Genomic DNA, 52,016 nt, shown 5'->3' on the forward strand with positions numbered 1-52,016 from the left:
AGGGCTAGGGTTTTAGTTGGTAATTTAAATATTTGTTTACCAATAAAAAAAGAAGCGAACTTTATAAAAGTCCGCTTTGGTTTAATATTAAAAAAAATAGGTGATACCATTTATGTTTTAAATTTACCTTCAAAACCACGAAGTGGTTTATATGAATAGCGTCGGATGAAACCCGATGAATATGTATTCCATGATGATATAACCCTGAAAGGGTTAAATAATTTAAAGGAAAGTTCAGCAACAAATTGGTGCGAATTAAGATCCAAATTTTACGAAAGTTTGCCAACCGCGCATGGTTTCTATAAAAAGTTCACTCAATCCACCTTCACGAAGATAATCTGCCGTTACAGGAAGATCCCGACTTTCATACAACGGGTTTGCCTTTACCTGAAGTGGAAAATCGCGTTGAAGAATTCCCGCTCTTGCGATCAGTACAAAATCACAACCTTCATCTAATAATTCTGCAGCTCGGTGAGCACTCATGATTTTTCCTGCAGCGCCTAAACGCACGCCTTTACGTGGAAGTTCGGTAAAAACGCTGAGCATTGTTTTTCCCTGAAAAGTACCTTCGCGTACAAGCTGAGCAGAATCCCACAAAGCCAGATCAAGATAATCAATCAATTCTTTATCAAAAATTTCTGCAGTAATTTCGCGTAATTCTTCCAGCCGAAGTCCATACCGTTCAATCGACAGTCGCCAGCCAATCTGAAAATCAGGACCACAAGCTTTTCTAATTCCTTCAATCACTTCAAGGGTGAATCGGGCACGGTTTTCAATACTGCCACCATATTTATCGGTGCGATCATTAAGATTTGGCGATAAAAATTCTGATAAGATCCAGCCAAAGGCACCATGAACAGAAACTCCGTTATATCCGGCTAACTGGGCTCTTTTGGCAGCTTCAATAAAACTATCACGAATTCGTTCCACTTCTTCGGTTGTCAAAGCTTTTACATGGGGAACTGTTTTATCTGAAGCTGGAGAAACGATTCCTCCCAATGAAGGTACAGCACGATGTCCCGCGTGATGAAGCTGTACGGCAGATAATGCACCTCCTTCACGGATGGCGGCCGCCATTTTTGTCAATCCAGGCAAATGTTTATCGCTGTGAATACCCAATTGTCTTTCAAAGGCAATTCCCCCGTCTTCCACTGTTGCAGCACCGGTTTGAATTAAGCCGTAACCGCTTTTAGAGAGTTGCTCGATCCAATATTGGTCGTATTTTGAAGCGGAGCCATCATGCTCACTTTGTTGACTTGTTAAAGGAGCCATCATAAAACGGTTTTTCATCGCCGGACCATGCAGCAGAGTGAGAGGTTTAAATAGATCAGAAACAGACATTATATTTTAATTTTTAAGATTTTACGGATATGAATTTTAAGCTGTTGCAAAGTTGGGTTGATATAAAATCTCATAAAATGGAGGATTTCTAATATATGATGGATGATTTTTAAATAAACAATTGCGGTTTTGTTATTTTTGTAGTAAAGAATTTTCAACAATATAAATGAGCCTTATTCTCCTAAATCATATTCGAAAAACAATACATCTTTCCGATCATGAATGGGAAAAAGTGAGTGCTTTTTTCGAGGAAGAGCATTTTAGCAAAAAAGATTTTATCATTCAGGAAAATGATAAGGTGGAATGTATTTATTTTATTGTTTCAGGATTAATTAAGCTTTCTTGCAGCGATCAGGAAGGAAGGGAACATATTATTTCTTTTGCGATGGAAGATTGGTGGGAAACCGATTTTATGGCATTTTACAATCAAACAAAAGCTAACCAAATTTTGCAATGTCTTGAGGATACCGAAGTTTTAACACTTTCTTTTAAGAATTACCATCAATTATTAAAGGAAGTTCCTAAAATGACCGAGTTTTTCCTTTCAAAAGCGGTCAACGGGCACATTTCAAACCAACGGAGAATTTTGTCTTTAATGACTTTGAGCGCAAAAGAACGATACGAGCAATTTATAAAATACTATCCCTCTTTTGCTCAGCGAATTCCTAAGATCACGTTGGCAGCTTATTTTGGCTTATCACGCGAAACATTAAGCCGATTTTTTAAAGAATCAAAATAATTGTGATGCAGATCACACAGAAAAGGAAAGGGTGATTCTGAACTTTGTTGTTCTATTTAATTAAAAATATTCAACATGGAAAAAAGAATCATCAACCCTTGGAAATGGCAAGATGCGAGAAATTATGCACAAGCCGTAGAAGTAAAAAATGCTCAGAGTACGCTTTATATTTCGGGACAAACTGCGATTAATGACGATGGAATTTCAAGCAATGCCAATATGAAAATTCAAATCACCGAAGCACTGGAAAATTTGAAAAAAGTAATCATTCAGGCAGATTTTGAAGTTAAAAATATCGTTCGGCTGAATGTATACACCACAGAACACGAAGAACTCTTTAAAAATTTCGATGTTCTACAAAATTGGATTACAAAGCATGAAGTTCAGCAGGCAACTACCGTGATGGAAGTAAAAACTTTATTTGAAACGCTAAAAGTAGAGTTTGAAGCTACGGTGGTGAAGTAAATTTTGTTTGTATTATCTTTGGGACTCAATCGAATTTAAAGTAAAATGAAGACCGAAAATTTATTAAAACAGATTGATTTCATTAAAGAGATCGACAAATTAAAATACATCCAACGAAGAACAAAACTGTTCAACAGCGATAGAAATGAAAATGATGCCGAACACAGTTGGCATCTGGCGATGATGACTTTAGTTTTGGCTGAACATTCGGATCAACCAATCGATGTTTTGAAAGTGGTAAAAATGGTTTTGATTCATGATTTGGTAGAAATTGATGCAGGCGATACTTTTATATATGATACCACAAAAAATCACACCAATACCGAAGAAGAACTTCTGGCTGCCAAAAGAATTTTCGGATTATTACCTGAAGTTCAGGCTAAAGAATTCTTAGCGGTTTGGGAAGAATTTGAAGAAGGCATTACCAATGAAGCTAAATTCGCCCGTACGATGGACAGATTCGAACCTTTGCTTCAAAACACTAGCAATAACGGCGGAACATGGAAAGAATTTGATGTGGAATATCACACGGTTTACAACAAGAAAAAAGCCATTGCCAAGGGTTCTTCATCGATTTGGAATTATGCCGAAAATTTACTGAACGAAAGCGTAGAAAAAGGTATTCTTCGAAAAGAGTAAGGCTTGTTAGGTTGGATGTTGGATGCTGGAAGATGGAAGATGGAAGATGGAGGTCATGTAAGTTCATAAAGATCAAAATCTTTCTTTTTTTTTGAATTTTTATCATCAAATCAAAATTAAGGACTTAGTAATCTTCTCGCTTCCATCTTCCAACTTCCAACCTTACTTCAATTTCCTCATTTAGCCTACAAACCTCTGTGATTCGCCTACAAAAATCTTTTTGAAGCTTGCTAATTTTGCTTTGTAAAAATAAAATATTATGACACAGCAAAATAGAATATGGTTTATTACGGGAGCTTCCCGAGGTTTTGGAAAAGTTTGGACGGAAGCTGCTCTCGAACGTGGCGATAAAGTCGTAGCTACCGCAAGAAAGCTGGAAAGCATTTCTCATCTTAATGAAAAATATGGCGATCAGGTATTGACGTTGGCACTAGACGTTACAAAACCGGAGCAGGTAAAAGATGCCGTAAACAAAGCGCATCATCATTTTGGAAAATTAGATATCGTTTTAAATAATGCAGGATATTCATTGGTTGGAACCATTGAAGAAGCCAGTGCAGATGAAATTCGTGATTTGTATGAAACGAATATTATTGGTCCGGTAAGTGTAATTCAGGCTGCGTTGCCGATTTTAAGAGCGCAAGGTTCGGGACACATTTTAGGGACTTCCAGCAATATTGGGCATTTCACATTGCCCGTTATCGGATATTACAGTTCTTCGAAATGGGCATTTGAAGCTATTCACGAAAGTCTTGCCGAAGAAGTAAAACAATTCGGGATTAAAGTAACCATTATCGAACCGGGAGCTTATGCTACAGAATTCGGAAGTCAGGAATCATTGAAGTTTTCGGGAAATATTGAGGCTTACGATGATTTTAAAGCTGAATTTATTAAAAGCCTTTCTACTTTCGAGCAGGGAGATCCAAAAGCAACGCCGCAAGCTCTTTTCAAGGTAATTGATGATGAAAATCCACCTTTACGTTTTAATTTGGGAAGTAATAATCTTCCTTTAATCAAAGAAATTTATGCAGACAGAATTGCCCTTTGGGAGTCCTGGGATGAAGTTTCCCGCTCCGCTCAAGGCTAAACAAAATAAGTTCAAACAAAAACCGGTTATTTTTATAATCGGTTTTCCTATCTTTATATAAGAATTATGAAAAAAAACGACCAAACACTCATCAAGTTCAAATCACTTACAGAAGCACATCTTTTCTTTGATTTGCCTAAACCCAAGCATCCATTGATTAGTTTAATCAATGAAACACATCGGTTTATTCCGTCTGAAAAGATATCTCAACGCCATGTTTTAGGCTTTTACAAAATTTCTTACAAACCGAAGTTAAGCGGAAAAGTAGAATACGGACAAGACTATTACGATTTTGATCAGGGTGGATTGCTATTTGCTGCACCGGGGCAGATTATGGGCGGAAAAGGCTCTGAAGATACCGTATGTTCTCAGTTTTCTTTGCTCATTCATCCAGATTTTTTTTTAAGTTATCCTTTGGCTAAAAAAATAAAGCAATACGGCTTTTTTTCTTATTCAATTAAAGAAACCTTGCATCTTTCGGAGGAAGAAATGAAAACCATTCTCTCCATTTTCAATTTTATAGAATCGGAACTCAACGGAAGAATAGACGATTTCAGTCATGATCTGATGATTTCTCAGATTGATTTATTGCTGAATTATGCCAATCGTTTTTACAAGCGTCAGTTTATTACACGAAAGGCAAGCAGTAGCGGGCTTCTGCAAAAATTTGAAACGTTGCTAGATGCTTATTTCGAAGACGAAACTTCTTTAAACAAGGGAATTCCTACAGTAAGTTATTTTGCAGACAACCTCAATCTCTCTCCAAGCTATTTAAGCGATATGCTTCGTTCATTAACGGGGCAAAGTACCCAGCAGCATATCCACGAAAGATTGATTGGTAAAGCGAAAGAAATACTTTCTACAACGAATTTATCGGTTGGAGAAGTGGCTTATACTTTAGGTTTTGAACATTCACAATCATTCAGTAATTTATTTAAAGCAAAAACTAATCTTTCTCCTTTGGAATTCAGAAAATCGTTTAATTGATTTGGAATTTTAAGTTTTTATGGGCACGAATACACGAATTTCATTAATAGTGTATTTTTTATTTTAAAAATAATAGCATTAAAATATTTCTATCAGCTCTTATAAGCGAAGCGGCTTTGTGAAACTTAAAACACTCAATATTCCAAAAACTTAGGGAACTTTGTGTTCAAAACTCAATGCTTCAATTTTTCCTTTTCTCCTTTAAAAATCATTAAATTTTTCCATCATTTTAAAATTTAACATATTTTAATAATTTTTATTCAATTGATTTTCAGATAATTGAATCACAAATACTTTTATCACTAAAAAAATAGTTGTTTGAATAGATTTTATTTCTACATTTGTATAACTAATTTCTTAGTGATATGAAATGAAGTATAATTTTTATATCACTACATTTAATGACTAAACAAACGGGATATGAAAATTCAGACTTTAACAAAAGCAGAGGAACAGGTGATGCAGTATGTATGGAAATTGGAGAAAGGATTTCTTAAAGATATTCTTGATCTTTTTCCAGAGCCAAAACCTCATACCAACACGGTTTCTACCATTTTAAAAGTATTGAAAGACAAAGAGTTTGTAGATTACAATGTCTACGGAAGGCAACACGAATATTTTCCGTTGATTACTCAGGAGCAATATTCAGGAAAAACGATGAAAAGTCTTGTGAAAAATTATTTCAAAGGTTCTTACAAAAGTGCCGTTTCTTTCCTTGTTGAAAAAAACGAAATGACCGTTGAAGATCTTGAAATGCTGCTAAACGAACTCAAAGAAAAAAACTAAACCATGGAAACTGTACTTCTATACTTCGGCAAAGTAATTTTATGCTCCGGTGTAATGTTTTTGTATTATCAGTTGTCTTTAAAAGACAAGACCTTTCATCACTACAACAGATTTTATCTTTTGTCGGCGATGTTGATCTCGTTGCTGCTTCCTTTAATAAAGATCGAAGATTTTACAATTGAGGTAAGCAATGATCTTTACCAATTAATAGATAGGGTACAGAATTTTAACTCAACTAAAAACATAAGCAATGACCACATTTATTTTAGAATTATTTTTTCAGCTTTGGGATTGGTTTCTCTCTATTTTTTAGGGAAATTACTATTCGGAATCTTCAGGATTCAACAGCTTAAAAATCAGTTTAAAAAAGAAAGCTTTGATGGAATTAATTTCTATCAGACCGATCTTACAGAAGCACCATTTTCCTATTTCAGAAACCTTTTCTGGAAAACTTCAATTACACTGAATTCCGACGTCGGAAAACAAATTTTGAAGCACGAAATGGTTCATATTGAACAGAAACATTCTTTTGATAAAATTTTTATTGAAATTCTTACCTCTGTTTTCTGGTTCAACCCATTTTTTCATATCATTAAAAAAGAAATTAGTTTAATTCATGAGTATCTAGCCGATAAAAAGGCTGTAAAACAATCGGACACCAAAGCATTTGCGCAGATGCTTTTAGCAAGCCACTTTTCCGGAAACCAGTTGCCTGCCACCAGTCCGTTTTTAAGTTCAAATCTAAAAAAACGACTCAAAATGTTACAAAAACCTCAAACCAAATTCGGGTATGCGCGTAGAATTTTTGCATTACCGGTAGTATTTTCAGTAGCGTTTGCTTATTTGGTAAATGCTAAAAATCAAGAAATTAAAGCCACAAATATAGAAATTGAGAAAGCGGTTTCTCAGATTAAAAAAGATACCATTGCGCCTAAAAAAACCAAAGAAATTGAAGTTATTGCTCCGAAATTAGCCAAAAGAGCTGAAACTCAGGAAAAATTAGCAGATTTAAGCAAAAAAATTCAGGAAAAAAGTAAAGATTTAAAAACTTTAAAACCTGAAAGTGATGAATTTAAGAAGAAAGTAGATGAGATTAATGATCTCTCTGGAGAGATTAATAAAGTTACTAATTCTCAAGAATTCAAAATGTCTTATTCTACAGATCCGATAGATGCAAAAAAGATCAATGATTTTTTCAAATCTAGCGAATGGAAGAATAAAATGTCTGAATTGAAAAGCATGAATTTTGAGATACCAGAAATTCCCGAATTCAATTTTGAATTTCCCGATGCTCCACCTTCACCTCCATCGCCACCTGGTGCTCCAAAATCTCCTAAAGCACCGAATGCCCCGAAAGTAAAAGTGTACTCTTTTAATGATACAAAATGGTCACCCGGCGCAGATATTATTTTCAAACCTGAAGCTAGAGAGAAAGAATCGGCAGCAACGGCAAAAAAAAGAGCTAAGCTTGAAAAAGAAAGAGCAAAGCTAGAAGAGAAAAGAGCAAAACTGGAAGGAGAAAGAGCGAAACTGGAAGCCGAGAGAAGAGCGTTAGACGGAAACAGAAAATTATATATTTATAGCAATTCTACCACTACATTTCCTAAAAATGTAAGAGTAAATGCAGACAATATGATTATTGACCACAGAAACAATACGATAATGGCCAATGGTGTAAAAAGTACTAGTGGTAATATGGAAGGAATAAAATACTTCATCAATGGGAAGGAAGCCACAGAATCTGACTTTAAAGATCTGGATCCGCAAAAGATAAAAAGTGTTACAGTAAATAAAAAGAATTATACTGGAGTATATTCTGGAGAAATAAGAGTAGAAACGAAATAAATAAAGTTCCAATAAAGCTTTGTTAATGACATCAAAATCAATCGTTAGCAAAGCTTTTTTAATTAAAAAGTTTTAAATTATGAAAAAAATTAATTTCCTTTTTTTATTCTTTGTTGGCATACTTGCCAATGCTCAAACCAACAGATTTTTCTATGAATATAAATTTATTCCCGATTCTACCAATAAAACTGATGTAAAAAAAGAAATGATGCTTTTGGATATCGATAAAACAGGATCAAAGTATTACAGCTATGATAAATTTGTTTCCGATTCTACTCAAAAAGCAGATTTGGAAAAGCAATTAAAAGCCGGCGCCGGAAACATCAATATCACAAAGAGAGAGAAATCTGGGCAGGTTTCTTATAGTGTAACCAAGCAATATCCAGATTTTACGACTTACTACTTCACAAGAGTTTCAACAGATGCTTATAAGGTAAAAGAAGATAAAAAACCGGAATGGAAAATTCTTCCCGAAAAAGAAAAAGTAGGCGAATACAATACTCAAAAGGCAACGACAAATTTTGGCGGAAGAAGCTGGACAGCATGGTTTACCACAGACATTCCTTTTCAGGATGGACCTTATAAATTTTATGGTTTACCAGGTTTAATTGTGAAGCTGGAAGATGCTACTGGATCTCACAGTATGATATTGGTTGGGAATAAAAAAACAGTTGCTTCACAGGAAAAAGAGCTTGAACTGCCTGGAAATGTGAGATTAATTGGAGTTGGCGGAAAAGATATTGAAGTAACAAAAGATCAATTCAAAAAAGTTTGGAAAGCATATGTAAATGATCCTACAAAAAATATGAGGGAAATGATGATGAAAAACGGTAATGGAACAAATATTTCTTTTAAGGTGAAAAATCCTGACGGAAGAGAAATTACAGATCCTAATGAAGTTTTCAGAGATATGGAGAAAAAAACGAAAGAAAGTTTGAAGAAAAATAATAATTCTATAGAACCAGATTTGTACAAGTAAAATACATAATTTTTAATATAAAACAGGATGATTATCATAAGTCATCCTGTTTTCTTTTGTTATATTTAAGGCTTAAAAGTGATAATTAAAATTTTAAACCAAAATAATGACGGAGAAAGAAAAATGTAAACAGGAACTATTGTATAATGCCAATGATCATGAACTTACGAATGAAAGAATTGCCATCAAAGATTTATGCTGGGAATATAATCACCTGAAAAATTCTGATACTGAAAACAGAACCCAACTCATCAAAAATATTTTAGGAAAAACAAAGGAAAATATTTGTATCGAACCTAATTTCTGGTGTGATTACGGATACAATATAGAAGTGGGAGAAAACTTTTACGCCAATCATAATCTTGTGATTTTAGATTGTGCAAAGGTAACTTTCGGAGATAATGTTTTCATTGGCCCGAATTGTAGTTTTTACACAGCCAATCATCCTTTAGACGTAAAACAAAGAAATTCAGGTTTGGAAACTGCTCATTCGATTACAGTTGGAGACAACGTGTGGTTTGGTGGAAATGTGGTGGTTATTTCGGGTGTTAAAATTGGAAATAATTCGGTGATTGGAGCGGGAAGCGTAGTAACTAAGGATATTCCGGATAATGTATTGGCGGTTGGAAGCCCTTGTAAAGTGATTAAAAATATAGAAAATTAAAATAAAAAATTAAACTAATACTATGAAAAAACTATTATTTCTAGTAGTCCTGTCAGTAGGATTCCTCTCTCATGCACAATATCAAAGGTTCGTTTATGAATACAAATTTGCCATAGATTCAACAGCAAAAGATAATGTTGAAACTGAATTGATGAACCTCGACATTGCTCCAAAAGGATCAAAATTTTACAGTAATGCATACCATGAAGCCGATTCTCTGATGCATGCATTCATCGAAAAACAGGTGAAATCGGGAAACAATGATTTTAGTTTGAAAGGAGTAGGATATAAAGGCAAATTGAGATATTCTGTTGAAAAAAGTTATCCGGATTATGCTGTAAGCTTTATTAATTCAATTGGTAATGAAGAATATCTCGTACAGGATTCCAGAGTACCTCAGTGGAAAATTCTTTCAGATAAGGATAAAATAGGAAATTTTTCCGTTCAGAAGGCAGTATGTGATTTTTTAGGAAGACGTTGGACGGCGTGGTTTACAACCGAAGTACCTATTCAGGATGGTCCATATAAATTTCATGGTCTGCCGGGGTTAATTGTGAAAATAGAAGATCAAAGCCATGCTCATATTTTTGAACTGAAAGGAGTGAAAAAACTTGACAAAGCACAAGAATGGGTAAGCGGAAAGGATAAAAAAAGATACAATCCTCTTATTAATGTGGATGAGAATAAATTTAAAAAAGTATATACCGAGTATCTTCAAGATCCGATGAAAGGCCTGCGTCAGATGCTAAACAACGGCAAGATTGTAGAAATGAGAGATGATAATGGAAAGGTGATAGATACTAATAAAATGCTTCGGGATGATGAAAAAAGAGTGAAAGAAAAGCTGAAAAAAGAGAATAATATTTTAGAACTTGATCTGTTGAAATAAACGAAAATCCCGAAACATCATTTCGGGATTTTTTATTTTTAAACTGGATTCTGATGATTACGCTAATTTCTGAGAATCTGCAATAAACTGAGCCAATCCGCTGTCTGTTAATGGATGCTTTAGCAAACTCAAGATCGGAGGAAGTGGTGAAGTAATCACGTCTGCTCCAATCTTCGCACAGTCGATAATATGCATTGAATGACGGATAGAAGCCGCTAAAATTTCAGTTTCATACATATAATTATCGAAAATCAATCTGATTTCCTGGATCAGATTTAATCCATCAGTTGAAATATCATCTAATCTTCCCAAGAATGGAGAAACATAAGTAGCTCCTGCTTTAGCTGCTAAAAGAGCCTGTCCTGGAGAGAAAATCAAGGTACAGTTTGTTCTGATTCCTTTATCAGAAAAATATTTTAATGCTTTAATTCCGTCTTTAATCATCGGAATTTTAACCACGATATTCGGGTGGATTGCCGCCAACTCATCCCCTTCTTTAATCATTTCTTCATACGTTGTAGAAAGTACTTCCGCAGAAATATCTCCGTCTACAATTTCACAAATTGCTTTATAGTGATTTTTGATCGCTTCAGCTCCCTGAATACCTTCTTTTGCCATTAATGACGGGTTTGTCGTTACTCCATCAAGAATTCCAAGGTCTCTTGCTTCTTTAATTTGCTCTAAATTGGCAGTGTCAATAAAAAATTTCATTTGATTTACAGATTTAATTTTATACAAATATAACGATTCCTTTTCGAGTAGGGAACTAATTTTGTTATGGTTTAACTTGTTGTTAGTTGTTGGTTGTTGGTTGTTAATTGCGCGTAGTATCAGAAATTTTACATTCCCCTTCCCTGAAGGGGTGGATTTTTGCAAAGCAAAAAGACGGGGTAGTTAAAATAATAATTAAATTAGCCTAAAGTATAAAACCAAATGAAAAATCACTTCACCACCCAACTCCAAATTATCGGCATCAATCCTTTTGTATTCATTCCCGAAGAAATTTTAAATCAAATTTTCGAAGCCTCAGGAAAGAATAAAAGTCCGATTCCTGTGAAGGGAAGTGTAAACGGTAAAGAATTCAAACAAAATTTAATGAAATATTTAGGAGAATGGCGTTTATATATTAATCTGATGATGCTAAAAGATTCTCCCAAAAGAATTGGTGAAACCATTGAAGTTTTTGTAGAATTTGATGACGCTGACCGAACGATTTCAATTCATCCGCAATTAGATCAGGCCATAAAAAATCATCCTTTAGCGATGGTCAATTTTGAAAGTTTAATTCCTTCAAGAAAATTAGAGTTAATTCGTTACATCAATAATCTAAAAACCGAAGCTAGCATTCAACGAAATATTGACAAAATTATCCAATACCTTCATGGTGAAATCGATTTTTTTGGAAAAACAATTAATTCAAAACCATGATAAACAAAAAAAGATCCGAAATTATCCGGATCTTTTTTATTACGAGTTTAAAACTTGATTAAGCTTTACAGCATCCTGGTTGCTAGGATCATACTGTATTGATTTTGCAATATGTTCTTTCGCTTTGTTCGGATCGCTTTTCTGTTCAGAGAAAGCTAGATAGAAATAGGCATACGCCAGATTCTTCTTATTTTGCTCAACTTCTTCAGGTTTTACGGTCGCAATATATTTCTCATACGCTATTTTCGCGTTCGCATCATCTTTTGCAGATTGATAAGCGTAGGCCTGACTATAATATGACGGAGCCCAATCTGGCAATAAAACCGAAATCTTCTTCCATGTATCTACTGCATTCGTCCAATCCGAAGCTTCTTGATATGCCGTTGCCAATTTTGCTAAAGCTTCTGTATCTTTAGGATTGGTTTCAATCTGTTTTTTAAGACCATCAATCGCTGGATTTCCTGTCTGGCTTACTGCTGCCGTATTACTTGCACTATCTGTTTGTGTGGTTTGCGCATTTACAAAACCTGCACTTCCTACTAATAACAAACCTAAGAAAAGGTTTTTCGTGTTCATTTTAATCATTGTCATAATCTTACATTTTCGAGTTGTGATGAGTAAAGTTCAATAATAATTCCACAAAAGCCCGAATTTTAGAACCTTTAAGTTTTTTTTGAAAATATTAAGAGGTTCAACTATTTTTTTATCTAAATTTTTGATTCGTTTCCGTTTGAGTTATCTTTGTATGTAAAGAATTTTTATCAATACATTTTTATGAATATCATATTAGCTTCCACTTCTACCCTTTTCGGAGGGGAATATTTAGAATACTTAAAAGAAGAATTAATTCAACTTTATAAAGGCATTGACGAAATTATTTTCGTTCCTTTCGCTCGTCCCGGTGGGATTTCTCATGATGATTATACCGCAAAGGCAAAATCTTTCTTTGAAACCATTCATATTAAAGTAAAAGGACTTCACGAATTTGAAGATAAAATTGAAGCCGTAAATAATGCCAAAGGTTTTTTTACAGGCGGCGGGAATACTTTTTTGTTGGTTAAAACATTACATGCAGAGGGTTTAATGTCAGTTCTAAAACAAAATGTAGAAAGCGGAAAACCGTATTTAGGATGCAGCGCAGGAAGCAATATTGGCGGACAAGATATGAGAACTACGAACGATATGCCCATCGTTTATCCACCAAGTTTTGATTGTATGGGATTGGTTCCATTTAACTTAAATCCGCATTATCTTGATCCAAATCCTGAATTGAAACATAACGGAGAAACGCGAGAAACGCGAATTAAAGAATTTTTAACGCAGAATGATACAAAAGTTGTCGGACTTCGTGAAGGAAACTGGATCAGAAGAATTGGCGATAATATTACCGTTGAAGGAAGCGAGTTAACAAGGATTTTTGAAAAAGATAAAGAACCTTACGAGATCGAGGCAGGTTCAGAACTCTAAATTTTCTTTTTTATATATTTGAATCACAAAATATGATTTTTTGGAATCATATGTAAATAAAACGAGATGCTTCGACTTCGCTCGGCATGACACTTCTAATGCTAACGGTTTTAAAAATTAAACGGTAAGTTTTTAGCGATGTCATGCTGAGCCTGACGAAGCATTCCGAACAATCATTTTGAAAAATAAAGAAATAAATTTTTCGTTTTTCATAATGACCATAAGTTTAGAAAAACAAAAGCGCAATGAAAAAAACATTAGCAGTTCTCACCCTTTCCACACAAGTGATTTTTGCTCAAAATATAGCTCAGAAACTGGAAAAAGCAACCAAAGATTTAATGGAATCTTCTGGAGCAATTGCTTCCAATCTTTCATTTTATGTTGCTGATGAAAACGGAAATTTCATTTACGATTATCAGGGAAATAAAGGACTTTCTACGGCTTCCACACAAAAAATATTTACTGCTGGCGCTGCTTTGGAAACATTGGGTAAAAATTATACCTATAAAACAACTTCAGGATATTCAGGAACGATTTCCGGATCAACGCTTAACGGAAATTTATTTATTTCGTCAAACGGCGATCCAACATTAGGAAGCTGGAGATACGACAATTACAAACCTGAAAGCTTTAAAAAGAAATTGATTGAAGCAGTCAAAACTTTGGGAATCGCAAAAATATCAGGTGATTTGATTATTGATGATTCTTATTTCGATGCTCAAACCATTCCCGGAGGATGGCCTTGGGATGATTTAGGAAACTATTATGGAGCGGGCGTTTGGGGCGTTAATTGGCGTGAAAATCAGTTTGATATTAACATCAATGGAACCGATTTTAAAAGTTTTTCCTATCCTTTAGAAGGCGTAAAATGGATGAATGAATTAAAAACGGGCGGATCTTCAGATCAAAGTTTAATCTTCACCGCTCCGCATTCGGATGTTGCTTTGATTAATGGAACTTTGCCTTCAGGAAAAACAGTGACAGTATCTGGTGCAACTCCAAATCCGCCTTTGCAATTAGGTGTTGAAGCGATGAAATGGTTGAAAGAATCAGGAATCGATATTTCTGGAAAAGTAATCACCAATTCTCAACTTCAGATTGAAGGCAAACAAATTTTGAATTTTCCTAAAAATCACACCATCTTAACTTATGAATCGCCAACTTTAGATAAAATCGTCTACTGGTTTTTGAGAAAAAGCATTAATCTTTATGGTGAAACTTTGATTAAAACATTAGGCAAAGAAAAGAAAGGGAATTCAAATTTTAAAAGTGGTGTTGCCTTTATTAAAGAATTTTGGAAATCCAAGGGAATTAATGGAAATATGATCAATTTTGCTGATGGAAGCGGACTTTCACCTCAAAATTATGTAGCGGCAAAAGCAGAAGTTCAGGCTTTATTATATGCTAAAAAGCAGTCTTGGTTTGAGGCTTATTATGACGGTTTCCCGACGCAGGACAACGGGATGAAAATGAAAAGCGGAACCATGAGAGATACCAAATCTTTTGCGGGCTATCATACCGCAAAAGACGGAAAAAAGTACGTTTTTTCAATCATTATCAATAATTATCAGGGAAGCGGAAGCAGTGAACTGCAGAAAATTCTGAATGTTTTAAAATAATTTGCTTTGAGAAGAACCATTTTTGCAAGACTGAATAACTGGATCATTTTTGTAGTGATGACGGCGGTTGTTACCACGATTGTCATTGCCTCAACTTCACTTATCAATTACCTTCGAAAAGAGGAAATTAAAAGGATTAATTTGCTTTCGAAAGCTATTAGGATTCAGCAGGAAGTTAAATCTCCCGATACGGATGTCTTAGATTTATTACCTGAAATCCTTAATATTAACAATAACATTCCTTTTATTGTTACTGATAAAAATAAAAAACCAATTCTCGATTTAGGATTTTACAGAAATATTCCGGAAAGTACAATTAATGATCCTGTAAAGTTAGACCAGCTGGTAAAATCTATGGAGAAAAATTATGATCCTATAGAAATTAAGGTTCCTGATGGAAATAATCAGTTTGTTTACTACGACAACTCTCATTTGCTTAATAATTTACGGTATTCACCTTATATTTTAGGACTTTTTATTCTTTTGTATTTTGGTTTTTCATTTTGGTTTTTCAAAACAATCAAAAAAACTGATGAAGGCTATCTTTGGGCAGGTTTAGCAAAAGAAACGGCACACCAAATCGGTACTCCCCTTTCTTCCATGATTGGCTGGATGGAGATTATGAAGCTAGAAACTCCCGATTCTGAAGGGGTTCACGAAATAGAAAAAGATATTGAAAGGCTTCGTACAATCTCTGAAAGATTTTCAAAAATCGGATCAGTTCCGGAACTGAATGACACTAATTTCAACGAAAGTATTCAGGAAAATTATGATTATCTAAAAACAAGAATTTCACGAAAAATAAATTTCGGATTACACCTTCCACCCGCGGGAATTTCGGTTCCTCATAATAAAATTCTGATGAGCTGGGTGATTGAAAATTTAGTTAAAAATGCCGTGGATGCGATGAAAGGCGAAGGCTCTATCGCGATGTCAGTTTTTGAGAAAAATAAAAATATCGTCGTAGAAATTCAGGATACAGGAAGCGGAATGACGAAGCAGCAAGCTAGAAACGCTTTTAAGCCTGGTTATTCAACAAAAAAAAGAGGTTGGGGACTTGGCTTGTCTTTAGCAAAAAGAGTGGTTCAGGAATATCATGCCGGTGATATTAAAATTGCTCAAACTGAAGTTGGGAAAGGAACGACTTTTAGAATTACGATTAAAAAAGCCTGATTCAACTTTATTTTTTAACGAAAATTATTGTTGCGAGCGAACAAGCTCAAATTTTTCAACCATTAAGTTTTAAATTAAGACGTTAAGATTATTAAGAAGATTGCTTCGTCATTTCGTTTCTCGCAATGACAAAAAAAAGCGGAGAAAAACTTCCCCGCTTCATTAAGATTTATATTTAATACTACTTCTTTCCTGTCAGCCACTGATCTTGCAGTTTTTGTTCTGCCGGAGTTGGATTTGGCTTAAATTGCAATGTTTCTAAAGTCATTTTATCAAGAATTGCTTTTCCTGTAAGATTCACTTTTTCCAGTTTATCACCGTTCTTTCTTAAAACGGTTACGGTAACATTTTGCCCTTCTTTAATGGTTCTCGTGTAACCGATAAATTCCTGAATATTTTGAATATTGATGGATTTTCCGTCCAAAGCAAGCACCTCATCGGTAATTTTAAAGCCTACACTTTTTGCAAATGGTGATAACGGAGAGTTTTCATCAAATACAAACGTTTTATTCTTTTCGTTGTAACCCGTTTGCTGAGGATCTTTTACAAACCAGAAAATTGGTGGAGTTTCTTGTTTTTTCACTTCTACTCCTACCATATTCAGATATTGTTCGTAAGGCGTTGGTTGGTTTCCGGCGATATATTTATTGTAAAAATCTTTTACCTGAGGATATCCCGTAATTGTTACCAGTTCATCAATCAGTTTATCATCTTTAAATGGCTTATTCTCTCCAAATCTTTGAGATAATTTACGGATCATATCACGATAGCCCATTTCACCGTTTGATAGTTTTCTCAACTCAATATCAAGACACATCGCCAGCAGAGTTCCTTTTTCATAAACATTTCTGTATTGATCTTTATAAGGTTCTTTCAGCACGTTTTTACTCATTACCGTAAATGGCATGGTGTCATCATAATTTTTAGAATTCGTGATTTTTTCAGTTATTCTCTGTAGAAATTCATCTTTATTAATCAAACCTTCCTGAATCTGGAATAAATTGGCAAAATATTCCGTTCCACCTTCATACATCCACAAATGCTGAGACATTTTAGGATCTGCATAATCGAAATAATGAATTTCTTCGGAATGCGTTTTCAAAGGATTCACCGTATGGAAAAATTCGTGAGAAATAACGTCAGTAAGTGTTTTTTCAATATCACTTTTCGGCATCATTTCGGGAAGCACAACACTTGTAGATTCATGATGTTCTAATGCTCCAAAACCTTTGATCTGTGGCCCATCACCACCAGAAAGATACAGCATCACCGCATATTTTTTATTGGTATTCATATCTCCCAAAAATTTCTTTTGAGCGATCACCATTTTCTCTAAATTATCTTTAAAATCTGCCGCTTTATATTTTCCTGTCGGAGAATATACGCCCAGTACCAAGTCCATTCCGCCTGCGTTGAAGGTAACGTAATCGGGTTTTGTGTACATTAACGGAGAGTCGGTAACTTTAGCATAATTTGCCAATGTAAAAGTATCCGTAGCTTCAGATTTATCCTGATCTACCAATGCGGTAGTTCCGTAAAAATCGGCTGGTTTCTGAATTACCAATTGATAAGGAACATCCTGCATATTATCGATGTAGCCTACAAAACCGTGTGTATTGATCAGGTAAACTTTTCCTTCCTCAATATCTGTTCCTGAAGGTGAAAATACGGCTTTATGTTTTGAAGTATCCATCTCGTCATCAAAACTATCATTAACCAAATAGGTAACTTTGGTTAAATTCTGAGCGTTTTTTAATGAATAGGTATTATCATTTACTTTTGTGAAAGCCAATTCTTTTCCTTTATTGTCATAAAATTTAATGCCTTCTACAAACCTTCCGTAATCGTCCTCAGAATACGTTCCCGGAACAGTTTTCGGAAAATGAAATTTCACATCTCCAGACTTCATTTTGGGAAATTCCATCGTAACGGCTACTTTATCGTCCTTTACATTCACAAGATCGATGGTGGTTTTTATTGATTGGGCATTAACCAAAAAAGTGGTTAAAACACCTAAACTTAGTGCTAATTTCTTCATTGAGTTTATATTTTATAATTTAAGTAGTTGTTCTAAAAATCATTTTGTTACGACGATACGTATTAAAGTTTTCTTAAAAAAAAAATAAAAAAGCAAAATCGCAGTCACGATTTTGCCTTTTCATCTTACATCTTTTGATAATTGATATAATAAGCGAGATCTAATTTCACCGGAGCCGATGTTTTCAGCTTTACAGTCTGCCACTCTTCTGTTGGATTAATGGTTTGATCACCATTGATTCTGATAGGTAATTTAAAGTTTTTCACCACGTTTGTATATCTGAATTTCAATGAATCTCCGTTTTGACTGTATTCTAATGCCGGAACTTGTACAGTTCTCAAATATTGGTTAAAAACCGTTGAAAAATCAATTCCCGATTTTTTTGAAATATAATTTTCAATTTGTTCTGTTGTTACCGTCTGATGATAAAAATCTTTATTGATTCCTCTTAAAATCTGTCTAAATTTTTCGTCATTATTAATCACCTGACGAATGGTATGAAGCATGCTCGCTCCCTTCGGATACATATCGCCGCTACCTTCATTTCTAACCCCGTATTTCCCAATAATTGGAATATCGTTTTGAATAATATTTCTGATTCCCAAGGCATACGTGTCGGCAGATTTTTTATCCATATATTTTTCGGTAAATAAGACCTCAGAATAATTGGTAAAACTTTCATGAATCCACATATCTGCCTGATCTTTTGCAGTAATGTTATTCGCAAACCACTCATGACCACTTTCGTGAATAATAATAAAATCCCAGTTCAATCCGACTCCGGTTCCTGACAGATCTCTTCCTCGATAGCCGTTTTGATAACCGTTTCCGTAAGCAACATTACTTTGATGTTCCATTCCTAAGTACGGAGAATCGACCAATTTATAAGAATCTTCATAAAAAGGATAAGGCCCGAACCAATATTCAAAAGCAGAAAGCATAGGTTTTACCTGCTGGAATTGTTTTTTAGCTTTATCCAAATTATAATCAATTACCCAGTAGTCAAGATCAAGTTTTCCCTTTTCTCCGTTAAAAGTATCTTTAAAATTCACATATTTTCCAATATTCGGAATAATAGAATAAGCATTGATAGGATTTTTGACTTCCCAAGTATAGGTTATTTTGTTTCCGCTTGTTTTTTTATCGATCAGTTTTCCGTTTCCTACACCTACCAAATCATTGGGTGTAATAATTTTCATGATGATTCCGTTATCGGGCTCATCGCTCCAAATATCTTTAGTCGGAAGCCAGATCGAAGCGCCAATTCCTTCATCAGCAACACTCATCCACGGATTTCCTTTTTCATCTTGGGTAAACACCCAACCGCCATCCCACGGCGCATTTTTAGCAATTGTAGGATTTCCCGAATAGGTAACATCAATGGTATATTTTTCTCCTTTTTTAAAGCTTTTGTTAGTTTTAATCCAAATGAAATCGCCCTCTTGTTTATATTCAGCAATAGGAAAACTACCTTCCACTTTATCGGCTTTCATCGGCTGTTGAAGATCAATCTGAAAAGTAGGATTCGTTACATCTTTAATAATATCAAAACTGATTTTATTATTTCCTTTGATACTTTTTGAAACAAAATCCGGTTCTACGGAAAGATCATATTTTTTGACATCCCAAAAGTTCCGGAATTCTGTATTGGAACCTTTTAAGGTGTCTTGTTTTGTGAAAGTTTTATCTTTTTCGAAAAATTGCCCGAAAGCCAATCCGGAAGCGAACAAAAGAGTATACGACAGCTTTTTCATTTTGAAATTAAATTAAATCATTCCAAAATTAGAAAATTTAATGCCAAATAAGGTAGTAAAAATGTATTTTAAATTAATTATACATTCATTTCGTATGTAAGAATAAAAGACTTCTTTATTCAAATATAAAAATGAAAGCCACAAAATTTGTGGCTTTTAATGGTACAATACATTTCTATTTTATTTTGTCGTAGATCAATTTTGTGACAATGGCTCCAAAAAGATAATAGGCAACTGTCATTATTTTTTTCTGGTTATTTTCCGCCACGGGAGTATCATCAAGCCCCATTTTCTGTGGTAAAAATACAGCTCCTAAGCCAGCCGCAACTCCTGAAGCAATATTAAATCCGCTGGTTGCTGTAGTTGCATAATAAATTCCGTTGCTCACAACATCTCCAGCCAATGTTGCAGCATACAACTGATCTTTGTCTGTAATTTTCATATCTACTTTGTCAAGAGCCATATTTAAAGCCTCCTCGCCTACTTTATTAACCTCCGGAACATTATCAAAGTTTTTTCTTAGAGTTTCGTGTAAAACATTTAGGGCAACTGCGCCGCCTAATCCTGCAAGAATTTTCTTATACATATTTTTAAAATTTTGGTGTGGTAAAAGATGTACATAAATTGAGCCAGCGGATAAAAACAGTATAAAATGTGGTATTTATTAAAAGAAATTATAATCTCAAACTAGGTAATAAAATTTATTCGTATCATTGTGCTCACTTCTATTTACCAACTATTTCCATGATTAAATTTTTATTCTTTACGCTTTTTCTTTGTTTTAATTCAATTCATTCTCAAAATTTAAAAAATGAGAACATGAAAATTTTCACTTATCGGTTAACTTATTTTTCAGATTCGACGAACACGGAAAGTAGTAAACAAGAAGATTTTGATTTGCAAATTTTAGGAAATAAATCCTGCTTTGTCAGTACTAATTATAAATTTGGTTATCAAAATATCAGAATGATGGCAGCTAGTGGTCAGGGATTGGCAGTTGCTGCGGGAAACCTTATGAAACTACCGAAAAGTGTTTTCAGATATTCTATTTATAAAGAAAATAATGATATTGCTTTTTATGAAAAAGTATATTCATTTGGACTGAAATATTATGAAAAAGCATCTTTTGATTGGAAACTTTCTAAAGAAAAAAAGAAGATTGATACTTATAATTGTAATAAAGCCACTCTTACTTATGGTGGCAGAGAATGGATAGCTTGGTATACAACCGAGATTCCAATTTCAGAAGGTCCTTATAAATTTAAAGGATTACCGGGAATGATTATACAATTATATGATGTTAAAAATCAATACAACTTTTCTTTAATAGAAGTTCAGACAAATAAATATTATCCTATTTTCTATGATGAATCTTTTAATAATTATAAAGAAATTTCGAGGAAAGAATATTTTGCGACGAGGGACAATCTAAAAAATAATTATGTGAATAATGTAGAAAGTCAAGGAATAACATTTCAAGCAAAAGATAAAGCTGATATTCAACGAAACATTAATAAAAAAGGAAATAATCCAATAGAATTAAAATAGATTCAGGCTCACCTTCGGTGAGCCTGAGCTTTTAAACAATAAAAAAGAGAACCATAATTATGATTCTCTTAATGTAGTAGCGGGAACCGGACTCGAACCGATGACCTTCGGGTTATGAGCCCGACGAGCTACCTACTGCTCCATCCCGCGGTGTATTTTTAGAGTGCTTACCGAAAGCACTTGCTTAGTAGCGGGAACCGGACTCGAACCGATGACCTTTGGGTTATGAGCCCAACGAGCTACCTACTGCTCCATCCCGCGGTGTATTTTTAGAGTGTTTACCGAAAACACTTACTTAGTAGCGGGAACCGGACTCGAACCGATGACCTTCGGGTTATGAGCCCGACGAGCTACCTACTGCTCCATCCCGCGATATTGGATTGCAAAGGTACGAATATTTTTTACAAATCCTAATTTTTCTTTTAAATAAAGGACTTTTATGAAAACTATTTTAATATTCGTATCTTTGTGCTATGGCAAAAATATTGAAAATTTATCCTGACAACCCACAGGAAAACCTTATTAATGAGGTTATTAAAACTTTAAACAATGGCGGATTAATTATTTATCCGTCTGATACAGTTTATGCGTTAGGTTGTAATATTTTTGACATAAAAGCCATGGAAAAGTTGGCTCAGATGAAAAAAATTAAGCTCGAGAAGGCGCAATTCTCTATTATTTGTAATGATTTGAGTCACCTTTCAGACTTTACAAGACCTGTTGACACTTCTGTTTTCAGATTTTTAAAGAGTCATCTCCCGGGGCCTTTCACCTTTATTATGGAAGCCAACAAAAGTTTGCCTTTAGCTTATAAAGGTCACAAAACAATTGGTATTCGTGTTCCGGATCACTCGATTCCGCAGCTTATTGTTGAAAAATTAGGGCATCCTATTGCATCCACTTCCATTAAAGATGATGATGAAGTTTTGGAATATTCTACCGACCCCGAACTGATTGCTGAAAAATATGACCACTTGGTGGATATCGTGATCGATTCAGGATATGGAGATAATATGGCTTCCACAATCGTAGACCTTACTTCTGGGGAACCTGAAATTATCCGACAAGGAAAAGGGATTATTTAGTTGATAGTTGATAGTTGATAGTTGATAGTTGATAGTTGATAGTTGATAGTTGATAGTTCAAAATTAAACAATCAAAAATTCAATACCGTCCTATCACAATATTTTTAAATTTTTATTTTTTTCATGAAAATAGTAACATCTCCTGCGAAATTAATGAACGTAGAAAATTCAACAGATCTGTTGAAAACAACAACTCCGAAATTCATTGAGCAAGCAGAATATATTCAAACCTACTTAAAAGAAAAATCACCAAAATATCTTTCCGAATTAATGGAGATTTCGCCGAAATTGGCAGATGAAAACTGGGAAAGAAACCAAAAATGGAAATCTAAACCTACTGCAAAAGAATCAGCTCCGGCAATGTACGCCTTTACCGGAGAGGTTTACAGAGGTTTGGATGCAAAAACGTTAGATCAAAACGCAGTAGATTATCTTCAAAAAAATTACAGAATGCTTTCCGGATTATATGGTTTGCTGAAACCTTCTGATAAAGTGATGCTTTACCGCCTTGAAATGGGAAGACCCTTCCAATTTGATGAATACAAAAATCTGTATGAATTCTGGAGAGAAAGAATTACTGAACAGCTTAATTCCGAGATGAAGAAAAATGAAATTCTTTTAAATCTTGGAAGTAATGAATATTTTAAAGTGATCGACCGTAAGAAACTCAACCACACCGTTATCGATTTTGATTTTTATGAATTAAGAGAAGGAAAGCTGAAAACTATTGTTGTCTACACAAAGCACGCGAGAGGTTTGGTTGTGAGATTTTGTGCAGAAAATAATGCTCAGACATTAGACGACGTAAAAGCTTTCAATTATGAAGGATACAGAATTGACGAGGAAAAATCGACAGATATAAAATTGGTTTTTACAAGATAAATGACGATTTCAGAACTTAAAAAATATTTTTCAGAAAATCTGAAAGAAATCTACACCGAATCTGAGAGTGTATTTATCTTTCAGGTTTTTGTGGAAAATATTTTGGCTATCAATAGTATTCAGCAGAGACAGTTGGCTGATCAGGAAATTAACTCAGAAAATGAAGAAAAATTCCTTCAAATTATTTCAGAATTACAAACAGGAAAACCCTATTTACAGATTTTAGGCGAAACTGAATTCTACGGAATGAAGTTTTTTGTGGATGAAAACGTTTTGATCCCCCGCCCTGAAACAGAGGAATTGTTGGAATTAGCAATACAAAAAATAAAAACTTCGGAAAATTATCAAACGCTAAGACTCTCAAACGCTCCCATTAAAATCCTCGACATTGGAACCGGCAGCGGTGTCATTCCTTTAGTTTTAAAAAAATATTTTCCTCAGGCTGAAGTTACTTCTATTGATTTTTCAGAAAAAGCATTAGAAACTGCAAAAAAAAATGCAGCATTTCATCAACTTGAAGTTAATTTCATCCATGCAGATTATCTGAATGATGACCTGAATGAAAATTTTGATGTCATCATTTCCAATCCACCATATATTGGCATTGATGAAGAAGAGGAAATCGCAGATTCAGTAAAGGAATTTGAGCCGAAGATGGCACTCTTCTCTCCGACTTCCGATACCTTAATTTTTTATAGGAAAATTGCAAATGATGCTGAAAAATTTCTAAATAAAAATGGATTATTATTTCTGGAAATAAACCAAAAATTAGGCTCGGAAACCGCTGATCTTTATACCGAAAAGCTCGCAGAAGTTCAGTTAATTAAAGACTTATCTGGAAATGATCGATTTATTTTTGGTCTGAAATAAATCGATCATTCGTTTGCTTTTAATCTAAATGAAAAACTTCCTGCAGAAGAACCGTTTTTGGTGAATGATCGGCGTTGGTTTCCATAAGATCTGCCATATAACTCCACCATTTTTTCACAATTTCAGTATTACCTAAATCCTGCGAACCAGAACCCTCCGAAATGGTTTGATGGGCAAATAAAATATTCGTGTCTTTATCCCAATATATTGTATAATCGGCAACGCCAGAATCTTTTAACAACGCTTTTAATTCCGGCCAAATCTCGCTGTGTCTTTTTTCATATTCTTCTTCAAAGCCAGGTTTTAAAAACATTTTAAATGATACTCTTTTTTTCATATTTAATTATTTTCAGCAATCAATGTTAAGAATTATTTTGAAAAATTATAATTCTCGACTAAAGTACTATTTACTTTTTATAAAATTAATAAAAATCTAAAACGTTATTTTGTTATTTCTTATCTCAAAAATCATTTTAGCAATATAATTCAGCAGAGATATTTTAAGAAAAAACGTAAGGTTATACGATTAAGGAATTTTCAACATAATCTCACAAAGCCTTTTAAATAAATGATTTATAAAGAAATTTAACACTAAATTCACATCAAAATGATTTATGTTAATTATTTATATATATTTGTGTGTAATCGATTACATTTTATCAAATTAATTTCAAAACTAAACTAATTTTATCTAATCATGAAAAGTACACTATCTTTTTTCGGGCTTATATTCGGTAGTATTCTACTGAAAGCACAGGTGACGATTACCCAAGCAACTGGCTGGCTGGAAACAGCTTATGTAAAATGGAATCCTGTAAATGGAGCCGACAGTTATAAAGTATATTATTCAGGAAATGGCGTAACGGACAAAATTATTGATAATCAACTCATACGAAGTTACGGTTCCTATTTCAGAGCGGATATTCTGGGATTGAGCCCTGGCAATTACACCATAAAAGTTGTTCCGGTAACGAATAATATTGAAGGAGCGGCAACTGTTTCCAACCCTGTAACTGTACTTCCACAAGACAGAACGGGTTTTGCCCACAGCAATGGAAGAATTCCGGGGGCTTATAATCTGGATGGAACGTTAAAAGCCAATGCCGTAGTAATTTATGTGACTCAAAATACAAAAAATACGGTTTCCCTCACTGTAACGGGAGCCAATTCAAACCCTTGTGTTGGTCTTCAAACCATCTTGGATGGATTCAAAAAAGGAAATGATACCCGCCCTTTAGCCGTAAGATTTATAGGAAATATCACAGACCCTAATTACTTATTAAATGGAGATATTGTGGTAGAAAATAAAAATATTGCTGCAAGTTCAATCACCTTGGAAGGTGTCGGATCTGATGCTGTGGCCAACGGATGGGGAATCAGGCTTAAAAATGCGACTAATATTGAGGTGAGAAATCTTGGCTTTATGCTTACTGATGCGGCAGAAGGCGACAACCTGAGTTTACAGCAAAACAACAGTTATGTTTGGGCTCACAATTGTGATCTTTTTTACGGAAAACCGGGCGGTGATGCCGATCAGGCAAAAGGAGACGGCGCGCTGGATGCTAAAAAATCTACTTATGTTACTTTTGCGTATAATCATTTTTGGGATAACGGAAAAAGCTGTCTTTTAGGTTTAAGCGAAGGCACAACTTCAGGATTGTATATTACCTATCACCATAATTGGTTTGATCATTCTGATTCCAGGCATCCAAGAGTGAGATATTATTCGGCGCATGTTTACAATAATTACTATGACGGAAATTCAAAATATGGTGTGGGTTCTACGATGGGTTCGTCTGTTTTTGTAGAAGGAAATTATTTCAGAAATTGTAAATATCCGATGCTAACCTCAAAACAGGGAACGGATGTAGCGAACGGCTCAACAGGAACTTTTTCCGGTGAAAACGGTGGTGTGGTAAAGGCTTTCAATAATTACATGATTGGTCAGAATGCTTTTATTCCTTACAATGCAAGCTCAGCTGCAAGTCATTTTGATGCGTATGTGGCTTCCGCCAGAAATGAAGTATTAGGAGCTTCCGTTAAGGCACTTCAAGGCAACGGAAATTATAATAATTTTGACACAGATGCTTCACTTTATGTTAATTCTTTAGTTCCGGATTCTCCGACCATCGCAAGAGATAAAACGATGCAATATTCGGGAAGAGTTTCGGGTGGAGATATTAGCTGGGCTTTCAATAATGCAAATGATGACACTTCCGATGCGGTGAATGCAGGATTGATGGCCGTTTTACAAGGATATACTTCTTCTCTTGTATCGGTTCAGGGTGAGACATCGGCTCCGGTAAGTTCTCAGACATTAACGATTGCTTCCAACAACGAGCAAAACGTAAGCTCAGGAAGTGCTATTTCTCCAATGATCTTCACTTGGGGCGGAACAGCGACTGATGCTAATGTGACAGGACTTCCGGCTTCGGGCATAAGTTTTACAAAAAATTCGGCTAATAAAACCATTACTGTTTCAGGAATTCCGACGGCCGATGTTGATTTTACGATTACAACAGTGGGAAGTTCAGGAAATCCGGTTTCGGGAACAGGAAGTATTACCGTAACGTCTACAGGGACGAATCCTCAAGGAAATGAAATTCATAACTTTACGGCTTCCAATCTTAGCAGCTCTTTCTATAGCTTTACGTCTGCCAATATGAATTCAACGGACGGTTCTGCTAGCTATGATGGATTGGCTTTAACCAAAAGATTAAAAATAGAATCGTCGACAGCCATTAATTTTACAACGACAGCTTCTTCAGCTTTGACTTTGGTTTTTGACCCAACATTCAGTGGAACCATTAAAGTAGATAATGTATCCTACACGGCTTCATCGGGTATTGTGAATATTCCTAATCTGAATGCAGGAAACCATTCGATTACTAAAGGAAGTGTTGCCAATTTGTTTTATATTAAAACTCAATATGCATCATCAATCGTGTTGGCGACAAAAGAAACTTCTATGGAAAAGGTTAAAATTCATCCAAATCCTGTGGAAACTTTCTTTACAATTTCAACTTCAGGAAAAGAAGATATTGAGCAAATCAGTATCACCAATTCAATGGGAGAAATGGTGAAAAACATCAGAGGAAATACAAAAATTATCAGCATGGAAGGTATGATGAGCGGAATTTATTTCCTTCAGATTAAAACTAACAAAGGAATTATTCAGCAAAAAATTATTAAAAAATAATCTTCATATCTAAATTTACACTTATTAACCGTCTCAGATTTTGGGACGGTTTTTATTTATATTTGAATACAAAAAAACCAATGCTTTAATCATTGGTTTGTATATTTTTAAAGAATTTTTTATTATCTAATCTTTTTCTTAACGAAAATCTGGTAGCCTAAATAAATTAAAGGTAACGCCATAATTCCTATATAAATTGAATTTTCTATTGCTGCTGCAGGTTGATTAGCAACCGCATAAACTAAACCGAAAAATGCACCTCCCAAATGAGCTGCATGCCCAATGTTGTCATGTTGATTAGGGTTTAGCATCATATAAACCGAGTAGCTAAAGTACAACAGACCAAATACAAATCCAGGTATACCAATAGGAATAAAAAACATATAAATTTCCAAATGAGGTATCATTGCAATTGAAGCAAATAAAATCCCTGAAACTCCTCCACTTGCGCCAATTGCAGAGTACCAAGACTGTCTTTGATAAAGAAATAATGAAAATATATTTCCTAATAAAATAGATCCAAAATAAACAATCAAAAATCCTAAATTCCCAAATCCCTGAATAACAACCGGTCCAAAGAAATAAAGAGTAAGCATATTAAATACCAAATGCATAATATCCGCATGAAGAAATCCTGCAGAAAGCAAACGAATGTATTCCTTTCTGTTCATGATTGCTCCAACGTTGAACTTATATTTTTCAAAATTGCTACTGCCATTGGGAGCTATAAAACTTATAACAGCAGTAATCGCTATAATTAATATTAAAACATTCATAATATTATTTAATTTTCAGTACTTTCTTCATTGTTAAACAAATCTCCTATCGTCCCTCCATCTTCCTCACCTTCAAAACGTTCCGGCTCTTCATATACTTCTGGTTCTTCTTCTTCAGGTTCAGGAATTGTAATATTAATAGCTTTCACTTTAAATTTAGTAAACTGATTACCAATGGCTTTAATTCCTTTTACGGTAATAAATTCATCAATATGTACCGTTTCAGAATCGCGATCTTTTCCTTTATCTTTAGCGAAAATAATTTCCGCAGAAGCACCATTCGCTACAATTACATTTTCAATAAATGATTTGGAATGTTCGGAAGGCATAAAGGTCTGAACGTTTGGCGTATTTTCGAATAAGAACCTCTTAATGAAGTAAATATCTTTTTCACCATCATAATAAATACAGGTCACCGGCTGATCTGGGCGCCATTTTTCAAGCACTAAATATTCATCGTCAAAACGGTTTCCAAGATCAAAAGAAACGAGTTTTGCCTCACCGTTCGTATTGATGGTTAAAATTTTATCATCCCCTTTGAAACTGCCTAGCAAAGTTCCTCTTGCATCGGCATTCAGTCTTCTTACGGTATCATCAAACCAGATTCTTCTCGGCGCCAAAGTAGAAACACCTTCTTCTTTCATATCTACTTTTTTCACCGCATATTTTGTCACCAGATTTCCTTTAGAATCACGGCCTTTAATCGCTAATTCAGAGAAATCAATGTCCATTTTATTTTTTCTGATGCGCGGATTAGGTTTTAGCAAAACACTCACCGTTTCTGCCTCACCATTCGGATTGGCTGAAAAATAAAGCGTTTCTGAGCCTTTTTTATCGGAAGCCAAAGGATAATCTGTATTTCTCGTAACCCCCGTCACGGAAAAACGTTTCATATAATAAGGTCCTTCTCTTCCTTCACGATAAATCATATTATAGACCGTTCGCTTATCATTTTTCTTCCAGATGGCAACGTGAAGAATATCTTTTCCGATAAACGTTTTTGCTTCCACTTTTACGACCTTCATACTTCCGTCTTTTCTGAAAGTAATGATATCGTCGATATCCGAACAATCGAATAAATACTGATCTTTTTTCAAAGAAGTTCCAATGAAGCCTTCTTCAAAATTGGCGTAGAATTTCTCATTCGCCACCGCAACTTTTGTCGCATCGATCGTATCAAAAATTCTAAGTTCGGTTTTTCTTTGTCTGTCTTTTCCGTATTTTTTTTGAATATTTAAATAATAATCAATCGCATACTGAATAAGATTCGCCAAATGATGTTTTACCTGCTCGATTTTACCTTCAAGCGCAGCAATATTTTCTTTAAATTTATCTAAATCGAATCTCGAAATTCTTTTAATTCTAATTTCCGTTAATTTTAAAATATCCTCTTCCGTAACCGCTCTTAAAAGATGTTTTGTATGAGGCTTTAATCCTGCATCAATCGTTTTAAGAACTTCTTCCCAACTTTTTACCTCTTCAATATCGTGGTAAATTCTGTTTTCAATAAAAATTCTTTCCAATGAAGAAAAATGCCAGCTTTCCTGTAACTCATGAAGTTCAATTTCAAGCTCTTTTTTAAGCAAAGAAATGGTATGATCTGTATTTCTTCTCAGAATTTCAGAAACATTCAGAAACATTGGTTTGTCGCCCACAATTACGCACGCATTCGGAGAAATCGTAACCTGACAGTCGGTGAACGCATACAATGCATCAATCGTTTTATCCGGCGAAGCATCATTAGGAAGGTGAATTAAAATCTCAACTTTATCTGAAGTATTATCTTCAATTTTTTTGATCTTGATTTTCCCTTTTTCATTGGCTTTCAACACAGAATCAATAAGATCTCCTGTATTTTTAGAAAAAGGAAGTTCTGTGATCATCAGGGTATGCTTATCAACCTGCGTGATTCTCGCTCTTGCTCTTACTTTTCCACCTCTGTGACCATCATTATATTCGGAAACATCAAGAAAACCTGCAGTAAGGAAATCCGGATATAAATCAAACTTTTTGCCCTTTAAATGAGCAACAGAAGCATTAATTAATTCATTAAAATTATGCGGAAGAATTTTGGTGGAAAGTCCAACCCCGATTCCTTCAACTCCCTGGGCCAAAAGCAACGGGAATTTTACCGGAAGATCGATCGGTTCGTTATTTCTGCCGTCATAAGATTTAGACCACTCCGTAGTTTTTGGGTTGAAGACCACTTCCAGCGCAAAAGGCGTCAATCTGGCTTCAATATATCTCGCGGCCGCCGCAGAATCACCCGTATAAATATTTCCCCAGTTTCCCTGAGTATCTATCAACAGTTCTTTCTGCCCGATTCCCACCATGGCATCCGTAATGGAAGCATCACCATGAGGGTGATATTTCATGGTATTTCCTACGATATTGGCAACTTTGTTATAACGTCCATCTTCCAGCTCCCGCATGGAATGCATGATTCTACGCTGGACAGGCTTGAAACCATCAAATACCGACGGTATCGCCCTGTCTAAAATTACATAAGAGGCATAATCCAGAAACCAGTCTTTATATAAACCGGACACCTTTTTCAAACTCTCACCTTCATGCGAGTATTCTTCTGTCATCATCTATTTTTTAACCCTTTTTCTCGTTATTTGCTTTTATAACCTTACTTAATGAGAATTTCAGATCGTTCACTTCTTTCTTCGTTAAGTACGAAATTTGATATTTTAATATCGTAGAACCGCTGTTCTTACTAGAAATTGTAATATATAACCTTTTTACAAAAAATATATTGATGATATCATAGCTTATCAACTTATATTTCGGGAACTCATCATGTAAAGGTCTGTCTAAAAAAGGAATTACGTTTCTGTTTTTAAAGTTCAGAGCCTCGCCATCGCTATCGTATTCAAACACCTGTCTTCCGTTCAGATAAAAGAAAACAATAAGAGCGACAGGAATAACGAGCAGCAAATAGCTTTCAACCCCTAAGACATTAAATCTGAATTCTTCCAGCAAAAACCCCGCAATGCCGACTACCAAAATCATCAGGAGTACAGTATTGATAAAGTTATAAACCGGAGCTTTGTTGCGATTACTCAGTCTCATAATTATTAGTTTAGATTTAAAATTTGTTTCATACAGATTTATTTGTGTTTTTTATTATTATTAAATTTCTTCTACTGCTTCTGTAAGCATTTCTTTACTGTTAATATCAGGATCTTCCACCACCAGATTTTCGAGGATGAAAGTTTGTCTGTCGGGTGTATTTTTACCCATGTAGAACTCAAGAAGCTGATCGATAGTTTGATCTTTTCCTACTACCACAGGCTCCAGACGAATATCTTTTCCAATAAAATGTTTAAATTCATCAGGAGAAATCTCACCCAAACCTTTGAATCGTGTAATTTCCGGATTCTTTCCCAACTCGTTCAAAGCCTTAATTCGCTCCAGTTCAGAATAACAATATCTCGTTTCCTTTTTGTTTCTCACCCTGAATAAAGGGGTTTGCAGAATATAAAGGTGACCATTTTTAATTAAATCCGGGAAAAACTGAAGGAAAAATGTAATCATCAACAAACGAATGTGCATTCCATCGACATCGGCATCGGTTGCGATAATTACCTGATTATATCTTAAATCTTCTAAGCTTTCTTCAATATTTAAAGCAGCCTGAAGCAAGTTGAATTCTTCATTTTCATACACTACTTTTTTTGTTAAACCATAACAGTTCAATGGCTTACCCTTCAATGAAAATACCGCCTGGGTTTCAACATCTCTTGATTTTGTGATGGATCCGGATGCAGAATCTCCCTCGGTAATGAAGATCTGGGTTTCCCCTTTTCTCTCATTTTTCTGGTCGTTGTAATGTTGTCTGCAATCACGAAGTTTTTTGTTGTGAAGAGACACTTTTTTCGCTCTTTCTCTCGCCAGTTTCTGAATTCCTGAAAGCTCTTTTCTTTCTCTTTCTGAGATTAAAATTTTACGCTGAATCGCTTCTGCAATTTCAGGGTTTTTATGTAAAAAATTGTCTAATTTACTTTTAAGAAAATCAATAATAAAAGTTCTTACCGTTGGTCCGTTGGGTCCTACATCATTGGAACCTAATTTTGTCTTCGTCTGAGATTCGAAAACAGGTTCTTCAACATTAATGGAAACCGCTGCTACAATCGATTTTCTAACATCGGAAGCGTCAAAACTTTTATTGAAAAATTCACGGATTGTTTTTACATAGGCTTCACGAAAAGCATTCAAATGTGTACCTCCCTGCGTTGTATTTTGTCCGTTTACAAAAGAAAAATACGTTTCTGTTTGAGATTTATCGGTGTGCGTAATCGCTACTTCTATATCACTGTCTTTCAGGTGAATGATAGGATAAAGCGTTTCGCTTTCCAACTCTTCTTCCAACAAATCTTTAAGACCGTTTTCGGAGTAAAAAGTTTCACCGTTGAAAAGAATTTTCAAGCCCGGATTCAGATAAGAATAATTACGAAGCATTCTTTCGATATATTCTTTTCTGAATTTAAAATGAAGGAAAATTTCTCCATCCGGAATAAAAGAAATCTCCGTTCCATTGCGGTCTGAAGTTTCTTTTTCCTCAAAATTTTCAGTGATAAGACCACGCGAAAACTCAGCAACTTTTAACCTTCCATCACGGAAAGAACGCACACGGAAATAATCAGAAAGGGCATTTACCGCCTTCGTACCGACCCCATTCAAACCTACCGATTTTTTGAAGGCTTTACTGTCGTATTTACCTCCGGTATTCATTTTAGAAACAGCGTCAACCACCTTCCCTAAAGGAATTCCACGACCAAAGTCACGAATGGTAACCTTACCATCGTCCAATTTTATTTCAATTCTTTTCCCCGATCTCATTCTGAACTCATCGATCGAGTTGTCCAGAATTTCCTTTAGCAAAATATAGATCCCGTCGTCTGCAGATGAGCCATCACCGAGCTTCCCGATGTACATACCGGGACGTAGACGAATGTGCTCCTGCCAATCGAGGGTTCTGATATTATCTTCTGAATAAGTTGGATTTATTTCTTGTGACATATGTATTTTCAGCAAACATACAAAAATACGAAAATTGTCAAAATTATCAGGTAATTTTCAAGTCAGATTTATGCAAAATTTCATTTTATTTTTCTGATTATTAATTCACCACCAGATCATATATTCTCAAATGTTAATTTTGTTTTTTCTTTAAAACCATCCTGAACAGAAGAATTTATTTAAAATTTAAGGTAAGAAAATCAATATTTTTAGATTTAATTCATAAAAAATAAATTAAATTCGATGAAGTTTTAAAAACTCAGTTACATGATACAACTTCCTTTGTCTAAACTTTCCAAGGTAGGAACCACGATTTTCAGTCAGATGACGCAGCTTGCCAATGAAAATGAAGCCATCAATCTATCGCAGGGATTCCCCGATTTCATGCCGGATTCAGAACTACTGGACCAAGTAGATCATTTCATCAAAAAAGGATTCAATCAATACGCTCCGATGGGCGGAATGATTGGTTTGAAGGAAGAAATTGCCCGAAAAATTGAAAATTCGCATCAAACAATTTATCATCCAGATTCCGAAATTACAGTTACCGCAGGCGGAACTCAGGCAATCTTCACTGCCATTGCCACTTTTGTGAAAAAAGATGATGAAGTGATTATTTTTGAACCCGCTTATGATTGCTACGAACCAACCGTGGAACTTTTCGGAGGAATCGTAAAACGTTTTGAAATGAAAGCTCCTGATTATGAAATAGATTGGAATGTAGTTAAAAGCCTAGTGACTGACAAAACAAAAATGATTATTTTGAATAATCCAAACAACCCTTCAGGAAAAATTTTAAAAGAAAATGATATTCAAGAACTTATCAATATTGTAAAAGGAACTTCAATTCTTATTTTAAGTGATGAAGTGTATGAAAATATTGTTTTTGATGGGAAACAGCATTTAAGCATCTGTAAATATCCTGAATTAAAGGAAAGAAGTCTCTTAGTCGCCTCTTTTGGAAAACTTTTCCATGTCACGGGCTGGAAAGTTGGATATTGCGCTGCGCCAAAAATTTTAACTGATGAGTTCAGAAAAATCCATCAGTTTAATGTTTTTTCAGTGAATACTCCAATTCAATTAGCTTTGGCTGAATACATGAAAAATGACGAACATTACAATCAGTTAAACCAATTTTTTCAGGAAAAAAGAGATTTTTTAAGAAAAGGTTTAGCTCATACTTCGTTTGAATTATTGGATTGTGAAGGAACTTATTTTCAGGCTTTGAAATATGATAAAATTTCAGATAAAAATGATTTTGATTTTGCCAGCGAACTGACAATCAACCACAAAGTTGCCAGCGTACCTTTTTCATCTTTTTATAAAAATAAACTGAATGAAAATGTGATTCGTTTATGTTTTGCGAAAAAACAGGAAACTTTGAAAAGGGCGATTGAGAATTTGGCAAAGTTGTAAATAAATCTCTCGCAGATTTTGCTGATGATGCAGATGATTGAGTATAATTTTTATTAAAAAAAATCTGCGCAATCTGCAAAATCTGTGAGAGAAAAATAAAAAAACTGGCAACCGAGTGATTCTCGAAGTCGCCAGTTTTAATTTTGTATTATTGATTCTTATCCTCAACAACTGATTGAGGCTCTCAAAACCACGCAATTTGTTATAAAAACATTCCTCCGGAAGCTTCGATTCTTTGTCCATTGATCCAACGTGCATCTTCGGTACAAAGGAAAGCTACTACCCCGCCAATATCATCTGGAACACCTGCTCTTCCTAAAGCTGTATTTCCCGCCACCAAAGCATTTACATGTTCATCATCACGCGTTCTTCCGCCGCCGAAATCAGTCTCAATAGCTCCAGGCGCCACCACATTAGACTTGATTCTTCTTGCGCCTAATTCTTTAGCCTGATATTTAGTCAGCATATCGACTGCTGCTTTCATAGAACCATACACAGACGATCCCGGCAAAGCAAATCTTGCTAACCCTGAAGAAACGTTTATGATTCCGCCTTCGTTATTGATAAATGGTAAAAATTTCTGCGTTAAGAAAAACACGCCTTTAAAATGAATATCTACCATATCATCCAACTGCTCTTCTGTAACGTCCTGAATAGGCGCGTACAAAGCAGTTCCTGCATTATTTACAAGATAATCGATATTTCTGCTTCCCGTATTTTCTTCCAGATGATCTCCCACGATTTTCACAAAAGCATCAAAACTCTTCGTATCTCTTGTATCTAATTGATAAGCAATAGCTTTTTGTCCTAAAGCCTGAATTTCTTTCACGGTAGCATCCGCTTCTTCTTTATTGCTTCGGTAGGTAATAATGATATCAAGTCCTTTTTGGGCAGTTTTTATAGCTGAATTTTTGCCTAAACCACGGCTTCCGCCAGTTATTAATGCAATTTTTGTTCTTGCGCTCATATTATTATGTTATTTAATGATACAAAGTTGGTCTATTTTTGAAAGCAAGTGTTTGCTCGAATCAATCTGAAATTTGCAAAATTCAAATCAGGTGCGAAATTCTAGAGGAGCCAGTGATGTTTTCTTCTTAAAGAAATTAGAAAAGTGAGCAATCTCTTCGAAACCTAGCGCATAAGCAATTTCGGAAACGTTCCATTTTGTTTGCTTCAATAGAATTTTAGCTTCCTGAATCACTCTTTCGGCAATAATTTCGGTGGTGGTTTTGCCTGTACTTTCTTTTATTTTTTTGTTTAAATAATTCACATGAACTGCCAATCGATCTGCATAGTCTTTGGCAGATTTCAACTGAATTCTTTGCTCTGAAGTTTCAATAGGAAATTGCCTTTCCAACAATTCTATAAACAACGAAACCACCCGCAAAGAAGCATCATTGGATGTTGACAGCTTAGAAGCAGGCTGAAGTTTTTGTCCGTAATGGATCAATTCAACCACATAATTTCTGATTAAATCATATTTAAAAATATAATCAGAATTTATTTCTTTTTTAATTTTATTGAATAATAACTGAATTTCATCGGCAAGTTCATCATCAATTTCAAAGATCGGAACATTTCCCGGCTGAAAAATAGGCAAATCCTGAAGACCATTGTGAACGCGATCTCTGATAAAAAAATCTTCTGTAAACACACAGAAATTTCCCGACTGCTGTGGATCTTCAGGAACCCAATGGTAAGGAACTTTGGGAGTGGCAAAAAGCAAAGCATTATTCTGAATCTGAATAATTTTATCTGCATACTCTGCTCTGTTCTTCCCTCTTATTAAACTTATTTTATAATATTTTCTTCTATTATAAGGCATTTCGGAAGTCATCCGGATTTTTTCAATGGTTTGGGCAATATCAAAAACATTAAAATGACCAATGTCTTTGTGAAGACCTTTCGGGAAAATACTTTCGACATCCTTTCCCAGCTTTTTCGTCATCTCCTGATAAAAATCTTCGAGTGAAGTATGCGAAGTGTGAGCCATTTTTTCCATAACTGAACATTTGTAAAATTCAAATATACAAACTTCTAAAAATAGAATCCGGAATCAATCATTTATTCTGACCATTGAAAGTTTTTCTACAAATAGTGATTTACTATTGATATTTTCCTTACCTTAGTTTTAAGCTAAATTACTAAAAATCAAATACTATGAAAGATTTACTTTTAACAAAAGGGAAGAAACTCAACAAAAAGCAGTTAAAAATGATTGCAGGCGGATTACTCGACTGTATGCAGCCCATTGTCTGCACAGATCCTCCATGTGAAATTTACGGGCCAGACGACCCGAGATCTTGTTCACAAATTTCAATTGGCTGCGCACAGAAAATTTGCAGACCTCTTTAATCACTAAACTTAAGCTAAATCATTAAAATTCAACAGCTATGAAAAATCAAAATTTACAAAACGGTAAAAAATTAAACAAAAAGGAACTGAGAGTAATCACAGGCGGACTTCAGATGTGCTTAGACAGAGAAACCGGACAATGCATCGCTTACGGCGTTCGTTGTGGCGAATTTGAATGCAGATACCCTATTTTACCATAATTTAACTAAATCATAAAATTTCCACTATGAAAAATCAAAACTTACCACAAGGCAAAAAGCTTAACAAAAGAGAGTTAAGAGTTATTACGGGAGGTTTGAGAGACTGTATTGATCCTCAAACCGGCGCATGTAAATTGATCTCGATCGGTTGCGCACAACTAGAATGCAGACCAGAAATAAACCCTATCGATTAATAATATTTTCAAAAAAGAATACCATTCATTAACCTGAATGGTATTTTTTATGCAAAAAACGCTACCAAAATACATCGGAAGCGTTTTTCATTTATAACTAACTTTAATATTCTTTTATACGTTGAATCTAAAGTGCATGATGTCGCCATCTTTCACGATATATTCTTTACCTTCCACAGAAAGTTTTCCGGCTTCTTTGATCTTAACTTCAGAACCATACGTCATATAATCATCAAATTTGATCACTTCTGCACGGATGAAGCCTTTTTCGAAATCGGTGTGGATTACTCCAGCAGCCTGAGGCGCCGTCCAACCTTGTCCGATAGTCCAAGCTCTCACTTCTTTAACACCAGCCGTAAAATACGTCTGAAGCTTCAATAAATCGTAAGCTTTTCTGATCAAACGGTTTACACCCGGCTCAGTAAGACCAAGCTCTTCAAGGAAAATTTCTCTTTCTTCGAACGTTTCCAGTTCGTTGATGTCAGCTTCAATCTGAGCGGCCAAAACTACAACTTCAGCACCTTCACCTTTCGCCATTTCCTCGATCTTTCCGATCCATTCGTTTCCGTTTTTAATTGAATTTTCATCCACATTACAAACGTAAAGAACTGGTTTATTGGTCAACAATTGAACTTCTCCAATGATTGATTTTGTGAAATCATCCATTGCAAATTCTCTTGCATTTTTACCGTCTTCTAAGAATTTCTGAAGATTCTGAAGCGTTTCATACGTCAAAATATCTTCTTTCTTACCAGATTTGATGAACTTTTTCGCTTTTTCAACTGCTTTTCCAACAGTTTCCAAATCTTTCAACTGAAGTTCAATATCAATAATTTCTTTATCTCTTAAAGGATCTACTGAACCTTCTACGTGAACGATATTTCCATTATCAAAACATCTCAAAACATGGATAATCGCCTCACACTCACGGATGTTAGCAAGAAATTGATTTCCTAAACCTTCTCCTTTGCTCGCTCCTTTTACAAGACCCGCAATATCAACGATCTCTACAACCGCTGGTAACACTCTCTCTGGTTTTACTAATTTTTCCAATTCAAACAATCTGTGATCTGGTACAGAAACTGTTCCCAAATTCGGTTCGATTGTACAGAAAGGATAGTTTGCTGACTGTGCTTTTGCGTTGCTCAGACAGTTAAAAAGAGTTGATTTACCTACATTTGGTAAGCCTACGATTCCACATTTCATAACGAAATTTTATTTTTTATTTATAGTGTTATGTAACCTTTCGGTTTCATATTGTAAAATTCTAAGTTTAAGGTTTAGCGTTTAAAGTTTAATGATTAATTGAACTTTAAACTTTCAGCGTGCAAAGATAGTGATTTTAAAGAGAGTTTCATAATAAAAAAATCTGTCAATAATTTTGACAGATTTTCAATAATATAAAAGCTGTAACAATATTATTACCAGTCATTACTTTTATTTTCAATTAAATCTACTTTAAAATCTTTTATAAATGTATTAGTGAATGCTTCAGCAAAAAGTATTGCATTTTGAAATCGAACAACTCCTCTACTATCAAAAAAATTTCCAATTGTGACAACATTTCCATTATTTGTATTGGTTAAATTTACAAAACTGGGCTTTATCATAATTTTATCATCCTTAAAATTGATTTCATATTTATTAACAACCTTCCAAACATTAGCCCCTTTCCTATTGATGAAAATAGTTCTTGAGGTTTGACTCATAACATTAAATGTGATTTGTTCGTTAGGAAGCTCACTATATTGTTCATCATTCGCATCTTTATATATTTTAAAAAGATTTTCCTTTACAGTTTTGAAAAGATCTTCTTTTTTATGTCCGGATAAATCAATAACGACGTAATTTTTAGAATTTTCGTCTTTTAATTTATAATTTGCTTCAGTTAAAATAAATTGTTGCGAAAAAGTGAAATTAATTAATAGAATTGCAATTAGCACAAATATTTTTCTCATGATTATTTTTCTGCAAATATAATTATTACTTGTATGGCAATCTTTACGGGAAACAGTAACAAATGTGTAAAGATCTCAACAAAAAAATCTGCCAATAATTTTGACAGATTTTTCAATAATTTAAATTTCACCAAACGGTTTTTATGGATTATCTCCTGTAGCTTCCTGAGCCAACGGAACACCATTCGGTGCGCTTTGTAAAGTTTTATCTAAAGTAAATAGAGATTCGTCTGTAGCTCTGTCTCCACCGGCGATTTTTAATTTATCGATCAGGTTTTGAGCCAATGTTTCTTCCTCAATCTGCTCCTGAACAAACCACTGCATGAAGTTCCAAGTTGCCCAGTCTTTTTCTTCTAATGAAAGATCTACAATTTTATAAATTGCAGTCGTATTATCTACTTCATGTTTGAATACGCCATCGAAACACTCCGTTAAATTCTGTGGATCTGCCGGCGGCGCAGGAATTGTGTCAACTTTTGGCTTTCCACCGCGGTTTAGTACATATTCCATAAACTTAATTGAATGATTTCTTTCCTCCTGAGCATGTCTGTATAAAAAATTGGCAATTCCTTGATAACCTTTATCATCTGCCCAAATTCCATACGATAAAAAAACGTGTGAAGCATGAATTTCTTTGTTCATTTGGTCGCTCAATGCTTTTTCGATAGTCTCGGAAAGTCTTTTAGTATTCATAATGTATATTTTTTGTTGTGATTAATGAATACGATACAAAAATGATTCCGAGAAGTTTTTAATTTAAACAAAAATAGAGAATATCAATTTATAATTTATTGAATTACATTATTTTAAATTAATAATTTATAGTTATTCTAAACTTCTTTTGCTATTCTAAATGCTTTTTTTTTTTTCATTGAACTTGTTTAAACTTTTTTATGAGCTTAATCCCGCTTTCCACTATATCTTTTTCATTACGGCTTCCGCTTTGCTCCAGCCGCAACAAAAAAGGATGCCGCTGCAATCGGGGCTATTGTTGTTGTCGCCTAAGTATTGGGAAATATTTACAGAGTTTGAAATTAAAAAGTTTAATTATGAAGTACATTTGACTAATTATCATTGATTATTTATCACTTATCTTCATGAACCACCCCTTCAGAGGAGGGGAATTTTTTCGAGCGGTTTTAAATTCATAATTAACTGGTTTACTTTAAATTAATTATTGTTATTTTTAAATAGTATTAATCAACTCAAAAATAATAATCATGAAAAATGTAAAAAAACTCAAAAGAAACGAAATGAAAACAGTTTCAGGAAACGGATTGTTAGATCCTGTCTGCAAACTTCTTTGCTCTTTGGCAGATTCCGGGCTGCTGAATCTTACAGATGTTCAATCTTTCCTTTGTCCGGATTTGGATTGTGCAAACGCTAATTAAAGGAAGTAAAAAGTTAAAAGTAAAAAGAGTCAAGTAGTGAAGTTGAAATTTTCACATTACTACGATAATCAATTCATTAAAAAAACAAACCGGCTCTTATGAACCGGTTTTATATTGAATAAAATTCTAAAGTCTATTTAATTTTCTTCGCAAGATAGTCACTTTCGTTTCCTAATCTATCGATCGCTTTGATGGCTACACCATTCAGTTTTTTGCTATCTTTAAACTTCGGAACTTCTTTTGAAAGTGTATCCAAAGTCAGAATTTCAGTTTCCCAAACCCCGTTATATTGTGTGAAAAGCACCCATTGGAAAACATCTTTTATATTTTTATTGCTCCAGCTTACCTGTACAAAATTTCCGGAGTCATTGGTAAAAACTGTCGGAGTCTGCAACGGTGTTGTCTTCAGCCAAGAAGTTTTCGGAACCAACGCTTTTTCTTTGTAAGGACCGTTTTTCAAGGTAGGAAGCATATTTGCATTTTTCGTTAAACCAGCAATACTCCAATGTACTTCACCGGCATCTTTTCCTAGTACCTGTCTTGAAATTTCAATCTGATTTTTAATTTCTGTTGGACGGTCAGACGTTTTAATCTCAACCGTATTTAAGCCTGGCCAAAGGTGACGGTTCATTGTATTTTCAGATTTCCACCAGTTCAATAATCCTTCAAAAGGCTGCCCTTTAGACTCTATCGGCCAGTATAATTGAGGTGAGAAATAATCTACCCAACCTTTATTCAGCCATAATTTGGCATCTGCATACAATTCGTCATATTGAGAAGACCCCACAACACCAGCAGGATAACCCGGTTTCCAGATTCCAAACGGACTGATCCCGAATCTCACATAGCTTTTCTCTGCGTGGATTTCTTTATAAATTCTTTCAACAAATTTATTTACGTTCTCTCTTCTCCAGTCGGCTCTTGTTAACGTTCCGCCATTTCGTAGATACTCATTCCAACTTGCACTATCCGGGAAATCGGCTCCTTTGTTATAAGTTGCATAAGGATAAAAATAATCATCAAAATGCACGGCATCAATATCATATCTTTTCACAATATCTTTTACGACATTCGAAACGTGACCTTGTGTTTTAGGATTGGCAGGATCAAACCAATACATTCCGTTCTTTAATCTTACCACAATATCCGAAAGCTTATTCGCCATCGACAAACTATTTGGAGAACCGCCATTGGTATGGTGTGCACGGTAAGGATTTAGCCAAACATGAAGCTCCAACCCTCTTTTGTGAGCCTCTTCGATCCAAAACTGCAAAGGATCATAATTGGGATAAGGCGCTCTTCCTGTTTCACCCGTCAAAAAGTATGACCAAGGCTCAATATTACTTGTATACAAAGCATCTGCCGAAGGTCTTACCTGAAAAATTACCGCATTGAAATTATTATCTTTCAACATATCCAACATAGAAATAGCTTCAGCTTTTTGCTGATCAACCGTTAAATTATTTCTTGAAGGCCAATTGATATTCGCAACACTGGCAATCCACGCGCCACGAAATTCTCTTTTAATCTCAGGAAGATTGGTTCGGAAAATTTCCTCTGCCTGTGGCGGAATATTAGGTTTTGTAGTCGCAAGAGGAGGTTTTGGCGCTGAATTATTATTAGATTTAGGTTGATTTTTAGTAGGAGTTGATCCTTTTACAGCATTATTCTGAACGGAACACGAGTTTCCGACCGCCGCAAAGGAACTAAGCAGGAACAGTAATTTTATTGTATTGATTTTCATAGATAGCAAAAATGAAAGATAACCATTTATTATAGAAACGCAAATTTATAAACTTAGAATAAAAAAACAGCACAAATAAAAATATTTGCACTGCGGTTAATATTGGTCATTTAAAGTTTTAAATATAATCCGTTTTCATCAATAATATTCTAATTTTTAAAATATTTACTTTAAAACATTTTTATTCGTTACTATTCAAATTTAACGCACCTTCTTCCGAAAGATCGGTTTTATATGTTTCTGGAACTAATGTTACGTTTACAATGATGGCAATAACTACGAGTAAAATAGGATAAGCTAAACCTATAAAAGGGGTTAAAGCTGCACTTACTACAAACGATGTTTTGATAAATTCAGTTACAAAAGTTGTGGCACCGCCAATGAATCCATTTCCCATATTCTGCGCAAATCCCATACTTGTATAACGAATTTTAGTAGGGAAGATTTCCAGCATGAAAGCACCTAACGGACCATAAGTTGCAGCTCCTGCTACAGAAAGCAAAAAGCTGATTCCCATAATTTTCAACGTTGCGGCTGTACTGATAGAATGAACTTCAGTAAGACCATCCGGATTTCCGATTTTCATGAAAAGATAAAATGAAACAGGAATTAAAATTAAACTCGCAACCAATCCGCTGATCAATACTTTTTTTCGCCCAACTTTATCACTCAATGCCCCAAAATACTGGTAAAAATAAGCACTAAATAACGTTACAACACCCGTAATCAACAATACCGTAGTATCTTCAATTTTCACGGTACGCTGCATGAAGAAAAGTGTTACGAATAAACTGGTCTGCATCACAGAACTCTGCGCAGCATTTCCTCCGAAAATAGCTTTAAGCATTAATTTTACATTTCCTTTTGTGGTAAATGCTTCTTTTACTGGAGATTTACTCGTTTTTCCGGCTTTCTTCAATTCTTCAAAAACCGGACTTTCATGAAGTTTTTTTCTTGCGAAATAGCTCAATAATACCAAAACAGAACTTAACAAAAACGGAATTCTCCATCCGAAACTATTGAAATCTGCTTCTGTCATTAAACTTCTTGTTGTAAAAATCACACTTAAGCAAACCAATAATCCGATGGGAACCGTTGCCTGAATAAATCCTGTATAAAAGCCTCTTTTATTTGCCGGAGCATGTTCTGCCACATAAATCACCGCTCCTGCATACTCACCGCTGATCGCCAATCCCTGCATTAATCTGCAGGCTAACAGTAAAATCGGCGCTGCCCAGCCAATACTTCCAAAGTTGGGAATACAGCCAATTAAAAACGTAGAAGCTCCCATTAAAATCAAGGATAATAGAAAAGAATATTTTCTCCCGATCTTATCTCCGATGTTTCCGAAAATAAGCGAGCCAATCGGACGAAACATGAATGACGAAGCCACAACAGCAAGCGTTTCTAAAAAGTGAGAACCTTCGGACGGAAATAAATTCACCGAGAGAGAACCTGCCAGAATAATGGCCAAAAACATATCATACCATTCGATAAGCGTGCCTGCGGAGGACGCAATAATCACCGTCAGGATGTTATTTTTAGGAGGAGTTTGTGTAGTAATATCCATAGTAGTTTTTCGTTTTTATTTTAAAGATCATTTTAGAACATAAAGAAGGTCGCAAGGTGGAAGCGGTTGTTTCTGGCATTAAATTCATTCCCGACTCCCCGCCCGTTGCTTTGTGCATCGCCCCATTTTGCCACGGTATTTTCAACCTCAAATCTTAGCTTAATTGTTTTGCTTAAAGACCAATCCACTCTTGGTACTACGCGCCAAAGCTGATCGACACTTCGTTCACCTGGTGTTGCGGAAACTGCTCCCCATGATGAAGTTACTCCATACGTTGTGGCTGTTCTTCCTTCCACTGGATCATCAGCTCCCATATTTTTTACGATTCCGGCATATAAACCGAAAGCGACTTTCTTGTCGGTTGTTTGTTGAAAATCAATCCATGCACTTCTAGTATTCATTGTTCGGTACAGATCATACGTTCCCGGGGCTGAATAACCTACAAAACCACCGAGCATCACCAAAGAAGCTGCATTTTGTGCCATCATTGCAGAAGCACTGATCATTAAAGGTTTAGTAATAACCCTTGCATAAGCCAAAGCCGTAAAACTTTTTACCGTTTCTTTATTGACAATCGGAGGATTCCCTGAAGATAACTTAGGTCTTAAAACTTCGTATTGCCCAGCAATACCTGCCACGAATTTTGCAGATTTATACTGAAACTGTAAATGGGAAGAAGGAACCCCACTATCTCGATAAGGCGTTGTATTTGGAGTAAAATCACGTTGCGAATTGATCGCTGCAATCACTTTAAAATTATCATTTAGCTTTTGGGTTAAACGGATCTGTGGATTTCTATTTAAAGCAAAAATCGGCGAACCAGTACTGTAATTTACCACATTCGGAAGACAATCCAAAATCACCATCGGATGCCAGTACTGCCCGATTCCCAACTGTGTTTTTTCCCAGTCTAAAGTAACATAGGCATGACGAAGCCTTAATTCATTGATTCCTCCTTCTGTCGCACCGAAAAATTCAGCTTCTAAAATCCCGTTTGTTTTTGCGCCCAACACTTCCGGCCCCTTTACATTGATTCCGGCTCGGGAAACTACAGAAAGCATGTGGAATTTCGGAGCGTCATTAATATCAACTCCATTGATGTCTAATGCTCTGTCTCTTGGATACAACGGAACAATATTTTCTCCTGCGCCAATATTCTGTCTGGTATCGTAAAAGGCATCATGCCTGATAAATCCATAAAAACTGACTTTAACATCAGGTTCTTTTTTAAGTTCGGAAGTTTTAGTCTGAATGATCGAAAGCGAATCAGATGGAAGTTTCTGACTAGTATTTTGTTGAGCCGCAATCTGAAAAGTCGACAGCAAGCCCACAGCCACTAATAATTGCGTTATCTTTTTATCCATTAGTATTTAATTTTTGTTTTTCTCAATGCTTCGCTTTCAAACATACAATTATTTACAACACTAACAAGTGTTAGTTAGTCTTATCAGAGAAAAACTATTTTATTAATTAAATAATAATAATTTAAATTCTTAATTAGAATTAGCAAATAAAAAGATTAAAACCTACTGAAATGTTACACTTTATGAATTAATCAAACATATATGATATTTTTCAACTCCATATATATTAACTTAGCAAAATTTTTGAAATTTAATGATAAAAATCATCTTAATTGATGATTTTTTAAAGGGAAATGGGATTTTAGAAGTCCCAAAAAGGTATGAGGATGATTATTTTTTTATAACTATACTTTTGTCTTGAAACAAAAGTATCAAAAATTCAAGACTGGAACTAGTCGCTAAAAACTGAAATTTAATCCTAAAATTCCCAAAACTCGCATGGATTCATTATTGTTGCTTCGATTCAAAAAAAGAGCCATGCTCAAACAGTGGGAATTTTTTTAACGCATTAAATCTCAATTTTCTTAACGCTTCTAGTTCCTAAGTCAGTAGTCAAAACACAAAAAAGCCCCGAAAATTCGAGGCTTTTGAATATTGATAAGAGATGAATTAAGCTTTTGCTTGTCTTTCAACTCTTTTTCTTTCTTCTTCAGAAAGGATTTTCTTTCTCATACGGATGAAGTTTGGAGTAACCTCGATCGCTTCATCAGCCTGGATATATTCCATACATTCTTCAAGAGAGAACAAGATTTTTGGTGCTACACCTGTATCTTTATCTTTACCTGAAGCTCTCATGTTGTTCAACTGTTTTGCTTCAACGATGTTTACTACCAAGTCACCTGGCTTGTTTTGCTCACCGATCACCATACCTGCGTAGATTTCCTCACCCGGATCTACGAAGAACTTACCTCTATCCTGTAGTTTAGCAATAGAATATTCAGTTGCAGGACCTTGAGTTTTGCTGATCAATACACCATTGTTTCTTCCAGGAATAGCACCTTTGAAAGGCTTATATTCTGTGAAACGGTGTGCCATAATAGCTTCACCTGCAGTAGCGGTTAACATTTGAGAACGCAATCCGATCAAACCTCTTGAAGGAATTTCGAATTCCATGTGTTGCATCTCCCCTTTAGTTTCCATAATGTGAAGATCTCCTTTTCTCTGAGTTGCCAAATCGATAACTCTTGAAGCATACTCTTCAGGAACGTCAACTACCAAAGATTCATAAGGCTCTAATTTCTCACCATTTTCATCTTCTCTTAAGATAACCTGTGGCTGACCAATCGTCATTTCATATCCTTCTCTTCTCATTGTTTCAATTAAAACTGACAAGTGAAGAATACCTCTACCGAATACCAAGAAAGTGTTTGCATCATCAGTCTGCTGAACTCTTAATGCCAAGTTTTTCTCTAATTCTTTAGTTAATCTTTCTTTAAGGTGGTTTGAAGTTACATATTTACCATCTTTACCGAAGAAAGGTGAATTGTTGATAGAGAATGTCATGTTTAACGTAGGCTCATCAATCGCTGTTCTTTCCAATGGTTCAGGGTTTTCAAGATCTACAAAAGAATCTCCGATCTGGAAAGCATCGAAACCAACAACAGCACAGATATCACCTGCCTGTACTTCAGTTACTTTTTTCTTTCCTAATCCTTCGAAAACGTATAATTCTTTTACTTTTCCTTTTACCACTTTACCGTCTGCCTGAGCAAGACCAATCCACTGAGATTCTTTGATCTCACCTCTTGTTACTTTCCCGATCGCGATTCTTCCTAAGAAAGAAGAGAAATCTAGAGAAGTAATCTGCATCTGAAGGTTACCTTCAGTTACTTTCGGTGCAGGAACATATTGTAAAATCCCGTCTAGTAATGGTAAAATATCTTCAGTTTGCTCCAAAGATGTGTTGAACCAACCTTGCTTAGAAGAACCGTAGAACGTTGGGAAATCCAATTGCTCTTCAGTAGCTTCAAGATTAAAGAATAAATCAAATACCTGATCGTGAACTTCGTCCGGACGGCAGTTTGGCTTATCTACTTTGTTGATTACAACCAATGGTCTTAAACCTAATTCTAAAGCTTTCTGAAGTACGAATCTTGTTTGTGGCATTGGTCCTTCGAACGCATCCACCAACAAAATAACTCCGTCAGCCATTTTCAATACTCTCTCTACTTCCCCACCAAAATCGGCGTGACCAGGAGTATCAATTACGTTAATTTTAGTGTCTTTATAAGTAACAGAAATATTCTTGGATAAGATGGTGATCCCTCTTTCTCTTTCAAGATCATTGTTATCCATAATTAATTCTCCACTCTCCTGATTTTCTCTGAAAATATTGGTAGCGTGAATGATCTTGTCAACCAAAGTCGTCTTCCCGTGGTCAACGTGTGCGATAATCGCAATATTTCTAATGTTTTGCATATAGGATTTTTACGGGTGCAAAAATAGTGATTTTAAATGAAATATTCAGCAATAAGTTTTGATAATTAACAAATTCATAATGAAGAAGTTATTTGTTTTAACATCTAAATCATTAGCAGAAACGTGATTACGAGGGCATATTAAACAAAAAAAAGGTTTAAGTTTTACCACCTAAACCTTTTTTATATTATAAATTCAAAAACTACAAAGTCTGTTCTTTATGTTTTCCTTCCTTTATTTCCTCTACCATTTTAGCATTGAAAGCCGGCAGATCTTTTGGTGTACGGCTTGTTACCAAACCACTGTCAACCACTACCTCGCTATCTTCCCAATGGGCTCCTGCATTTTTCAAATCTTTACTGATTGAATTTACGGATGTTAAATTTCTTCCTTCCACTACCTCAGCATTGATTAAAATTTGTGGTCCGTGACAAATGGCTGCTACTGGTTTATGTTGTTGGAAAAAGTCTTTCACAAAACTTAAAGCTTTATCGTTGGTTCTCAACTGATCGGGATTGATCACGCCACCAGGTAAAACTAAGGCATCATATTCTGAAGCATTTGCCTCATCCAACGTTTTATCTACGTTGTACTCTTTTCCCCAGTCTTTTTCAGCCCAAGCTTTAATGGTTCCCGATTCCGGACTGATGATGTGCGCCGTCCAGCCCTGCTGCTCTAAATGCTCTTTTGGTGATGCTAATTCACTTTCCTCAAATCCGTGTGTTGCCAGAATGGCGATTTTCTTTGACATAATTTTATATTTTGGTGTTTACAAGTATTGTGAAAAGAAAATATGATGCCGAGGTGGGTGGATGTGGTATCTAAAGTTTTTTTATGTTGGAAAAACAGTCATTTAAAACCTTTATGATCGAGCAGAGATTACTTATAGCATAAGCATCAATTTATCTTTTAAAAAATATATTATTATCAACTGCAGTAGAATAACCACTCCAAACTTCAACAAAAAAGACTTCTTCGATATTTTATGTCTGAAAATCAACATGGCAATAATAGCTCCAACTGTTCCACCAAAAAACGTCACCGTTAACAAAGAAGATTCTGAAATTCTTCTTTGATGTTTGATGGCTTTTCTTTTGTCTAAACCGAAAATAATAAAACTCAAAAGATTGATCGCTATTAATATATACATCATAAAGGCAAATCTAAAACAAGATTCCATAACTTTGCAAATTCATTAAAAATAAAATCAATGACAGTACAGGATCTGGTAGGAAGTTATTCTATCGAAGGCAGTAATCAGGAAGCATCTAACCAGCCTTCTTATCATGGCATATTAACTTTATCCCTCGATGAAAACAACCGTATCGTGGCACAATGGATTATCGGTGACCATCTACAAAATGGTACCGGATTTTTTAAAGACCAGATTTTAGTCATTAATTTTAATTATGAGGGTGAAGATCACAACATCTATAAAGGTGTGGCCGTATACCGTTGTTTAAGTAAAGATGTATTGGATGGTTTTTGGTCGGAGAAGCATGGTAATCCACTCTATCTTGGAAGTGAGTATTGTGTGAGGGTGAAGGATTCTGAATTTTTGAATTAATTTTTTAAACTGAACTTCACTACAAGTATCTCGAAATTAGCTGATCTTTATACAATTATAAATCCTGAGAATAATCTCAGGATTTACTTATTGTCAGCTGATAAAATCTATAAAAGGTAAATCAATTCCAATTTTATAATCTTCCTAATACACTTCGCTTTGCCGTGTTATTCAAAGTGACGGAAAGGTAATTTTTTAACTTGCGTTTTTACAAAAAAACTTACTTCATTTTGTTGCGGCCGTAGAAAAGCGAAGGCCGTAACAAAACTTCAATTAAAAAAACAAAAAAACTGCTTCCTAAAGAAAGCAGCTCTTAGATTATTTATAATCCTAAAAATTATTTTTTAGCCTTTACGTCAACAGCGATTTCGATGTCTTTGCTGATTCCCCATTCTGCAGGATCTGCTTCAGACGTACCGAATTTAATTCCCCAATCTGCTCTGTTTACAGTAAATTTAGCCTGTACAGAAGCTGAACCTTCAGCAACTTCCACTTTCGCAGGGAAAGTAACATTAACTGTTTTTCCAGATAAAGTAAGGTTTCCGCTTACTGTTTTGTTCGCTCCTTCAATAGCTCCTTCTTTCGGTGCTTCAGCTAAATCTGCAACACTTGTAATTTTGAATTCTGAAGTTGGGTTTTTAGTTACATCAAAGAAATCAGCACTTTTAAGGTGAGTTTCAAGATCAGCCGGTTTTTTATCTTTTTCAGTTACTGAAGCCGGATCTACTTTAATAGAAGCCATATCGATTACGAAGCTTCCCGCAGAAACCTGTCCGTTCTCAACATTCAAATCTCCAGATTTTACAGTGATTGTTCCCCAACGTGGAGCAAAACCTCCTTTGTGGAATGCTTTCCAGTTTACCACAGAAGTAGCAACATCTACTGGTAAAACTTCACCTTTTCCTTCAGCAACAGTTTGCTCAGAGTTTGTAGCAGCGCTGTCTGCAGCTTTTTCCTTGTTACAAGATGCTGCCAATAAACCTACAGCTACTAATGCAATTACACTCAGTTTTTTCATATTATTCAATTGTTAAAAATTTATTATTTAAATATAAATCAAATTATTCTTAAGCCTTACCCTTAATTTGACAGGTCAAAAATATAAAAAACAGTTTTTTCATCACCTTACCATACATCAAGAAATGAAAAAAGCAGACTTTTTATACGGATTAAAGTCAAATATAGTGAATCTGATTATTTTCTGAAATTAAAAATAATATTTATGATAAAGATCTTTCATATCATCAGCAAAACCATAACCACAACAAGATGACCATTTTACACATTGGAGCGCCCTTTGTTGAAATTGCACTAACAAATTATGCTTTTTTAAAAAATCCAGAGCGATCTTAATAGTTATTATAAGTAGAGTTATAAAACTGTACAGAATAATCTCCATATAAGGTGGTAAGTTCACAGGCACTTTCTGGCAAATAAAGCATAACATCAGCCATTGACTCTGATAATGGTTGTAAACTCTTAAAATCAGAAATAATCTTTTTTGCAACAGAAAATTTTTCTGTACTTCTCTGTGGATACTCTACGTTAAATTCTTTACGGATAAGTTTTTTGTATTTTTTAATTAAAGCTTCTTCATTTTTAGGATTTAGATAAAAATTATAAAACTCTTTTACTGAATTATTTTTTTCATATAAATCAAGAATTTGTTCTAGTAATTGATTTTTTGATAGTTTTAAAAGTTCTTTTTTTAATGCTATTTTAGACATTCCCGAAATTTGGAATAAAATTACATATTTGAAGTTTAAATAATATACTTGAACCTTACAATTTTTTTATTAAAATTTATTATCTTCGTGATAATACACAACTTTGATGATCTTTTAGAACTTCCTGATCTTGTTGTGAATTGCTTTCAAATTTTATTATCTTCGTGATAATACACAACATTGTGGAATTTGAAGACGTTCAGCATTTAGTTGTGAATTGCTTTCAAATTTTATTATCTTCGTGATAATACACAACATTGCCGGATTTTACGACATCTGGTCTGACGTTGTGAATTGCTTTCAAATTTTATTATCTTCGTGATAATACACAACTTTGCCCATATCTAAGTTTACTTTCATTCGGTTGTGAATTGCTTTCAAATTTTATTATCTTCGTGATAATACACAACTGATTTTTATCAGAAACAAACGAAAGTCACGTTGTGAATTGCTTTCAAATTTTATTATCTTCGTGATAATACACAACGACTTTGTTTTCTTCGCATTGTGTTTTCGTGTTGTGAATTGCTTTTAAATTTTATTATCTTCGTGATAATACACAACGCTGATGTTCAGGCGGCGGCGGGAGCGGTAGTTGTGAATTGCTTTCAAATTTTATTATCTTCGTGATAATACACAACTCGATAGGTTCGGAAAGAATGGACGAGTTTGTTGTGAATTGCTTTCAAATTTTATTATCTTCGTGATAATACACAACATGCTGGGCGAAGACGTTGTCGCAGTTGCAGTTGTGAATTGCTTTCAAATTTTATTATCTTCGTGATAATACACAACGTCGCCGAATGAATGCGTATGTTCAAAAT

At 34.8% G+C, this 52,016-nt stretch carries 49 protein-coding genes, 3 tRNA genes and 1 CRISPR repeat array; of the genes, 25 read left to right on the top strand and 27 right to left on the bottom strand.

Translation table 11 applies throughout. From position 1 onward, the window contains the following. Positions 1-255: 255 nt before the first annotated feature. Positions 256-1,341: an NADH:flavin oxidoreductase gene (locus OXQ85_RS19785; RefSeq protein WP_267406743.1), complete on the bottom strand. Its 1,086-nt coding sequence runs from the start codon at positions 1,339-1,341 to the stop codon at positions 256-258. Positions 1,342-1,507: 166 nt separating this feature from the next. Here OXQ85_RS19785 and OXQ85_RS19790 point away from each other — a divergent pair, with 166 nt between their 5' ends. The 10 genes from OXQ85_RS19790 (at position 1,508) to OXQ85_RS19835 (ending at position 10,421) form a co-directional block, all read left to right on the top strand. Next, entirely contained in the window at positions 1,508-2,080 is a 573-nt protein-coding gene (locus tag OXQ85_RS19790; protein WP_267406744.1) for a Crp/Fnr family transcriptional regulator, read from the top strand. 75 nt (positions 2,081-2,155) lie between these two features. Continuing rightward, on the top strand, positions 2,156-2,545 hold the full coding sequence (locus tag OXQ85_RS19795; protein ID WP_267406745.1) for a RidA family protein: 390 nt from the start codon (positions 2,156-2,158) through the stop codon (positions 2,543-2,545). A 45-nt stretch (positions 2,546-2,590) separates the two neighbouring features. Further along, complete coding sequence (locus tag OXQ85_RS19800) at positions 2,591-3,184, top strand: HD domain-containing protein (RefSeq protein WP_267406746.1); 594 nt, start codon at positions 2,591-2,593, stop codon at positions 3,182-3,184. A 259-nt stretch (positions 3,185-3,443) separates the two neighbouring features. Then, positions 3,444-4,271 carry an SDR family NAD(P)-dependent oxidoreductase gene (locus OXQ85_RS19805; protein WP_267406748.1) on the top strand — a complete coding sequence of 276 codons (828 nt, stop codon included), beginning with the start codon at positions 3,444-3,446 and terminating at the stop codon, positions 4,269-4,271. A 66-nt stretch (positions 4,272-4,337) separates the two neighbouring features. Beyond that, positions 4,338-5,258, top strand: a complete 921-nt coding sequence (locus OXQ85_RS19810) for a helix-turn-helix transcriptional regulator (protein WP_267406750.1) — start codon at positions 4,338-4,340, stop codon at positions 5,256-5,258. A gap of 420 nt (positions 5,259-5,678) precedes the next feature. Continuing rightward, positions 5,679-6,044 carry a BlaI/MecI/CopY family transcriptional regulator gene (locus OXQ85_RS19815; protein WP_267406752.1) on the top strand — a complete coding sequence of 122 codons (366 nt, stop codon included), beginning with the start codon at positions 5,679-5,681 and terminating at the stop codon, positions 6,042-6,044. Between the two features lie 3 nt (positions 6,045-6,047). Beyond that, a complete protein-coding gene (locus tag OXQ85_RS19820; protein ID WP_267406755.1) occupies positions 6,048-7,889 on the top strand; it encodes a M56 family metallopeptidase in 1,842 nt (613 codons plus the stop codon). A gap of 79 nt (positions 7,890-7,968) precedes the next feature. Beyond that, positions 7,969-8,868, top strand: coding sequence for a GLPGLI family protein (locus tag OXQ85_RS19825; RefSeq protein WP_267406757.1), 900 nt, complete (start codon positions 7,969-7,971; stop codon positions 8,866-8,868). A gap of 106 nt (positions 8,869-8,974) precedes the next feature. Continuing rightward, positions 8,975-9,532: a sugar O-acetyltransferase gene (locus tag OXQ85_RS19830; RefSeq protein ID WP_267406758.1), complete on the top strand. Its 558-nt coding sequence runs from the start codon at positions 8,975-8,977 to the stop codon at positions 9,530-9,532. Between the two features lie 22 nt (positions 9,533-9,554). Beyond that, the gene (locus OXQ85_RS19835) at positions 9,555-10,421 is read left to right on the top strand and encodes a GLPGLI family protein (RefSeq protein WP_267406760.1); all 867 of its coding nucleotides are present in this window, start codon (positions 9,555-9,557) and stop codon (positions 10,419-10,421) included. Positions 10,422-10,478: 57 nt separating this feature from the next. Here the strand turns inward: OXQ85_RS19835 and fsa are convergent, their stop codons facing one another. Beyond that, a complete protein-coding gene (gene fsa / locus OXQ85_RS19840) occupies positions 10,479-11,132 on the bottom strand; it encodes a fructose-6-phosphate aldolase (RefSeq protein WP_267406761.1) in 654 nt (217 codons plus the stop codon). A gap of 222 nt (positions 11,133-11,354) precedes the next feature. Between fsa and OXQ85_RS19845 the strand changes: the two genes are divergently transcribed. Further along, a complete protein-coding gene (locus OXQ85_RS19845) occupies positions 11,355-11,849 on the top strand; it encodes a YdeI/OmpD-associated family protein (protein ID WP_267406763.1) in 495 nt (164 codons plus the stop codon). A gap of 39 nt (positions 11,850-11,888) precedes the next feature. On the opposite strand, the gene OXQ85_RS19850 is transcribed toward OXQ85_RS19845, so the two are convergent. Continuing rightward, entirely contained in the window at positions 11,889-12,425 is a 537-nt protein-coding gene (locus tag OXQ85_RS19850) for a tetratricopeptide repeat protein (protein WP_267406764.1), read from the bottom strand. A 198-nt stretch (positions 12,426-12,623) separates the two neighbouring features. On the opposite strand from OXQ85_RS19850, the gene pepE reads away from it, so the two are divergent. The 3 genes from pepE (at position 12,624) to OXQ85_RS19865 (ending at position 16,108) form a co-directional block, all read left to right on the top strand. Then, the gene (gene pepE, locus OXQ85_RS19855) at positions 12,624-13,316 is read left to right on the top strand and encodes a dipeptidase PepE (protein WP_267406766.1); all 693 of its coding nucleotides are present in this window, start codon (positions 12,624-12,626) and stop codon (positions 13,314-13,316) included. 245 nt (positions 13,317-13,561) lie between these two features. Next, a complete protein-coding gene (gene dacB, locus OXQ85_RS19860) occupies positions 13,562-14,935 on the top strand; it encodes a D-alanyl-D-alanine carboxypeptidase/D-alanyl-D-alanine-endopeptidase (RefSeq protein ID WP_267406768.1) in 1,374 nt (457 codons plus the stop codon). Between the two features lie 57 nt (positions 14,936-14,992). Further along, positions 14,993-16,108, top strand: a complete 1,116-nt coding sequence (locus tag OXQ85_RS19865) for a HAMP domain-containing sensor histidine kinase (RefSeq protein ID WP_267406829.1) — start codon at positions 14,993-14,995, stop codon at positions 16,106-16,108. Between the two features lie 181 nt (positions 16,109-16,289). Here the strand turns inward: OXQ85_RS19865 and OXQ85_RS19870 are convergent, their stop codons facing one another. From OXQ85_RS19870 to OXQ85_RS19880, 3 genes are all read right to left on the bottom strand, one after another. Further along, on the bottom strand, positions 16,290-18,146 hold the full coding sequence (locus tag OXQ85_RS19870) for a peptidase M61 (protein WP_267406769.1): 1,857 nt from the start codon (positions 18,144-18,146) through the stop codon (positions 16,290-16,292). A 125-nt stretch (positions 18,147-18,271) separates the two neighbouring features. Continuing rightward, positions 18,272-19,900 (bottom strand): M1 family metallopeptidase, encoded by a 1,629-nt coding sequence (locus OXQ85_RS19875; protein WP_267406771.1) that lies wholly within the window; start codon positions 19,898-19,900, stop codon positions 18,272-18,274. 175 nt (positions 19,901-20,075) lie between these two features. After that, the gene (locus OXQ85_RS19880) at positions 20,076-20,486 is read right to left on the bottom strand and encodes a hypothetical protein (protein ID WP_267406772.1); all 411 of its coding nucleotides are present in this window, start codon (positions 20,484-20,486) and stop codon (positions 20,076-20,078) included. 158 nt (positions 20,487-20,644) lie between these two features. Here OXQ85_RS19880 and OXQ85_RS19885 point away from each other — a divergent pair, with 158 nt between their 5' ends. Continuing rightward, the gene (locus OXQ85_RS19885; RefSeq protein WP_267406830.1) at positions 20,645-21,448 is read left to right on the top strand and encodes a GLPGLI family protein; all 804 of its coding nucleotides are present in this window, start codon (positions 20,645-20,647) and stop codon (positions 21,446-21,448) included. A gap of 77 nt (positions 21,449-21,525) precedes the next feature. On the opposite strand, the gene OXQ85_RS19890 is transcribed toward OXQ85_RS19885, so the two are convergent. From OXQ85_RS19890 to OXQ85_RS19900, 3 genes are all read right to left on the bottom strand, one after another. Continuing rightward, positions 21,526-21,598, bottom strand: a tRNA-Met gene (locus tag OXQ85_RS19890). 38 nt (positions 21,599-21,636) lie between these two features. Further along, positions 21,637-21,709, bottom strand: a tRNA-Met gene (locus OXQ85_RS19895). Positions 21,710-21,747: 38 nt separating this feature from the next. After that, a tRNA-Met gene (locus tag OXQ85_RS19900) sits at positions 21,748-21,820 on the bottom strand. Between the two features lie 101 nt (positions 21,821-21,921). Here OXQ85_RS19900 and OXQ85_RS19905 point away from each other — a divergent pair. The 3 genes from OXQ85_RS19905 (at position 21,922) to prmC (ending at position 24,285) form a co-directional block, all read left to right on the top strand. Then, entirely contained in the window at positions 21,922-22,533 is a 612-nt protein-coding gene (locus OXQ85_RS19905; protein WP_267406774.1) for an L-threonylcarbamoyladenylate synthase, read from the top strand. A 123-nt stretch (positions 22,534-22,656) separates the two neighbouring features. Continuing rightward, positions 22,657-23,415, top strand: coding sequence for a peroxide stress protein YaaA (gene yaaA, locus OXQ85_RS19910; protein ID WP_267406776.1), 759 nt, complete (start codon positions 22,657-22,659; stop codon positions 23,413-23,415). Next, entirely contained in the window at positions 23,416-24,285 is an 870-nt protein-coding gene (gene prmC, locus OXQ85_RS19915) for a peptide chain release factor N(5)-glutamine methyltransferase (protein ID WP_267406779.1), read from the top strand. Positions 24,286-24,304: 19 nt separating this feature from the next. On the opposite strand, the gene rhaM is transcribed toward prmC, so the two are convergent. Next, on the bottom strand, positions 24,305-24,622 hold the full coding sequence (gene rhaM, locus OXQ85_RS19920; RefSeq protein ID WP_267406781.1) for an L-rhamnose mutarotase: 318 nt from the start codon (positions 24,620-24,622) through the stop codon (positions 24,305-24,307). 360 nt (positions 24,623-24,982) lie between these two features. Here rhaM and OXQ85_RS19925 point away from each other — a divergent pair, with 360 nt between their 5' ends. Further along, a complete protein-coding gene (locus tag OXQ85_RS19925; protein WP_267406782.1) occupies positions 24,983-27,484 on the top strand; it encodes a T9SS type A sorting domain-containing protein in 2,502 nt (833 codons plus the stop codon). 122 nt (positions 27,485-27,606) lie between these two features. On the opposite strand, the gene OXQ85_RS19930 is transcribed toward OXQ85_RS19925, so the two are convergent. Genes OXQ85_RS19930 through OXQ85_RS19945 form a run of 4 tightly spaced genes read right to left on the bottom strand, consistent with a single transcriptional unit; the run spans position 27,607 to position 33,288 of the window. Continuing rightward, complete coding sequence (locus tag OXQ85_RS19930) at positions 27,607-28,260, bottom strand: rhomboid family intramembrane serine protease (RefSeq protein WP_267406784.1); 654 nt, start codon at positions 28,258-28,260, stop codon at positions 27,607-27,609. Positions 28,261-28,268: 8 nt separating this feature from the next. Further along, positions 28,269-30,851 carry a DNA gyrase/topoisomerase IV subunit A gene (locus tag OXQ85_RS19935; protein WP_267406785.1) on the bottom strand — a complete coding sequence of 861 codons (2,583 nt, stop codon included), beginning with the start codon at positions 30,849-30,851 and terminating at the stop codon, positions 28,269-28,271. A 10-nt stretch (positions 30,852-30,861) separates the two neighbouring features. Next, positions 30,862-31,338 carry a hypothetical protein gene (locus tag OXQ85_RS19940; RefSeq protein WP_267406787.1) on the bottom strand — a complete coding sequence of 159 codons (477 nt, stop codon included), beginning with the start codon at positions 31,336-31,338 and terminating at the stop codon, positions 30,862-30,864. A gap of 60 nt (positions 31,339-31,398) precedes the next feature. Then, positions 31,399-33,288 carry a DNA topoisomerase IV subunit B gene (locus OXQ85_RS19945; protein ID WP_267406789.1) on the bottom strand — a complete coding sequence of 630 codons (1,890 nt, stop codon included), beginning with the start codon at positions 33,286-33,288 and terminating at the stop codon, positions 31,399-31,401. 267 nt (positions 33,289-33,555) lie between these two features. Here OXQ85_RS19945 and OXQ85_RS19950 point away from each other — a divergent pair, with 267 nt between their 5' ends. Next, on the top strand, positions 33,556-34,704 hold the full coding sequence (locus tag OXQ85_RS19950) for a methionine aminotransferase (RefSeq protein ID WP_267406791.1): 1,149 nt from the start codon (positions 33,556-33,558) through the stop codon (positions 34,702-34,704). Positions 34,705-34,906: 202 nt separating this feature from the next. Here the strand turns inward: OXQ85_RS19950 and OXQ85_RS19955 are convergent, their stop codons facing one another. Both OXQ85_RS19955 and OXQ85_RS19960 read right to left on the bottom strand, forming a co-directional pair. After that, on the bottom strand, positions 34,907-35,671 hold the full coding sequence (locus OXQ85_RS19955; protein ID WP_267406794.1) for an SDR family oxidoreductase: 765 nt from the start codon (positions 35,669-35,671) through the stop codon (positions 34,907-34,909). Positions 35,672-35,758: 87 nt separating this feature from the next. After that, the gene (locus OXQ85_RS19960) at positions 35,759-36,706 is read right to left on the bottom strand and encodes an AraC family transcriptional regulator (RefSeq protein ID WP_267406795.1); all 948 of its coding nucleotides are present in this window, start codon (positions 36,704-36,706) and stop codon (positions 35,759-35,761) included. 158 nt (positions 36,707-36,864) lie between these two features. Between OXQ85_RS19960 and OXQ85_RS19965 the strand changes: the two genes are divergently transcribed. The 3 genes from OXQ85_RS19965 to OXQ85_RS19975 are packed head-to-tail and all read left to right on the top strand — an operon-like array spanning position 36,865 to position 37,453. Beyond that, a complete protein-coding gene (locus OXQ85_RS19965; protein ID WP_267406797.1) occupies positions 36,865-37,059 on the top strand; it encodes a hypothetical protein in 195 nt (64 codons plus the stop codon). 38 nt (positions 37,060-37,097) lie between these two features. Then, positions 37,098-37,259 (top strand): hypothetical protein, encoded by a 162-nt coding sequence (locus OXQ85_RS19970; protein WP_267406798.1) that lies wholly within the window; start codon positions 37,098-37,100, stop codon positions 37,257-37,259. 26 nt (positions 37,260-37,285) lie between these two features. Then, a complete protein-coding gene (locus OXQ85_RS19975; RefSeq protein ID WP_267406800.1) occupies positions 37,286-37,453 on the top strand; it encodes a hypothetical protein in 168 nt (55 codons plus the stop codon). A 114-nt stretch (positions 37,454-37,567) separates the two neighbouring features. Here the strand turns inward: OXQ85_RS19975 and ychF are convergent, their stop codons facing one another. The 3 genes from ychF to OXQ85_RS19990 form a co-directional block, all read right to left on the bottom strand. Then, entirely contained in the window at positions 37,568-38,659 is a 1,092-nt protein-coding gene (gene ychF, locus OXQ85_RS19980; protein ID WP_267406801.1) for a redox-regulated ATPase YchF, read from the bottom strand. Between the two features lie 215 nt (positions 38,660-38,874). Further along, positions 38,875-39,411 carry a hypothetical protein gene (locus OXQ85_RS19985; RefSeq protein ID WP_267406803.1) on the bottom strand — a complete coding sequence of 179 codons (537 nt, stop codon included), beginning with the start codon at positions 39,409-39,411 and terminating at the stop codon, positions 38,875-38,877. Positions 39,412-39,552: 141 nt separating this feature from the next. Further along, positions 39,553-40,104 carry a ferritin gene (locus tag OXQ85_RS19990; RefSeq protein WP_267406805.1) on the bottom strand — a complete coding sequence of 184 codons (552 nt, stop codon included), beginning with the start codon at positions 40,102-40,104 and terminating at the stop codon, positions 39,553-39,555. A gap of 527 nt (positions 40,105-40,631) precedes the next feature. Here OXQ85_RS19990 and OXQ85_RS19995 point away from each other — a divergent pair. Further along, entirely contained in the window at positions 40,632-40,802 is a 171-nt protein-coding gene (locus OXQ85_RS19995) for a hypothetical protein (protein ID WP_267406806.1), read from the top strand. A 133-nt stretch (positions 40,803-40,935) separates the two neighbouring features. On the opposite strand, the gene OXQ85_RS20000 is transcribed toward OXQ85_RS19995, so the two are convergent. The 6 genes from OXQ85_RS20000 to OXQ85_RS20025 all read right to left on the bottom strand — a co-directional run bounded on the left by OXQ85_RS20000 (position 40,936) and on the right by OXQ85_RS20025 (position 49,051). After that, on the bottom strand, positions 40,936-42,546 hold the full coding sequence (locus tag OXQ85_RS20000; protein ID WP_267406809.1) for a family 10 glycosylhydrolase: 1,611 nt from the start codon (positions 42,544-42,546) through the stop codon (positions 40,936-40,938). Positions 42,547-42,727: 181 nt separating this feature from the next. Further along, positions 42,728-44,116 carry an MFS transporter gene (locus OXQ85_RS20005; RefSeq protein WP_267406811.1) on the bottom strand — a complete coding sequence of 463 codons (1,389 nt, stop codon included), beginning with the start codon at positions 44,114-44,116 and terminating at the stop codon, positions 42,728-42,730. Between the two features lie 32 nt (positions 44,117-44,148). Continuing rightward, positions 44,149-45,480, bottom strand: coding sequence for a DcaP family trimeric outer membrane transporter (locus tag OXQ85_RS20010; protein WP_267406814.1), 1,332 nt, complete (start codon positions 45,478-45,480; stop codon positions 44,149-44,151). Positions 45,481-46,089: 609 nt separating this feature from the next. Beyond that, positions 46,090-47,898: a translational GTPase TypA gene (gene typA / locus OXQ85_RS20015; protein ID WP_267406816.1), complete on the bottom strand. Its 1,809-nt coding sequence runs from the start codon at positions 47,896-47,898 to the stop codon at positions 46,090-46,092. A 202-nt stretch (positions 47,899-48,100) separates the two neighbouring features. After that, positions 48,101-48,649, bottom strand: a complete 549-nt coding sequence (locus OXQ85_RS20020) for a type 1 glutamine amidotransferase domain-containing protein (protein WP_267406820.1) — start codon at positions 48,647-48,649, stop codon at positions 48,101-48,103. Positions 48,650-48,781: 132 nt separating this feature from the next. After that, positions 48,782-49,051: a DUF1294 domain-containing protein gene (locus tag OXQ85_RS20025; RefSeq protein ID WP_267406822.1), complete on the bottom strand. Its 270-nt coding sequence runs from the start codon at positions 49,049-49,051 to the stop codon at positions 48,782-48,784. A 57-nt stretch (positions 49,052-49,108) separates the two neighbouring features. Here OXQ85_RS20025 and OXQ85_RS20030 point away from each other — a divergent pair, with 57 nt between their 5' ends. Next, the gene (locus OXQ85_RS20030; RefSeq protein WP_267406823.1) at positions 49,109-49,465 is read left to right on the top strand and encodes a hypothetical protein; all 357 of its coding nucleotides are present in this window, start codon (positions 49,109-49,111) and stop codon (positions 49,463-49,465) included. Positions 49,466-49,802: 337 nt separating this feature from the next. On the opposite strand, the gene OXQ85_RS20035 is transcribed toward OXQ85_RS20030, so the two are convergent. Together OXQ85_RS20035 and OXQ85_RS20040 are read right to left on the bottom strand one after the other, a co-directional pair. Next, positions 49,803-50,483 (bottom strand): YceI family protein, encoded by a 681-nt coding sequence (locus OXQ85_RS20035; RefSeq protein ID WP_267406825.1) that lies wholly within the window; start codon positions 50,481-50,483, stop codon positions 49,803-49,805. Positions 50,484-50,814: 331 nt separating this feature from the next. Then, entirely contained in the window at positions 50,815-51,192 is a 378-nt protein-coding gene (locus OXQ85_RS20040; protein ID WP_267406827.1) for a DUF6155 family protein, read from the bottom strand. 132 nt (positions 51,193-51,324) lie between these two features. Continuing rightward, positions 51,325-51,910: direct repeats of the CRISPR family, unit length 47 nt; unit sequence GTTGTGAATTGCTTTCAAATTTTATTATCTTCGTGATAATACACAAC. The last annotated feature ends 106 nt before the right edge of the window (positions 51,911-52,016 follow it).

Origin of the sequence: Chryseobacterium sp. GM_Chr_2, from assembly GCF_026540445.1 — a bacterium.
In the GTDB taxonomy this organism is placed as follows: domain Bacteria; phylum Bacteroidota; class Bacteroidia; order Flavobacteriales; family Weeksellaceae; genus Chryseobacterium.

What these genes read in the sequence shown, in the direction of transcription:
- OXQ85_RS19935 (WP_267406785.1), bottom strand. Translation starts at nt 30,851, where the DNA reads ATGACAGAAGAATACTCGCATGAAGGTGAGAGTTTGAAAAAGGTGTCC.
- OXQ85_RS19830 (WP_267406758.1), top strand. Translation starts at nt 8,975, where the DNA reads ATGACGGAGAAAGAAAAATGTAAACAGGAACTATTGTATAATGCCAAT.
- pepE (WP_267406766.1), top strand. Translation starts at nt 12,624, where the DNA reads ATGAATATCATATTAGCTTCCACTTCTACCCTTTTCGGAGGGGAATAT.
- prmC (WP_267406779.1), top strand. Translation starts at nt 23,416, where the DNA reads ATGACGATTTCAGAACTTAAAAAATATTTTTCAGAAAATCTGAAAGAA.
- OXQ85_RS19970 (WP_267406798.1), top strand. Translation starts at nt 37,098, where the DNA reads ATGAAAAATCAAAATTTACAAAACGGTAAAAAATTAAACAAAAAGGAA.
- OXQ85_RS19925 (WP_267406782.1), top strand. Translation starts at nt 24,983, where the DNA reads ATGAAAAGTACACTATCTTTTTTCGGGCTTATATTCGGTAGTATTCTA.
- OXQ85_RS19845 (WP_267406763.1), top strand. Translation starts at nt 11,355, where the DNA reads ATGAAAAATCACTTCACCACCCAACTCCAAATTATCGGCATCAATCCT.
- OXQ85_RS19930 (WP_267406784.1), bottom strand. Translation starts at nt 28,260, where the DNA reads ATGAATGTTTTAATATTAATTATAGCGATTACTGCTGTTATAAGTTTT.
- OXQ85_RS19955 (WP_267406794.1), bottom strand. Translation starts at nt 35,671, where the DNA reads ATGAGCGCAAGAACAAAAATTGCATTAATAACTGGCGGAAGCCGTGGT.
- OXQ85_RS19985 (WP_267406803.1), bottom strand. Translation starts at nt 39,411, where the DNA reads ATGAGAAAAATATTTGTGCTAATTGCAATTCTATTAATTAATTTCACT.
- OXQ85_RS19940 (WP_267406787.1), bottom strand. Translation starts at nt 31,338, where the DNA reads ATGAGACTGAGTAATCGCAACAAAGCTCCGGTTTATAACTTTATCAAT.
- OXQ85_RS19875 (WP_267406771.1), bottom strand. Translation starts at nt 19,900, where the DNA reads ATGAAAAAGCTGTCGTATACTCTTTTGTTCGCTTCCGGATTGGCTTTC.
- OXQ85_RS19810 (WP_267406750.1), top strand. Translation starts at nt 4,338, where the DNA reads ATGAAAAAAAACGACCAAACACTCATCAAGTTCAAATCACTTACAGAA.
- OXQ85_RS20025 (WP_267406822.1), bottom strand. Translation starts at nt 49,051, where the DNA reads ATGATGTATATATTAATAGCGATCAATCTTTTGAGTTTTATTATTTTC.
- OXQ85_RS19905 (WP_267406774.1), top strand. Translation starts at nt 21,922, where the DNA reads ATGGCAAAAATATTGAAAATTTATCCTGACAACCCACAGGAAAACCTT.
- OXQ85_RS19805 (WP_267406748.1), top strand. Translation starts at nt 3,444, where the DNA reads ATGACACAGCAAAATAGAATATGGTTTATTACGGGAGCTTCCCGAGGT.
- OXQ85_RS19950 (WP_267406791.1), top strand. Translation starts at nt 33,556, where the DNA reads ATGATACAACTTCCTTTGTCTAAACTTTCCAAGGTAGGAACCACGATT.
- OXQ85_RS19815 (WP_267406752.1), top strand. Translation starts at nt 5,679, where the DNA reads ATGAAAATTCAGACTTTAACAAAAGCAGAGGAACAGGTGATGCAGTAT.
- OXQ85_RS19870 (WP_267406769.1), bottom strand. Translation starts at nt 18,146, where the DNA reads ATGAAGAAATTAGCACTAAGTTTAGGTGTTTTAACCACTTTTTTGGTT.
- OXQ85_RS19885 (WP_267406830.1), top strand. Translation starts at nt 20,645, where the DNA reads ATGATTAAATTTTTATTCTTTACGCTTTTTCTTTGTTTTAATTCAATT.
- OXQ85_RS19820 (WP_267406755.1), top strand. Translation starts at nt 6,048, where the DNA reads ATGGAAACTGTACTTCTATACTTCGGCAAAGTAATTTTATGCTCCGGT.
- OXQ85_RS19865 (WP_267406829.1), top strand. Translation starts at nt 14,993, where the DNA reads ATGACGGCGGTTGTTACCACGATTGTCATTGCCTCAACTTCACTTATC.
- OXQ85_RS19850 (WP_267406764.1), bottom strand. Translation starts at nt 12,425, where the DNA reads ATGAACACGAAAAACCTTTTCTTAGGTTTGTTATTAGTAGGAAGTGCA.
- OXQ85_RS20005 (WP_267406811.1), bottom strand. Translation starts at nt 44,116, where the DNA reads ATGGATATTACTACACAAACTCCTCCTAAAAATAACATCCTGACGGTG.
- OXQ85_RS20030 (WP_267406823.1), top strand. Translation starts at nt 49,109, where the DNA reads ATGACAGTACAGGATCTGGTAGGAAGTTATTCTATCGAAGGCAGTAAT.
- OXQ85_RS19825 (WP_267406757.1), top strand. Translation starts at nt 7,969, where the DNA reads ATGAAAAAAATTAATTTCCTTTTTTTATTCTTTGTTGGCATACTTGCC.
- OXQ85_RS20000 (WP_267406809.1), bottom strand. Translation starts at nt 42,546, where the DNA reads ATGAAAATCAATACAATAAAATTACTGTTCCTGCTTAGTTCCTTTGCG.
- OXQ85_RS19785 (WP_267406743.1), bottom strand. Translation starts at nt 1,341, where the DNA reads ATGTCTGTTTCTGATCTATTTAAACCTCTCACTCTGCTGCATGGTCCG.
- yaaA (WP_267406776.1), top strand. Translation starts at nt 22,657, where the DNA reads ATGAAAATAGTAACATCTCCTGCGAAATTAATGAACGTAGAAAATTCA.
- rhaM (WP_267406781.1), bottom strand. Translation starts at nt 24,622, where the DNA reads ATGAAAAAAAGAGTATCATTTAAAATGTTTTTAAAACCTGGCTTTGAA.
- OXQ85_RS19960 (WP_267406795.1), bottom strand. Translation starts at nt 36,706, where the DNA reads ATGGAAAAAATGGCTCACACTTCGCATACTTCACTCGAAGATTTTTAT.
- OXQ85_RS19795 (WP_267406745.1), top strand. Translation starts at nt 2,156, where the DNA reads ATGGAAAAAAGAATCATCAACCCTTGGAAATGGCAAGATGCGAGAAAT.
- OXQ85_RS19990 (WP_267406805.1), bottom strand. Translation starts at nt 40,104, where the DNA reads ATGAATACTAAAAGACTTTCCGAGACTATCGAAAAAGCATTGAGCGAC.
- OXQ85_RS19945 (WP_267406789.1), bottom strand. Translation starts at nt 33,288, where the DNA reads ATGTCACAAGAAATAAATCCAACTTATTCAGAAGATAATATCAGAACC.
- OXQ85_RS20010 (WP_267406814.1), bottom strand. Translation starts at nt 45,480, where the DNA reads ATGGATAAAAAGATAACGCAATTATTAGTGGCTGTGGGCTTGCTGTCG.
- OXQ85_RS20020 (WP_267406820.1), bottom strand. Translation starts at nt 48,649, where the DNA reads ATGTCAAAGAAAATCGCCATTCTGGCAACACACGGATTTGAGGAAAGT.
- typA (WP_267406816.1), bottom strand. Translation starts at nt 47,898, where the DNA reads ATGCAAAACATTAGAAATATTGCGATTATCGCACACGTTGACCACGGG.
- OXQ85_RS19995 (WP_267406806.1), top strand. Translation starts at nt 40,632, where the DNA reads ATGAAAAATGTAAAAAAACTCAAAAGAAACGAAATGAAAACAGTTTCA.
- OXQ85_RS19975 (WP_267406800.1), top strand. Translation starts at nt 37,286, where the DNA reads ATGAAAAATCAAAACTTACCACAAGGCAAAAAGCTTAACAAAAGAGAG.
- OXQ85_RS19800 (WP_267406746.1), top strand. Translation starts at nt 2,591, where the DNA reads ATGAAGACCGAAAATTTATTAAAACAGATTGATTTCATTAAAGAGATC.
- OXQ85_RS19790 (WP_267406744.1), top strand. Translation starts at nt 1,508, where the DNA reads ATGAGCCTTATTCTCCTAAATCATATTCGAAAAACAATACATCTTTCC.
- OXQ85_RS19835 (WP_267406760.1), top strand. Translation starts at nt 9,555, where the DNA reads ATGAAAAAACTATTATTTCTAGTAGTCCTGTCAGTAGGATTCCTCTCT.
- fsa (WP_267406761.1), bottom strand. Translation starts at nt 11,132, where the DNA reads ATGAAATTTTTTATTGACACTGCCAATTTAGAGCAAATTAAAGAAGCA.
- OXQ85_RS19880 (WP_267406772.1), bottom strand. Translation starts at nt 20,486, where the DNA reads ATGTATAAGAAAATTCTTGCAGGATTAGGCGGCGCAGTTGCCCTAAAT.
- dacB (WP_267406768.1), top strand. Translation starts at nt 13,562, where the DNA reads ATGAAAAAAACATTAGCAGTTCTCACCCTTTCCACACAAGTGATTTTT.
- OXQ85_RS20035 (WP_267406825.1), bottom strand. Translation starts at nt 50,483, where the DNA reads ATGAAAAAACTGAGTGTAATTGCATTAGTAGCTGTAGGTTTATTGGCA.
- ychF (WP_267406801.1), bottom strand. Translation starts at nt 38,659, where the DNA reads ATGAAATGTGGAATCGTAGGCTTACCAAATGTAGGTAAATCAACTCTT.
- OXQ85_RS19965 (WP_267406797.1), top strand. Translation starts at nt 36,865, where the DNA reads ATGAAAGATTTACTTTTAACAAAAGGGAAGAAACTCAACAAAAAGCAG.
- OXQ85_RS20040 (WP_267406827.1), bottom strand. Translation starts at nt 51,192, where the DNA reads ATGTCTAAAATAGCATTAAAAAAAGAACTTTTAAAACTATCAAAAAAT.